The 54,714-nt window shown below is 72.3% G+C and carries 57 protein-coding genes (1 of these 57 only partly in view); 18 read left to right on the top strand and 39 right to left on the bottom strand.

From position 1 onward, the window contains the following. From hydA to ACWFR1_RS00885, 7 genes are all read right to left on the bottom strand, one after another. Window positions 1-1,082, bottom strand: the 5' portion of a protein-coding gene (gene hydA, locus ACWFR1_RS00915; RefSeq protein WP_453545057.1) for a dihydropyrimidinase. Its footprint begins 310 nt before the window's first position; the window shows 1,082 of its 1,392 coding nt (coding positions 1-1,082); it begins with the start codon at window positions 1,080-1,082; its stop codon lies beyond the left edge, outside the window. 111 nt (window positions 1,083-1,193) lie between these two features. Further along, complete coding sequence (locus tag ACWFR1_RS00910; protein ID WP_453545056.1) at window positions 1,194-2,474, bottom strand: aspartate aminotransferase family protein; 1,281 nt, start codon at window positions 2,472-2,474, stop codon at window positions 1,194-1,196. Further along, complete coding sequence (locus tag ACWFR1_RS00905) at window positions 2,471-3,313, bottom strand: nitrilase-related carbon-nitrogen hydrolase (protein ID WP_453545055.1); 843 nt, start codon at window positions 3,311-3,313, stop codon at window positions 2,471-2,473. The genes ACWFR1_RS00910 and ACWFR1_RS00905 overlap by 4 nt, the downstream gene beginning before the upstream one ends. 238 nt (window positions 3,314-3,551) lie before the next feature. Continuing rightward, entirely contained in the window at window positions 3,552-4,892 is a 1,341-nt protein-coding gene (locus ACWFR1_RS00900) for a UL36 very large tegument protein (protein ID WP_453545054.1), read from the bottom strand. Between the two features lie 103 nt (window positions 4,893-4,995). Further along, window positions 4,996-5,391 carry a PPOX class F420-dependent oxidoreductase gene (locus tag ACWFR1_RS00895; RefSeq protein ID WP_453545053.1) on the bottom strand — a complete coding sequence of 132 codons (396 nt, stop codon included), beginning with the start codon at window positions 5,389-5,391 and terminating at the stop codon, window positions 4,996-4,998. Window positions 5,392-5,488: 97 nt separating this feature from the next. Further along, window positions 5,489-6,706 carry an alginate lyase family protein gene (locus ACWFR1_RS00890; RefSeq protein WP_453545052.1) on the bottom strand — a complete coding sequence of 406 codons (1,218 nt, stop codon included), beginning with the start codon at window positions 6,704-6,706 and terminating at the stop codon, window positions 5,489-5,491. A 41-nt stretch (window positions 6,707-6,747) separates the two neighbouring features. After that, window positions 6,748-6,936, bottom strand: a complete 189-nt coding sequence (locus ACWFR1_RS00885; protein WP_453545051.1) for a winged helix-turn-helix transcriptional regulator — start codon at window positions 6,934-6,936, stop codon at window positions 6,748-6,750. Between the two features lie 213 nt (window positions 6,937-7,149). Between ACWFR1_RS00885 and ACWFR1_RS00880 the strand changes: the two genes are divergently transcribed. Next, a complete protein-coding gene (locus tag ACWFR1_RS00880) occupies window positions 7,150-7,326 on the top strand; it encodes a hypothetical protein (protein ID WP_453545050.1) in 177 nt (58 codons plus the stop codon). Between the two features lie 12 nt (window positions 7,327-7,338). Here the strand turns inward: ACWFR1_RS00880 and ACWFR1_RS00875 are convergent, their stop codons facing one another. Beyond that, window positions 7,339-7,590: a helix-turn-helix domain-containing protein gene (locus ACWFR1_RS00875; RefSeq protein WP_453545049.1), complete on the bottom strand. Its 252-nt coding sequence runs from the start codon at window positions 7,588-7,590 to the stop codon at window positions 7,339-7,341. Between the two features lie 32 nt (window positions 7,591-7,622). Here ACWFR1_RS00875 and map point away from each other — a divergent pair, with 32 nt between their 5' ends. Next, a complete protein-coding gene (map, locus tag ACWFR1_RS00870) occupies window positions 7,623-8,390 on the top strand; it encodes a type I methionyl aminopeptidase (protein ID WP_453545048.1) in 768 nt (255 codons plus the stop codon). 17 nt (window positions 8,391-8,407) lie between these two features. Here map and ggt read toward each other — a convergent pair whose 3' ends face one another. Then, window positions 8,408-10,216 (bottom strand): gamma-glutamyltransferase, encoded by a 1,809-nt coding sequence (gene ggt, locus ACWFR1_RS00865; RefSeq protein WP_453545047.1) that lies wholly within the window; start codon window positions 10,214-10,216, stop codon window positions 8,408-8,410. A 132-nt stretch (window positions 10,217-10,348) separates the two neighbouring features. Between ggt and ACWFR1_RS00860 the strand changes: the two genes are divergently transcribed. Beyond that, complete coding sequence (locus ACWFR1_RS00860; protein ID WP_453545046.1) at window positions 10,349-11,083, top strand: hypothetical protein; 735 nt, start codon at window positions 10,349-10,351, stop codon at window positions 11,081-11,083. Here the strand turns inward: ACWFR1_RS00860 and ACWFR1_RS00855 are convergent. Then, entirely contained in the window at window positions 11,034-12,299 is a 1,266-nt protein-coding gene (locus tag ACWFR1_RS00855) for a cytochrome P450 (protein ID WP_453545045.1), read from the bottom strand. The two genes, ACWFR1_RS00860 and ACWFR1_RS00855, sit on opposite strands and share 50 nt — an antisense overlap. A 141-nt stretch (window positions 12,300-12,440) precedes the next feature. Between ACWFR1_RS00855 and ACWFR1_RS00850 the strand changes: the two genes are divergently transcribed. Then, on the top strand, window positions 12,441-14,009 hold the full coding sequence (locus ACWFR1_RS00850) for a CocE/NonD family hydrolase (protein WP_453545044.1): 1,569 nt from the start codon (window positions 12,441-12,443) through the stop codon (window positions 14,007-14,009). A 38-nt stretch (window positions 14,010-14,047) separates the two neighbouring features. Here the strand turns inward: ACWFR1_RS00850 and ACWFR1_RS00845 are convergent, their stop codons facing one another. The 8 genes from ACWFR1_RS00845 to pcaDC all read right to left on the bottom strand — a co-directional run bounded on the left by ACWFR1_RS00845 (window position 14,048) and on the right by pcaDC (window position 20,722). Beyond that, complete coding sequence (locus ACWFR1_RS00845) at window positions 14,048-14,905, bottom strand: amino acid ABC transporter permease (RefSeq protein ID WP_453545043.1); 858 nt, start codon at window positions 14,903-14,905, stop codon at window positions 14,048-14,050. After that, the gene (locus ACWFR1_RS00840; protein ID WP_453545042.1) at window positions 14,902-15,546 is read right to left on the bottom strand and encodes an amino acid ABC transporter permease; all 645 of its coding nucleotides are present in this window, start codon (window positions 15,544-15,546) and stop codon (window positions 14,902-14,904) included. Before ACWFR1_RS00840 ends, ACWFR1_RS00845 begins: the two co-directional genes overlap by 4 nt. 18 nt (window positions 15,547-15,564) lie before the next feature. Next, window positions 15,565-16,482, bottom strand: a complete 918-nt coding sequence (locus tag ACWFR1_RS00835) for a glutamate ABC transporter substrate-binding protein (RefSeq protein WP_453545041.1) — start codon at window positions 16,480-16,482, stop codon at window positions 15,565-15,567. Window positions 16,483-16,496: 14 nt separating this feature from the next. Then, complete coding sequence (locus tag ACWFR1_RS00830) at window positions 16,497-17,243, bottom strand: amino acid ABC transporter ATP-binding protein (protein ID WP_453545040.1); 747 nt, start codon at window positions 17,241-17,243, stop codon at window positions 16,497-16,499. A gap of 162 nt (window positions 17,244-17,405) precedes the next feature. Next, window positions 17,406-17,858, bottom strand: a complete 453-nt coding sequence (locus tag ACWFR1_RS00825; RefSeq protein WP_453545039.1) for a DUF6278 family protein — start codon at window positions 17,856-17,858, stop codon at window positions 17,406-17,408. A 143-nt stretch (window positions 17,859-18,001) separates the two neighbouring features. After that, on the bottom strand, window positions 18,002-18,781 hold the full coding sequence (locus tag ACWFR1_RS00820; RefSeq protein WP_453545038.1) for an exodeoxyribonuclease III: 780 nt from the start codon (window positions 18,779-18,781) through the stop codon (window positions 18,002-18,004). Window positions 18,782-18,820: 39 nt separating this feature from the next. After that, on the bottom strand, window positions 18,821-19,453 hold the full coding sequence (locus ACWFR1_RS00815) for an MBL fold metallo-hydrolase (protein WP_453545037.1): 633 nt from the start codon (window positions 19,451-19,453) through the stop codon (window positions 18,821-18,823). Between the two features lie 9 nt (window positions 19,454-19,462). Then, entirely contained in the window at window positions 19,463-20,722 is a 1,260-nt protein-coding gene (pcaDC, locus tag ACWFR1_RS00810) for a bifunctional 3-oxoadipate enol-lactonase/4-carboxymuconolactone decarboxylase PcaDC (protein ID WP_453545036.1), read from the bottom strand. 236 nt (window positions 20,723-20,958) lie between these two features. Between pcaDC and ACWFR1_RS00805 the strand changes: the two genes are divergently transcribed. Next, window positions 20,959-21,384 carry a hypothetical protein gene (locus ACWFR1_RS00805; RefSeq protein WP_453545035.1) on the top strand — a complete coding sequence of 142 codons (426 nt, stop codon included), beginning with the start codon at window positions 20,959-20,961 and terminating at the stop codon, window positions 21,382-21,384. 77 nt (window positions 21,385-21,461) lie between these two features. Here ACWFR1_RS00805 and ACWFR1_RS00800 read toward each other — a convergent pair whose 3' ends face one another. Further along, window positions 21,462-22,079: an ATP-dependent Clp protease proteolytic subunit gene (locus ACWFR1_RS00800; protein WP_453545034.1), complete on the bottom strand. Its 618-nt coding sequence runs from the start codon at window positions 22,077-22,079 to the stop codon at window positions 21,462-21,464. Window positions 22,080-22,223: 144 nt separating this feature from the next. Further along, window positions 22,224-22,829, bottom strand: coding sequence for an ATP-dependent Clp protease proteolytic subunit (locus ACWFR1_RS00795; protein ID WP_453545391.1), 606 nt, complete (start codon window positions 22,827-22,829; stop codon window positions 22,224-22,226). Between the two features lie 299 nt (window positions 22,830-23,128). Between ACWFR1_RS00795 and ACWFR1_RS00790 the strand changes: the two genes are divergently transcribed. Both ACWFR1_RS00790 and ACWFR1_RS00785 read left to right on the top strand, forming a co-directional pair. Beyond that, entirely contained in the window at window positions 23,129-23,854 is a 726-nt protein-coding gene (locus ACWFR1_RS00790) for a dienelactone hydrolase family protein (protein WP_453545033.1), read from the top strand. Between the two features lie 47 nt (window positions 23,855-23,901). Next, complete coding sequence (locus ACWFR1_RS00785) at window positions 23,902-24,570, top strand: class I SAM-dependent methyltransferase (protein WP_453545032.1); 669 nt, start codon at window positions 23,902-23,904, stop codon at window positions 24,568-24,570. A 93-nt stretch (window positions 24,571-24,663) separates the two neighbouring features. Here the strand turns inward: ACWFR1_RS00785 and ACWFR1_RS00780 are convergent, their stop codons facing one another. The 7 genes from ACWFR1_RS00780 to ACWFR1_RS00750 all read right to left on the bottom strand — a co-directional run bounded on the left by ACWFR1_RS00780 (window position 24,664) and on the right by ACWFR1_RS00750 (window position 31,682). After that, on the bottom strand, window positions 24,664-26,112 hold the full coding sequence (locus ACWFR1_RS00780) for a PHP domain-containing protein (RefSeq protein ID WP_453545031.1): 1,449 nt from the start codon (window positions 26,110-26,112) through the stop codon (window positions 24,664-24,666). A gap of 90 nt (window positions 26,113-26,202) precedes the next feature. Next, a complete protein-coding gene (locus ACWFR1_RS00775) occupies window positions 26,203-26,790 on the bottom strand; it encodes a hypothetical protein (protein ID WP_453545030.1) in 588 nt (195 codons plus the stop codon). Further along, window positions 26,787-27,962, bottom strand: a complete 1,176-nt coding sequence (locus tag ACWFR1_RS00770; RefSeq protein WP_453545029.1) for an ROK family glucokinase — start codon at window positions 27,960-27,962, stop codon at window positions 26,787-26,789. The genes ACWFR1_RS00775 and ACWFR1_RS00770 overlap by 4 nt, the downstream gene beginning before the upstream one ends. A 37-nt stretch (window positions 27,963-27,999) precedes the next feature. After that, window positions 28,000-28,797, bottom strand: a complete 798-nt coding sequence (locus ACWFR1_RS00765) for an ATP-binding cassette domain-containing protein (RefSeq protein ID WP_453545028.1) — start codon at window positions 28,795-28,797, stop codon at window positions 28,000-28,002. After that, window positions 28,794-29,849, bottom strand: a complete 1,056-nt coding sequence (locus tag ACWFR1_RS00760) for an ABC transporter permease (protein ID WP_453545027.1) — start codon at window positions 29,847-29,849, stop codon at window positions 28,794-28,796. The genes ACWFR1_RS00765 and ACWFR1_RS00760 overlap by 4 nt, the downstream gene beginning before the upstream one ends. After that, the gene (locus ACWFR1_RS00755) at window positions 29,846-30,865 is read right to left on the bottom strand and encodes a sugar ABC transporter substrate-binding protein (protein ID WP_453545026.1); all 1,020 of its coding nucleotides are present in this window, start codon (window positions 30,863-30,865) and stop codon (window positions 29,846-29,848) included. The genes ACWFR1_RS00760 and ACWFR1_RS00755 overlap by 4 nt, the downstream gene beginning before the upstream one ends. 88 nt (window positions 30,866-30,953) lie before the next feature. Next, the gene (locus tag ACWFR1_RS00750) at window positions 30,954-31,682 is read right to left on the bottom strand and encodes a GntR family transcriptional regulator (RefSeq protein ID WP_453545389.1); all 729 of its coding nucleotides are present in this window, start codon (window positions 31,680-31,682) and stop codon (window positions 30,954-30,956) included. A gap of 167 nt (window positions 31,683-31,849) precedes the next feature. Between ACWFR1_RS00750 and ACWFR1_RS00745 the strand changes: the two genes are divergently transcribed. Then, window positions 31,850-32,851: a Gfo/Idh/MocA family protein gene (locus tag ACWFR1_RS00745; RefSeq protein WP_453545025.1), complete on the top strand. Its 1,002-nt coding sequence runs from the start codon at window positions 31,850-31,852 to the stop codon at window positions 32,849-32,851. Between the two features lie 30 nt (window positions 32,852-32,881). On the opposite strand, the gene ACWFR1_RS00740 is transcribed toward ACWFR1_RS00745, so the two are convergent. From ACWFR1_RS00740 to ACWFR1_RS00730, 3 genes are read right to left on the bottom strand one after another with little or no spacing between them, the layout of a single operon-like run. After that, window positions 32,882-33,307: a PaaI family thioesterase gene (locus ACWFR1_RS00740; RefSeq protein WP_453545024.1), complete on the bottom strand. Its 426-nt coding sequence runs from the start codon at window positions 33,305-33,307 to the stop codon at window positions 32,882-32,884. Between the two features lie 40 nt (window positions 33,308-33,347). After that, window positions 33,348-34,046 carry a response regulator gene (locus ACWFR1_RS00735; RefSeq protein WP_453545023.1) on the bottom strand — a complete coding sequence of 233 codons (699 nt, stop codon included), beginning with the start codon at window positions 34,044-34,046 and terminating at the stop codon, window positions 33,348-33,350. Next, on the bottom strand, window positions 34,043-35,326 hold the full coding sequence (locus ACWFR1_RS00730; protein WP_453545022.1) for a sensor histidine kinase: 1,284 nt from the start codon (window positions 35,324-35,326) through the stop codon (window positions 34,043-34,045). The genes ACWFR1_RS00735 and ACWFR1_RS00730 overlap by 4 nt, the downstream gene beginning before the upstream one ends. 146 nt (window positions 35,327-35,472) lie before the next feature. Between ACWFR1_RS00730 and ACWFR1_RS00725 the strand changes: the two genes are divergently transcribed. After that, window positions 35,473-35,697, top strand: coding sequence for a hypothetical protein (locus ACWFR1_RS00725; protein ID WP_453545021.1), 225 nt, complete (start codon window positions 35,473-35,475; stop codon window positions 35,695-35,697). A 27-nt stretch (window positions 35,698-35,724) separates the two neighbouring features. Here ACWFR1_RS00725 and ACWFR1_RS00720 read toward each other — a convergent pair whose 3' ends face one another. Both ACWFR1_RS00720 and ACWFR1_RS00715 read right to left on the bottom strand, forming a co-directional pair. Continuing rightward, a complete protein-coding gene (locus ACWFR1_RS00720; protein WP_453545020.1) occupies window positions 35,725-36,084 on the bottom strand; it encodes a hypothetical protein in 360 nt (119 codons plus the stop codon). Between the two features lie 11 nt (window positions 36,085-36,095). After that, entirely contained in the window at window positions 36,096-37,031 is a 936-nt protein-coding gene (locus ACWFR1_RS00715; RefSeq protein WP_453545019.1) for a DMT family transporter, read from the bottom strand. 233 nt (window positions 37,032-37,264) lie between these two features. Here ACWFR1_RS00715 and ACWFR1_RS00710 point away from each other — a divergent pair, with 233 nt between their 5' ends. Further along, window positions 37,265-38,005, top strand: a complete 741-nt coding sequence (locus ACWFR1_RS00710) for an SDR family NAD(P)-dependent oxidoreductase (RefSeq protein ID WP_453545018.1) — start codon at window positions 37,265-37,267, stop codon at window positions 38,003-38,005. A 312-nt stretch (window positions 38,006-38,317) separates the two neighbouring features. On the opposite strand, the gene alc is transcribed toward ACWFR1_RS00710, so the two are convergent. Then, the gene (gene alc, locus ACWFR1_RS00705) at window positions 38,318-39,433 is read right to left on the bottom strand and encodes an allantoicase (protein WP_453545017.1); all 1,116 of its coding nucleotides are present in this window, start codon (window positions 39,431-39,433) and stop codon (window positions 38,318-38,320) included. Between the two features lies 1 nt (window position 39,434). Beyond that, complete coding sequence (gene allB, locus ACWFR1_RS00700) at window positions 39,435-40,769, bottom strand: allantoinase AllB (RefSeq protein ID WP_453545016.1); 1,335 nt, start codon at window positions 40,767-40,769, stop codon at window positions 39,435-39,437. Between the two features lie 334 nt (window positions 40,770-41,103). On the opposite strand from allB, the gene ACWFR1_RS00695 reads away from it, so the two are divergent. Together ACWFR1_RS00695 and ACWFR1_RS00690 are read left to right on the top strand one after the other, a co-directional pair. After that, complete coding sequence (locus ACWFR1_RS00695) at window positions 41,104-41,913, top strand: IclR family transcriptional regulator (RefSeq protein ID WP_453545015.1); 810 nt, start codon at window positions 41,104-41,106, stop codon at window positions 41,911-41,913. 43 nt (window positions 41,914-41,956) lie between these two features. Beyond that, window positions 41,957-42,556 (top strand): hypothetical protein, encoded by a 600-nt coding sequence (locus tag ACWFR1_RS00690; protein WP_453545014.1) that lies wholly within the window; start codon window positions 41,957-41,959, stop codon window positions 42,554-42,556. A gap of 127 nt (window positions 42,557-42,683) precedes the next feature. Here the strand turns inward: ACWFR1_RS00690 and ACWFR1_RS00685 are convergent, their stop codons facing one another. Together ACWFR1_RS00685 and ACWFR1_RS00680 are read right to left on the bottom strand one after the other, a co-directional pair. Beyond that, window positions 42,684-43,364: an ABC transporter ATP-binding protein gene (locus ACWFR1_RS00685; protein ID WP_453545013.1), complete on the bottom strand. Its 681-nt coding sequence runs from the start codon at window positions 43,362-43,364 to the stop codon at window positions 42,684-42,686. Then, window positions 43,361-44,455 (bottom strand): ABC transporter permease, encoded by a 1,095-nt coding sequence (locus ACWFR1_RS00680; protein ID WP_453545012.1) that lies wholly within the window; start codon window positions 44,453-44,455, stop codon window positions 43,361-43,363. Before ACWFR1_RS00680 ends, ACWFR1_RS00685 begins: the two co-directional genes overlap by 4 nt. 124 nt (window positions 44,456-44,579) lie before the next feature. On the opposite strand from ACWFR1_RS00680, the gene ACWFR1_RS00675 reads away from it, so the two are divergent. Both ACWFR1_RS00675 and ACWFR1_RS00670 read left to right on the top strand, forming a co-directional pair. After that, entirely contained in the window at window positions 44,580-45,764 is a 1,185-nt protein-coding gene (locus tag ACWFR1_RS00675) for a sensor histidine kinase (RefSeq protein WP_453545011.1), read from the top strand. Next, a complete protein-coding gene (locus ACWFR1_RS00670) occupies window positions 45,761-46,390 on the top strand; it encodes a response regulator (RefSeq protein ID WP_453545010.1) in 630 nt (209 codons plus the stop codon). Before ACWFR1_RS00675 ends, ACWFR1_RS00670 begins: the two co-directional genes overlap by 4 nt. A gap of 52 nt (window positions 46,391-46,442) precedes the next feature. Here ACWFR1_RS00670 and ACWFR1_RS00665 read toward each other — a convergent pair whose 3' ends face one another. Next, entirely contained in the window at window positions 46,443-46,769 is a 327-nt protein-coding gene (locus tag ACWFR1_RS00665; RefSeq protein ID WP_453545009.1) for a DUF5955 family protein, read from the bottom strand. Between the two features lie 191 nt (window positions 46,770-46,960). Between ACWFR1_RS00665 and ACWFR1_RS00660 the strand changes: the two genes are divergently transcribed. From ACWFR1_RS00660 to ACWFR1_RS00650, 3 genes are all read left to right on the top strand, one after another. Further along, a complete protein-coding gene (locus ACWFR1_RS00660) occupies window positions 46,961-47,575 on the top strand; it encodes a nucleotidyltransferase family protein (protein ID WP_453545008.1) in 615 nt (204 codons plus the stop codon). Between the two features lie 265 nt (window positions 47,576-47,840). Next, window positions 47,841-49,463, top strand: coding sequence for a malate synthase A (gene aceB / locus ACWFR1_RS00655; RefSeq protein ID WP_453545007.1), 1,623 nt, complete (start codon window positions 47,841-47,843; stop codon window positions 49,461-49,463). A 263-nt stretch (window positions 49,464-49,726) separates the two neighbouring features. After that, entirely contained in the window at window positions 49,727-50,872 is a 1,146-nt protein-coding gene (locus ACWFR1_RS00650) for a GDSL-type esterase/lipase family protein (protein WP_453545006.1), read from the top strand. A 60-nt stretch (window positions 50,873-50,932) separates the two neighbouring features. On the opposite strand, the gene ACWFR1_RS00645 is transcribed toward ACWFR1_RS00650, so the two are convergent. Both ACWFR1_RS00645 and ACWFR1_RS00640 read right to left on the bottom strand, forming a co-directional pair. After that, entirely contained in the window at window positions 50,933-52,732 is a 1,800-nt protein-coding gene (locus ACWFR1_RS00645; RefSeq protein ID WP_453545005.1) for a hypothetical protein, read from the bottom strand. Window positions 52,733-52,799: 67 nt separating this feature from the next. After that, window positions 52,800-53,759, bottom strand: coding sequence for a fibronectin type III domain-containing protein (locus ACWFR1_RS00640; RefSeq protein WP_453545004.1), 960 nt, complete (start codon window positions 53,757-53,759; stop codon window positions 52,800-52,802). Between the two features lie 154 nt (window positions 53,760-53,913). Here ACWFR1_RS00640 and ACWFR1_RS00635 point away from each other — a divergent pair, with 154 nt between their 5' ends. Beyond that, complete coding sequence (locus ACWFR1_RS00635; RefSeq protein ID WP_453545003.1) at window positions 53,914-54,579, top strand: hypothetical protein; 666 nt, start codon at window positions 53,914-53,916, stop codon at window positions 54,577-54,579. Window positions 54,580-54,714 lie beyond the last annotated feature (135 nt).

Below are 54,714 nucleotides of genomic sequence, written 5' to 3'. Positions count from 1 at the left end.
GAGATGTGCCCGTCGACGACGGCCTGGTGGAGGAGGTCCATGCGGTTCTCCACGCCCGGCAGGCCGTTGGGGATCTTCGAGAAGTCGCCGCGGCCCAGCTCCTTCTGGCCGACGAAGCAGAACGGGCAGTGGTCGGTGGAGACCACCTGGAGGTCGTTCGTCCGCAGCCCCCGCCACAGGGCCGCCTGGTGCTCCTTCGGGCGCAGCGGGGTCGAGCAGACGTACTTGGCGCCCTCGAAGTCCGGCTCGGCCAGATTGTCCGTCGACAGGAACAGGTACTGCGGACAGGTCTCGCCGAAGACCGGAAGGCCCTTGTCCCTGGCCGCCGCCAGCTCCGCGACCGCCTCCTCCGCCGAGACGTGCACGACGTACAGCGGGGAGCCCGCGACCCGGGCGAGCTGGATCGCCCGGTGGGTGGCCTCCGCCTCCAGCAGGGCCTTGCGGACCTCGCCGTGATGGCGGGGGTCGGTCTCGCCCCGGGCGAGCGCCTGCTCGACGAGGACGTCGATCGCGATGCCGTTCTCCGCGTGCATCATGATCAGTCCGCCGGTGTCACCGGCCACCTGCATCGCCCGCAGGATCTGCCCGTCGTCCGAGTAGAAGACCCCCGGATACGCCATGAACAGTTTGAACGAGGTCACGCCGTGCTCGATGAGCTTCGGCATCTCCTTGAGCGTCGACTCGTTCACATCCGACATGATCATGTGGAAGGCGTAGTCGATCGCGCACGCGCCGTCCGCCTTCTCGTGCCAGGCGCTGAGGCCGGCGTGCAACGGCTCGCCCTTCGCCTGTACGGCGAAGTCGACGATCGTCGTCGTCCCGCCCCACGCCGCGGCCCGCGTGCCCGTCTCGAACGTGTCCGACGCGGACGTGCCGCCGAACGGCAGTTCCATGTGCGTGTGCGCGTCGACCCCACCCGGGATCACGTACTTCTGCGACGCGTCGATCACCCGGTCGGCCGTCCACCGCTGACTTCCCACCGCCGCCAGCGCCACCACCCGGCCGTGCTCGATCAGCACGTCCGCGTGGATCTCGTCGGAGGCCGTGATCACCAGCCCGCCGGTGATCAGAGTCCTGGTCATTTGCCGGTTTTCCCTTCATGCCGGTCGCGGATCGCCGATCACCGATCGCCGACCACGACACCGTCTACGGGGGGCACGCCCCGGCCCTTCGTACGGGCCGTGGTGCGTCGACTACAGGGCTCTGAGCGCCTCTTCGAGGATCGCGGCGCCTTCCTCGGCCTCGGCGACGGTGAGCGAGAGCGGCGGGGCGACCCGCAGCACGCTGGTGTTGTGTCCGCCGCCCTTGCCGATGAGCAGGCCGTTCTCCCGGGCCGTCTCCAGGACGGCGGAGGCCGCGTCCGGGTCGGCCCGGTCGGTGCCCGGTTCGGTGAGTTCGATGCCGGCCATGAGGCCGCGGCCCCGCACCTCCCGCACGGCGTCCACACCCGCGGCGGCGGCCCGTACGCGCTCGATGAGGAGGCCGCCGACGCGGCGGGCGTTGCCCTGGAGGTCGTGTTCCAGGAGGTACGAGAGGTTGGCGAGGCCCGCGGCCATGGTGACCGGCGAACCGCCGAAGGTGGAGATGGAGTTGGCGTCGACGCAGTTCATGATCTCGGCGCGGGCGACGACCCCGCCGACGGACATGCCGTTCCCGATGCCCTTCGCGAAGGTGAGGATGTCGGGCGGTCCGGCCTCGCCGTGGGCCTGCCAGCCCCAGAAGTGGTCACCCGTGCGGCCCCAGCCGGTCTGCACCTCGTCGGCGATCCAGAGGATGCCGTGCCGGTCGAGGACGCGCCGGAAGGCGGCGTACAGGCCGTCGGGCGGGGAGGTGAAGCCGCCGACGCCCTGGACGGGCTCGGCGATGAGGGCGGCGACGTCCCGGGTGTGCCCGAGGAGGTCCTCGAGGTCGGCGACGCAGGCGTCGATGAACCGCTCGTCGGTGTACTGCGCGTAGGGGCCGCGGGTGCGGACGCCGCCGTGCACGTACAGCGTCTGGAGCGGCGAGAGGCTGGTGGGCGACCAGGCGCGGTTGCCGGTGATGCCGACGGTGGAGAAGGAGCGGCCGTGGTAGCTGTTGCGCATCGCCAGGATCTGGTTCGAGCGGCGGTACGCGGTGGCCAGGAGGAGGGCCGTGTCGTTGGCCTCGGTGCCCGACGTGGTGAAGAAGACGCGGGCGTCGGGGATGCCGGAGAGGCCGGCGATCCGCTCGGCGAGCTCCACCATGGGGCGGTTGAGGTAGAGCGTCGAGGAGTGGATGATCCGGCCGGCCTGCTCGGCGACGGCCTTGGTGACCTCGGGCAGCGCGTGGGCGGTCATGGTGGTGAGGATGCCGCCGAAGAAGTCGAGGTACTTGCGCCCCTCGGCGTCCCAGACGTGGCGGCCCTCGCCGTGGGTGATCTCGACGGGGTCGCGGTAGTAGAGGGCGACCCAGTCGGGGATGACGGCCTTGTGCCGGTCGTACAGGCTGCTCACGGTCGCACCAGCCCGTCGTACGCGTCGGGGCGGCGGTCCCGGTAGAAGGCCCACTGCTGCCGCACCTGTTCGATCAGGCCGAAGTCGAGGTCCCTGACGAGGAGTTCCTCGCTCTTGTCGGAGGCGACGTCGCCGACGAACTGGCCGCGCGGGTCGACGAAGTAGCTGGTGCCGTAGAAGTCGTTGTCGCCGTACTCCTCGACGCCGACGCGGTTGATCGCGGCGATGAAGTACTCGTTGGCGACGGCCGCCGCCGGCTGTTCCAGCTGCCAGAGGTGGGAGGAGAGGCCGCGGTGAGTGGCCGACGGGTTGTAGACCAACTGTGCGCCGTTCAGGCCGAGTTGGCGCCAGCCTTCGGGGAAGTGGCGGTCGTAGCAGATGTAGACGCCGACCCTGCCGACGGCGGTGTCGAAGACCGGCCAGCCGGCGTTGCCCGGGCGGAAGTAGTACTTCTCCCAGAAGCCCTTGACCTGCGGGATGTGATGCTTGCGGTACTTGCCGAGGTAGGTGCCGTCGGCGTCGATGACGGCGGCGGTGTTGTAGTAGAAGCCCTCGCCCTCGACCTCGAAGACGGGGACGACGATCACCATCCCGGTCTCCCGGGCGAGCTCCCGCATCCGCGTGACGGTGGGGCCGTCGGGGACGGGCTCGGCCCAGCGGTAGTGCTCGGGCTCCTGGACCTGGCAGAAGTAGGGGGCGTTGAACACCTCCTGGAACCCGATCACCTTGGCGCCCTGCCGGGCGGCCTCCCGGGCGTGCTCCTCGTGTTTGGCGATCATGGATTCGGTGTCGCCGGTCCAGGTCGCCTGGACGAGCGCGGCGCGTACGACGTCGGTCATGAGCTGCTCCTTCGGCACGGCGTCAGAGAGCCTCTACGCCCGTAGACGCGGGGCGTAGGAGGAGAACGTAAGCCCCGTCACACCCCGGAGCAAGACCACCGCCGCGAAGCGGCGGCGTCGATCATGTTTCATACCCGAGTGGGCCACGTCGGACACGTACCGACACGTACCCGGAAGTAATGACACGTTCCCTGGTCGGCCTCTCAGGACCCTTCGGCCCGGATCGGCAAGACGCTCCTCAGGCGCCCGCGAGGCCCGCCACGCGCAGGGCGTGCAGGAGGTCGCGTTCACGGGTGACGGAGACCGCGCGAGCCGCGTCGAGGAGCTGGGGGACGAGTCCGCGCGGGTCCGCGCCCGCGAGGCGGGCGGCGTCCTCGGGTGCCCTGACCCGGACGAAGGCGGTGAGCAGGGCGTGCGCCTCGCGATGGTGGTCCTCGGCGTGCAGGGCGGCGCACGCCCCGGCGAGCTCCTCCACCGGGCGGGCCACGCCCTGACGGAGAAGCTGGTCGCAGTCGGCCGCCCGGCCCGCGTCGGCGAGCACCCCGGCGACGGCGGCGAGCCGCCCGGGCGGCAGCGAGGCCGCCTCCCAGAGCAGGGTGGACCAGTCGGCGCCGAGGCCGGCCCGGTGCAGCTCGGCGGCGAGGGCGGGCAGCCGGTCCGGGGGGCCGTTGAGCGCCTCGCAGAGGAGTGCGTGGGCCTCGCCGCTACGGCCCTGGGCGCGGAGCCGCTGGAGGGCGTAGACCGCGTTGGCCGCGGCGCGGGCGGCGGCCACCGAGTCCGCCGCCCCGGGGGCGGAGGCCCGGGTCGCCCTGCCCGCCTCCGCGGTCTCGCCACCGCCGCCGAACCTGGCGCCGCGCGGCGCCGCTCCCCCGGTCGGCAGCACGGGCACCGTCACCGCCGCCTGCTCCTCGGCGCTCTCCTCCAGCCAGGCGTACCGGGCGCCACGGGCCCGGCGCTTCACCGACGGGGCCGGGGCGGGACCGGAGGCCGGGGCCGGGGTGGGGGTGGAGGCCGGGGTCGGGGCGGGGCTGGAGGCCGCGCTCTGGGCGGATGCGGGCGCCGGGGCGGCGACCGCTGGCCCGGCGGTCCCTCCGAGGCGGGTCAGGCGGGTGGTCAGTTCGGCGACGCGGGCCGTGGCCCGGGCGTGGTCGTCGCGGATCCAGGCGAGGTCGTTCTCCAGGCCGGCCGCCTCCGCCGAGCCCGCGGCCGACCGGAGCCGCTCCTCCAGCTCGCGGGCGCGGGACTCGGCGTACCGTCGCTCCCGCTCCATGAGGCCCCGCCGCTCGGCGAGCGCGGCGGCCCCGCCGGGGCGACGGTCGTGGGCGGTGGCCGCCGCCGCGTACAGCGACCCGGCCCGGGCGGCGAGCGGGCCGTCGGCGGGCTCTCCCGCGTCCTGGAGCAGCGACTCGACGACGTCCCAGGGCAGGATCTCCGCGCCGTCGAAGCAGGCACGGAGCCCCTCGGGGTCACGGGCGGCGAAGACGCCGTACCAACCGGCGTCCGGCTGGAGGCGGCCCGCGAGCTCCGCCAGCAGGCGCGTGAACGCCGCGACCTCCACCGGAAGTTGATACACCGTCATGCGTTTCGCACCTGCCCCGCCGTCGACTGCGACCTTCCGGTCCGCGGGTATTGGACCGCAGTCGTGTTACGGGACGACTACGGTCCGTTTTCGGTCCGGCGCCTCACTCCGCGGAGACGTGGAAGCGCACGACGATTCCGGTGTGCGGGCGCTTGCCGAGCCGGACGATCATGGCCGGTACGTCGGTCAGCCAGTACTGCCAGGTGTACTTGCGCGAGAGCAGGCTCCGGATCCGGCGGAGCTCCTCCCCCTCGACAAGCCGGCCCTCGCCGGGGAAGCGCGTGGCGCCCTCGGCGACGTTGCCGCGCAGGTCGCAGACGGCGACCTCGATCCGCGGGTCGTTCCGCAGCCGCTTGACCTTCCAGGAGTCGGCGCGGGTCCACGCGTACAGCTCGGAGCCCTCCACCGCGTACCAGACGGGTGTCGCGACCCCCGTGCCGTTCTTTCGGAAGGTGGTCAGGCTCACGTAGCGGCCGCGCCGCAGCTCATCGGGCATCATGCCCGGAGCCTAGGCGGTGCCGCGCCGGGGGCGGGGCGTCGGGCCGGGGGCGGGGGCGGGCGTCGGGCCGGGGGCGGCGTCAGGCCGGGGCCGGGCGTCAGGCCGGGGTCGGGTTGGAGGCGTGGGTGAGGGTCTCCCAGGCGACGAAGAGGTCGTCGGTGCCGCTCGGCCGCTGGGTCCTGGCGAGCTTCGCGGTCTGCGGGAGCTTCATGCCCATCCGGCCTTCGAGGTGGTTGAGGGCGACCTCGACGTCCGGGCCCATGGTCCGCTCGACCTTGCCGCCGCAGAGCCACTTCGGGGCGGTCTCGCCGAGCTGGTAGCGCGCGTGGAACTCCAGTGCGGCGCTCAACCGTTCGGCCTCCTCGCCGTACAGGTCGAGTCCCTGGTGCCAGGCGGTCTCGGCGATGTGGGCGGTGGCGGCGAGCGAGTACCCGATGTGCATGAAGTTGCGGCAGGTCTCCTGTCCGAGCCCGTCGGCGTAGGTGCGCTGCCCGAACCAGTACGTGGCCAGCTCGTCGGCGGTGTCGATCGTGCCGCCGGCCGGAGCCTTGGGCAGGGCTCCGTCGGAGGAGAGGTAGAAGTAGGCGGGGACCCGCGTCCGGTAGCGCCGTACCGCCTCCTCGAAGACCGTACGGTCCTCCAGGAACACCGCCATGCCGATGGCGGCGTCGGTCATCGCCAGTTCCCAGTTGCCGTTGTAGTCGGACACCTTGGCGGTGACGGCGGGCAGGTACGCCTTGCGCAGCATCCACTTGAACCGCTGGACGTCGGGCCCGCCCCAGGCCGGGTATCCGGAGTGCACGATCTCGGCGGCGCGCGCCCAGGACGAGCCGGACCAGGCGGTCTGCAGGTCGGCGTCGTCGCGGGTGTGTTCCTTCACCGTCTTCGACCAGGCGTCCATGATCTCGACGGCCTTGTCGGCGTGCGCGGCCTTGCCGGACACCGACCACATGAGGGCGTGGGTGTAGGCGGCGATGGCGTCCTCGCGCTCGGCGACACAGGCGTCGGTCCCGGCGTTGGAGGCACAGGCGACGATCTTCGCGGGGTGCGGGGTGTAGTCGAGCGCGGCGTACTCGCTCGCACCCATCGCCTCGAACGCGGAGGTCCAGGGCTCCTCCCCCGCGGCGACCCGGCGGCGCACCGCCGCCAGCTGGGCGCCGCCGACGAGGACTCCGGGGTGGCGGAACGTCTCCGGCGCGACGGACCGGGGCTGCTCGACGGCCCCGGTGACGGCGTCGTCCGTCCCGCAGGCCGTCCCGAGGAGCAGCAGGGGGCCCAGAAGGGCGGCGACGATGCGATTCCGGAGAAGGTGCACGGGTCCACGCTCACCCGAGCCGACCGGACCCGCATCTGGTACTACGCCACCGGGCTGGCCGCTTCGTACGCGGCGCGGGCCTCGGTGATGGCGGGGGCGCGGGCGCGAGCCCACACGCAGGCCGTGTCGAGCGGTCCGATGAGGGAGCGCCCGAGGGGCGTGAGGGCGTACTCGACACGGGGCGGGTTCTCGTCGTGGACGGTCCGGGTGACGAAGCCGTTCCGCTCCATGGAGCGGAGGGTCTCGGTGAGGACCCTGGGGCCAGGGACCTCCGTTCTACGGTCCGGGCATGGACATCGAGAGCGGCATCAACGGCATCAACAGCACCACCAACAGCAACAACAACGGGTTGCGTCTCGCGGTCTTCGGCGCCGGCGGGCGTGTCGGCCGGGCGGCCGTGGCCGAGGCGGTGGCCCGGGCCCACCGGGTGACGGCCGCGGTCCGTGACCCGGCCGCGCACCGCGACCTGGAGGGCGGAGCGGACCGGCGCGTACCGCACGGCCGTGGGCACGGTCGTCGAGGGGCCGGGCCGCGTCGGGCACGCCGATCTGGCGCTCGCGCTCCTGGACGAGATCGAGCGCCCGCGACACAGCCGGGTGCAGCTGGCCGTCTCGCTGTGACCGGCGGCCCCGTCAGACCGGGGCCGGGGCGCAGAGCACCACCAGCTGGTCCATGGAGAGGTCGAGGACCCTGGCGAGGGCCGCGACGGTGAAGAAGGCGGGCGTCGGGGCCCGCCCGGTCTCGATCTTGCGGAGGGTCTCGGCGGACAGGCCGGCCGCGGCCGCGATCTCGACCATGGACCGCTCGCCGCGCGCCGAGCGCAGGAGGAGGCCCAGGCGCTCGCCGCGCTCGCGCTCTTCGGGGGTCAGGGGTGTGCGCACCATGCCACCATTCTAATACCGGTATAGTAATTGGCATGGTGGAGATCAAGACGAACGAATCCCTGGCGTCGATGCGCGAGTCCGGGCGGGTGGTGGCCAGGGCCCTCGCGGCGGTACGGGAGAAGGCGGCGCCCGGCGTCGCGCTGACCGAGCTCGACCGGGCCGCCCGCGAGGTCCTGGCGGAGGCGGGCGCCGGTTCGCCCTTCCTCGACTACCACCCGGAGTGGGCCCCGGTGCCGTTTCCCGCGGTCGTCTGCCTCTCCGTGAACGACGCGATCGTGCACGGCATCCCGGACGGGACGCGCCTGGCCGACGGCGACCTGGTCTCCGTCGACTGCGGGGCGCTCCTGGACGGCTGGGCGGGCGACTCGGCCGTCAGCTTCACGGTCGGCCGGGCCCGCCCGGAGGACACGCGCCTGATCGCCGCGGCGGACGAGGCCCTGGCGGCGGGCATCGCGGCGGCCGTCGTCGGCAACCGCGTCGGCGACATCGCGCACGCGATCGGCCGGGTCTGCCGCGACGCGGGCTACGGCATCCCGGACGGCTTCGGCGGCCACGGCATCGGCCGCACCATGCACGAGGACCCAGGCGTCCCCAACGAGGGACGCCCGGGCCGGGGCATGAAGCTGCGGCACGGAATGGTGCTCGCGATCGAGCCGATGCTCATCGGCGGCGGCACGGACGACCACTACACGGCGCGGGACGGCTGGACCATCCGTACCCTCGACGGCTCGCGCGCGTCCCACGCCGAGCACACGGTCGCGATCACGGACGACGGCCCGCGCGTGCTCACCGCCCTGTAGGACCCCGGAGGCGCCCGCTACCTGGCCGGCCGGACGACCATCGCCGAGCCGCCGCCCCTGCGGACCGTCTCCGCGGCGGCCACCCAGCGGCCGTCGGGGAGGCGCTGGACACCCGTGGCGGCGCCGATCTCCGGGTTCTGCCGGAAGCCGTGCCCGATTCCCTCCAGTTGCGCCCTCAGCGGGCTGTTCCACAGGCCGGGTTCGAGTTCGGTGGTGGCCTGGTTGCGCTGGCTGGCGCGGGGCGCGGCGATCGCGTCGACGAGCGGCAGGCCCCGGTCGACGACGCCGGTGAGGGTCTGGAGGACCGTCGTGATGATGGTCGCGCCGCCGGGTGAGCCGAGGGCGAGGACGGGTCGGTCGTGCCCGTCGAGGACGATCGTCGGGGAGATCGAGGAGCGCGGGCGCTTGCCGGGGCCGGGCAGGTTCGGGTCGTGCACGGCCGGGTTCGCGGGGGCGAAGGAGAAGTCGGTCAGCTCGTTGTTGAGCAGGAAGCCCCGGCCGGGCACGGTGATGCCGCTGCCGCCGGTGGACTCGATGGTCAGGGTGTAGGCGACGACGTTGCCCCACTTGTCGGCGGCCGTCAGATGGGTGGTGTTCTCGCCCTCGTACGTGGTCGGGGCCGCGGTCCCGCCACTCGCGCAGGGCGCGGGGTTCCGCGGGTCGCCGGGCGCGAGCGGGCTGGCCAGGACGGCGTCGTCGCGGATCAGGCAGGCGCGGGAGTCGGCGTACCGCTGGGAGAGCAGTTCGCGGGTCGGCACGGACTCGAAGGCGGGGTCGCCGACCCAGCGGCCCCGGTCGGCGAAGGCGATCCGGCTGGCCTCGATGTACCGGTGGAGGTAGCCGGCCGGGGTGGCGGCGGCGAGGTCGGTGCCCTCCAGGATGTTGAGCGCCTCGCCGACGCTCGTGCCGCCGGAGGAGGACGGGGCCATGCCGTAGACGTCGAGCCCGCGGTACGCGACCTTCGTGGGCCTGCGGGACTCGGTGCGGTACGCGGCGAGGTCACGCTCCGTCAGGTCGCCGGGGCGGACGACTCGGGTGGCGCCCTCGCGGAGCCGGGGCGTGCGGACCGTGTTCACGATGTCCCGGGCGAGCGGCCCCCGGTAGAGGGCGCCGACGCCCTCGCGGCCGAGGGTGTCGTACGTACGGGCCAGGTCGGGGTTCTTGAACACCGAGCCGACCACGGGTAGTTGGCCGCCGGGGAGGAAGAGGTCGGAGGAGGCGGGGAAGTCACGGAACCGGGCCTCGTTGGCGGCGGTCTGGGACCGGAAGGTGGGGTCGACGGTGAAGCCCTCGCGGGCGAGCCGCTCGGCGGGTTCGAGGAGGGTGGAGAGGCGCTTGCTGCCCCAGGCGTCGAGGGCGGTCTTCCAGGTCGCCGGGGTGCCGGGGGTGCCGACGCCGAGGCCGCTGGTCATGCCCTCCGCGAAGGGGATCGGCTGACCGTTCTCCACGAAGAGGTTCGCGTCGGCGGAGCGCGGCGCGGTCTCCCGCCCGTCGACGGTGTGGACCGTACGGCTCTTGGCGTCGTAGTACACGAAGTAGCCGCCGCCCCCGATCCCCGCGGAGTACGGCTCGGTGACGCCGAGGGCCGCGGCGACGGCGACGGCGGCGTCCACGGCGTTGCCGCCCTTGCGGAGCACCTCGATGCCGGCGGCCGAGGCGTCGGCGTCGACGCTGGCGACCGCTCCGCCGTAGCCGACGGCGACGGGCTCCTTGACCGGTCCCGGCGAGGCGCCGGGAGGGGCCGCGGGTGGCGCGGCGGCGCCTACCGAGAGGACCGTCGCCGCGACAGCGAGAGCGGAGACCTTCCGAGCGGCGGATCGACGCATGCGCAACCTCCAGTCAACAACCGTCCGCGCAGCGTAACTTCCCTTCACCCGTCCCGTCAGGACCGCCTCGTAGGTCTCGAACGTCACGAGCGACTCGAACGTGCGGCCGATGTCCCGCTACCATGCGCGCCCATGAACGAAGACGTGCGCAACATCGTGCTCGGGGTGCTGGCGACGGGGGTCAGCGCGTCCTTCGGCTGGCTGGGCCGCACGTACGCCTGGCGACGCAGGCTCCGCCGCAAGCAGGCCTTCCTGGGGCTGCCCTCCGGTTCGGAGTGCCTGCTCGTGGTGAACCGCCTGGCCGGCAGCGAGCGCGGCGTGCACGCCACCGACGTCTCCGCACTGCTCGAACTGTCGGCGCTGATCAAGGACTGCGGGGCGCGACCCCGGATAGTGCAGCACGATACGGCCCGTCAGGGACTGGGCGAGATAGCGGAGTTCTGCATCGGTGGCCCCTACTCCAATCGGCGCATGGCGGCTCATCTGCCCAACCTGCTGCCGGGACTCACGATGAACGTCGAGCAGGAGCCCCCCGAGGACCGGGGGATGATCACGGTGGCGGGCGAGGCCTACCGCCCGGAGTGGGGCGTCAGCGAGTACGTCGCCCTCGCACGCCTCACCCGAGGCGAGGGCGGTCGGCCGGTGTTCCTGCTCTGCGGCCAGGCAGCGGTCACCAATCAGGCCGCCGCACGCTATCTGTCCCGCCACCAAAGGGAGTTGACCCGCACCTACGGGTCGGACGGCTCCTTCGTGCTGCTCCTGAAGGTGATCAACTCGCAGGCCTACGGCCCCGATGTGGTGGAGCTGGTGGCCGATGTCACACGGGAGGCGCGGACGGCTCCCGCAGTCGCACCGGCAGGGACTTGATCCCGTTGATGAAGTTGGAGACGAGCCTGCGGGGCGGAGCGGCGAGTGCCAGGCCGCCGCAGGCGGCGCGCGTCTCCTCGTACAGCACCCGGAGCTGAAGCCGGGCGAAGTGGGCGCCGAGGCAGACGTGCGGGCCGTCGCCGAAGGAGACGTGCGGGTTCGGGCCGCGGCCCAGGTCGAGGCGGTGGGGTGCGGGGAAGACGCGCTCGTCGTGGTTGGCGGAGGCGTGGAAGACGACGACCTTGTCGCCCTCGCGGATCTTCTGGCCTGCCAGTTCGGTGTCGTGTGCCGCCGTGCGCCGGAACGACAGTACGGGCGGGTGGACGCGCAGGAGTTCGTCGACGGCCGTGTCCATGGAGACGTCTCCGGCCCACAGTCTCCGCTGCTCGTCGGGGTGTTCGGCGAGGGCGAGGAGTGCTCCCGGGGCGGCGCTGCGGACGGTGTCGTTGCCGGCGACGGTCAGCAGGAAGAAGAACATCTCCAGTTCGGCGTCGGCGAGTTCGGAGGTGGCCAGCGAGGTCATCACGTCGTCGGCGGGGTGCGCGCGCTTGTGGGCGGCGAGTTCCTGCGCGTACGCGAACATCTCGGCGAGCATGGCGGGTGACCGGGGATTGACCGGGCGCCCGTCGACGTCGAGGACGGGCGGCTCGTCGGGGTCCTGGTAGGCGATGACGCGTTCGGTCCAGGCGTGGAGCAGTCCGCGGCCGCTCGCCGGCACTCCGAGGAGGTCGGTGAGGTTGAGCAGGGCGTAGTCGTCGGTGACGGTCCTGACGAGGTCCGTCTCGCCACCGGACGCGGCCGCGGTCTCGACCGCTTCCGCGAGCAGGCGCCGGGCCCGCTCCCGCGCGGTGACGGCGAAGCGCTCGATCCGCCCCGGGGTGAAGGCCCGGCTGACGAGCCGGCGCAGCGTCCCGTGCTCCGGGGGATCCTGGTTGAGCATCATGCGCCGGATGAACGGCAGGTCAGCGGGGTCGGGGTCCCGGATCTGCGTGGCGCCGAGGGCGGAGGAGTACGTCCCGGAGTCCTTGAGCACGCGGACGACGTCGGCGTGCCGGGTGACGGCCCAGAATCCGGGTCCGGCGGGCCACCCCAGGATCTCCGGCTCCACCTGCCGGGCGACGGGCGCGTGGTCGCGCAGCGCGCGGAAGCGGTCGTGCGGGATCCCGGCGGCGTAGATCCGCGGGTCGAAGACGTCGGGGACGGTGTTGTGCTCCACGGGCCAAGAGTGGGGTCCGGATCCGCCGCACGCAATCGTTACCCGCACGTAACTTACCGACCGGTTACCCCGGGTACGGCCTCGCCGTTACCGTCGGGTCACTTTGCACTCCGTATCACTGACACGAGCAAGGAGTGACCCGTGGGACACCCCCGCAAGGCCCTGCGCACCGCCTCCGTCGGTGCCGTATCGGCCGTCCTGCTGGCCGGCACGATGCTCGGCGCCGCCCCCGCCACGGCGGAGACCGGACCGTCCGTCCGCTTCGTCGACATCGCCGGGGAGGGCGGCACCGTCCTCAAGGCGAACGTCGTCACCCCCGCCGGCGCCGGCGCCTCGGCCCGCCTCCCTCTGATCGTGCTGCCCACGAGCTGGGCCATGCCCCAGATCGAGTACCTCGCCCAGGCCCAGAAGCTCGCCGACTCCGGTTACGTCGTGGTGAGTTACAACTCCCGCGGCTTCTGGGAGTCCGGCGGCGAGATCGAGACCGCGGGCCCGAAGGACGTCGCCGACGCCTCGAAGGTCATCGACTGGGCCCTCGCGAACACCCCCGCCGACGCCGAGCACGTGGGCATGGCGGGGGTGTCGTACGGCGCCGGGATCAGCCTTCTCGCCGCCGCGCACGACCCGCGGATCAAGGCCGTCGCCGCGCTCAGCGGCTGGGCCGACATCATCGACTCCATCTACAGCGGCCGCACCCAGCACGTCCAGGCCGCCGGCCTGCTCGGCGGCCTCGGCTACATCACCGGGCGCCCCGGCCCCGAACTCCAGGAGATCCTGGGCGACTTCCTCTCGTCGAACCTCGACAAGGAGGACGAGATGCTCGCCTGGGGCCGCAAGCGGTCCGCCACCACCTATCTGGATCAGATCAACGCCAACGGCGCCGCGATCATGATGGGCAATGCCTGGGGCGACACGATCTTCCCGCCCAACCAGTACGCCAGTTTCTACGAGAAGCTCACCGGCCCGAAGCGACTGGAGTTCCGGCCCGGCGACCACGCCACCGCCGAGGCCACGGGGCTCTTCGGGCTCCCCAACGACACCTGGACCAACACCCACCGCTGGTTCGACCGCCACCTCAAGGGCGTCGACAACGGCATCGACCGCGAGCAGCCCGTCCAGCTCAAGCCCCGCTCCGACGCCGGCTACGAGGGCTACCCCGACTGGAAGTCCGTCAACGCCAACCAGCGGAAGATCCCCCTCGACGACACCGAGCACCTCTGGGCGAACGTCGACTCCGGGGCCAACGGCGGCATCGCCCTGCTCTCCAACGTCCTGGACCAGCTCCTCCAGACCCCGCCCACCGTCTCCGTTCCCCTGCTCAACCGCGCCTTCGCCGGCGTCTGGCAGTCCGAGCGGTACGACACCCCCCAGCGCGTGCGCGGCACGGCGAAGGTGCACACCACGGTCACCTCCACGGAGGAGAGCGGCACCCTCGTCGCCTACCTCTACGACGTGGGCCCGCTCGGCGTGGGCAAGCTGGTCAGCAACGCCCCGTACACCTTCCACGGCAAGACGCCCGGGAGGCCGTTCGCCGTCGATCTGGAGCTGTTCTCCACGGCGTACGACGTACCGGCCGGACACCGGCTCGCCCTGGTCGTCGACACCGTCGACCCGCTGTACATCGAGCACAACCCGACCGGCGCGCAGCTGACCTTCTCCTCCCCGTCGGCCGACCCGTCGTACGTGTCGGTACCGCTGCGGGAGAAGTGATCACCGGCTGCTGCCGGGCGGGCAGGGCTTCACAGCAGCTACTGCGCTCCCGGCAGCAGCGTCCCGGGTTCGGCCGGCGCGACCTCCACGGCCTTCGTCTTCGGGCTGCGGCGCTCTCGGCGGGCCACCCAGGTGGCGAACCAGGAGAGCAGCATGCACATCCCGATGTAGATCGGTGAGATGACCAGCACGACGGGGATGAACGGCAGGTCGTAGTCGAGGCTCGACGCGATCAGCTTGCCCGCGTGGAGGAACTCCTCGTAGGTGATGAGGAAACCGAGCGAGGTGTCCTTGAGGGCCACCACGAGCTGGCTGATGATGGCCGGCAGCATCGCCCGGACGGCCTGCGGCACGAGGACGTAGGTCATGACCTGCGTCTTGCGCATGCCGAGCGCGTACGCGGCCTCGCCCTGACCGCGCTCGACCGCGTGGATGCCGGTGCGGAAGACCTCGGCGAGCACCGAGCCGTTGTAGAGGGTCAGTCCGGCGACGAGCGCGGGCAGCGGCTGCACCTTCAGCGCGACGAAGATGAAGAAGATCATCACGAGGACGGGCATCGCGCGGAAGAACTCGACGATCAGCGTCGAGATCCACCGCAGCGCGCGGTGCTCGGAGAGCCGTCCGGTGGCGAGGACCGCGCCGAGCGCGAGCGAGAGTACCGAGGCGTAGGCGAAGGCCTTGAGGGTGTTGCCGAGGCCTTCGAGCAGCAGCTCCTGGATGCCCTCGTAGAGGAAGGGCGACCACTTGGTGGAGGTGAACTGCTCGGTGTCGAAGAGGAGATAGAGGAACCAGCCGGCCAGCGCGAGGATCAGCACGGTGGACGCGAGGCCGTAGAGGAGGTGACGTCGCCGGGCGTGCGGCCCGGGGATGTCGTAGAGGGCGGTGGACTCGGTCATCGGGCGACTCCCCAGCGCTTCTCCAGGACATGGAAGAGGGCGCTGATGGTGAGGGTGATGATCAGGTATCCGACGGCGATCCAGACGAAGGTCCAGACGATGTTGTAGCCGAGCTCGCTCAACGTCTTGTAGGTGCCGAGGAGTTCGGTGACGCTGAAGGCCCCGGCGATCGCCGAGTTCTTGGCGAGGGCGATCAGGGTGGAGCCGATGGGAGGGATGACCGTACGGAAGGCCTGTGGCAGGACCACCGTGCCGAGGGTCTGGGTGAAGGTCATGCCCAGGCTTCGGGCCGCCTCTCCCTGGCCGCGCGGCACGGTGTTGATGCCGGAGCGCAGCGCCTCGCAGATGAAGGCCGAGGTGTAGCAGCCGAGCGCGAGGACCGCGAACACCTCGAAGGGCAGGACGATTCCGAAGCGGGGCAGGCCCAGCATGACCGCGAAGAAGAGCAGGGTCAGCGGGGTGTTGCGCAGGACGGCGACCCAGACCGCGCCGAAGACCCGGAAGGAACCCACGGGCGCGACCCGGAAGGAGGCCATGACGAAGCCCAGGACGAGGGCCAACGCCGAAGCGTAGACGGTCAGTTCGACGGTGCCGAGGAAACCCTCGCCGTAGAGCGAGAAGTTGTCGGTCAGGACGTCCATGTCGGGAGGCTCCTCCGGTCAGCTCGCCGGGTACCGGTCGATGGCGGGCGGTGTCGGGGCGGGGACCCCGGAGAGGCCGAGGGTGGCGTCGTAGGCCTTCTCCCAGTCGCCGTTCTTCTCGTGGGCGGCGATGGCGTCGTCGAGGGCGAAGCGCAGCGCGTCGTCCCCGTGGGGGACGCCGATGCCGTACGGCTCCTTGGAGAAGGGCTTGCCGACGACCTTGAGTTCGTCGGGGACCTTGGCGGCGTACCCCATGAGGATGGTGTCGTCGGTGGTGACCGCGTCGACCTGGTAGGTCAGGAGGTTGTCGACGCAGACGGAGTACGTGTCGTAGGCGACGAGTTCGGCCTTCGGGTAGTCCTTCGCGATCCGCTGGTACGGGGTGGATCCGGCGGCCGAGCAGACCCGCTTGCCGGCCAGGTCCTGCGGTCCCGCGATGTCGTCCTCGTCGGTGCGGACGAGGAGGGACTGGCCGGCCTGGTAGTAGGGGCCGGCGAAGCCGACGAGCTTCTTGCGGTTGGCGTTGATCGTGTAGGTGCCGACGTAGTAGTCGATCTGGCCGTTCTGCAGGGCGGTCTCCCGGTTGGCCGAGGCGATCGTGCGGAACTCGATCCCGGCCGGTTCGAAGCCGAGGGAGGCCGCCATCATCTTGGCGATCTCGATGTCGAAGCCGGAGTAGCGGCCGGTCGCCGGGTCCTTCTCCCCCATGTAGGGCTGGTCCTCCTTGGCGCCGACGACGAGCCGGCCGCGCTTCTTCGCCCGGTTCCAGGTGCTCGAGTCGGGCAGCGTGAAGCCCGACTGAACCTGGTAGACGGGGAGTTGCTCGGGCTGCGGCCCCTTGACGGGCGGGCTGCCCTCCCGGCCGCAGCCGCCGAGCACCGCGGTGACGGCGAGCAGCAGGGCGAGCGCGGGCAGGGTCCTGTGCGTACGCTGCATGGATACCGCCCCGCTCAGTGCTTGAGGATCTTGGACAGGAAGTCCTTGGCGCGATCGCTGCGCGGACTCGTGAAGAACTCCTCGGGCGTGCGGTCCTCGACGATGCGCCCGTCGGCCATGAAGACGACCCGGTTGGCCGCGGAGCGGGCGAAGCCCATCTCGTGGGTGACGACGACCATCGTCATTCCCTCCTGGGCCAGTTGCTGCATGACCTCCAGGACCTCGTTGATCATCTCGGGGTCGAGGGCCGAGGTCGGCTCGTCGAAGAGGAGGGCCTTGGGGTCCATGGCGAGCGCGCGGGCGATGGCCACGCGCTGCTGCTGGCCGCCGGAGAGCTGGGCCGGGTACTTCTCGGCGTGCGCGGCGAGGCCGACCCGGTCGAGGAGCTCGCGCGAACGCCGTTCGGCGTCCTCCCTCTTGCGCTTGCGGACCTTGATCTGCGCGAGGGAGACGTTGGCGAGGACGGTCTTGTGCGCGAAGAGGTTGAAGGACTGGAAGACCATGCCGACCTCGGCCCGCAGCCGGGCGAGCGCCTTGCCCTCGTCGGGGAGGGGCAGCCCGTCGATGACGATCTCGCCCGACTCCACGCGCTCCAGCCGGTTCATCGCCCGGCAGAGGGTGGACTTGCCGGAGCCGGAGGGTCCGATGACGACGACCACCTCGCCACGGCCGACGGTGAGGTCCACGTCCTGGAGGACGTGCAGCGCGCCGTAGTGCTTGTTGACGCCACGCAGTTCGATCAGCGGATCGACGACGGCCATACGCTGCCCTGCCCCATTTCTCAGCGGTGTCGCGGTCTGCGCAAACTATCCACCAGAAAAAGGGACTTCACGGCCGACACGCATGAAACCGAAATAAGCCGTATTTACTGCAAAAGGGTGGCGGAGAGGGTCGGGCGAGGAGGGGGCGAAGCGGGCGGCCGGTCAGTACTCGGCGGCCTCCGCGTACACCTGGTACAGCTCCGGCGCACCCGTCATCGCCCAGTCCAGACCGGCCTCGACGACCTGGATCTCCCGGCCGGAGACGAGCCGCACCACGGGGCCGCCGCCGGGCCACACCTGCCAGCGGGCCCCGGGGACGTTCCGCACGATCACGGTGCCGAGGTAGAGACCGGCGTCGTTGCCGATCCAGGGAAGCTCCTCCGGATCGTCGCGCCAGCGGGGCGGCAGCTGGTCCAGCTCCTGGAGGGAGCGCGGGCTGTCGTCGAGCGTCACGCCGGCCTCCTCGACACGGGCGCGGAGCAGCTCGCACTCGGAGAGCAGCTCGCCCACTCCCTCGGGGTCACGGTCGAAGGCCGTGGCCAGCGGCGCTTCGTCGTCGCCGTCGCCGTCGGGCCCATGGCGCTTGCGCCAGCTGTCCAGAAACGGGATGTTCATCCGAACAGCGTCGCACCGTCACCCGCGGGTCGACCACCCGGCGCGCGGAGATCATCTCGGCCTGCCGGGTCACACCGCCGGACGTCCCGGACAGGCCCCCCGGCCTGCTCTTCGGGCAGACGACGCTACTTTCGAAACACGCCCTAGACGTCGAGGTCGACGACGACGGGCGCGTGGTCCGACGCCCCCTTGCCCTTGCGCTCCTCGCGGTCCACGTAGCTGTCCGAGACCGCCTCGGCGAAGGGCTTGTTGCCGTAGACCAGGTCGATGCGCATGCCCTTGTTCTTCGGGAAGCGGAGCTGGCGGTAGTCCCAGTAGGTGTAGGGGTGGTCGTACTTGAGGGGGCGCGGGACCACGTCGGAGAGTCCGGCCTCGCGCAGGCCCGCGAGGGCGGCCCGCTCCGGCTCCGTGACGTGCGTGGCGCCCTCGAACGCGGCGATGTCCCACACGTCCTCGTCGGCCGGGGCGATGTTGTAGTCGCCGAGGACTGCGAAGGGGCGCTCCCCCGCCGCGTCGTCCGCGACGGCCGTCTTGAGCGCTTCCAGCCAGCGCAGCTTGTACGCGTAGTGCTCGTGGACGACCTCGCGGCCGTTCGGCACGTAGACCGACCAGACGCGGACCGGGCCGCAGGTCGCGGAGATGGACCGCGGCTCCTGCACGCCCTCGTACTCGGGGCCGCCGGGCAGGCCCGTGACCACGTCCGCGAGGCCGACCCGGGAGACCAGCGCCACGCCGTTCCACCGGCCCGTGGCGTTGACCACCGACTCGTACCCCAGCGCGCGCAGCTCCTCGGTGGGGAACTGCTCGGCGGTGCACTTGGTCTCCTGGATGCACAGCACGTCGGTGCCGGTGCTCTCCAGCCAGGCCAGGAGGCGGGGCAGCCGGGCGGTGATCGAATTGACGTTCCAGGTGGCGATGCGCATGAGCGCAAGCCTACTGGCGGGGTGTGACAGTCGGCGGATTCAGAGCTCGGCGGAGGCGCCGGGGGCGAGGCGGGAGTGGTCGGTGCCGCCGAGGGCGCCGATCTGGCTGTCGTAGATCGGCCGGGCGAGGTCGGTGAGGAGGGCGTCGTGGATGTCGTACGCACGGCGCGGGCGCACCTCGCGGACGTAGTCGATGACCTCGGAGATCTTGTTCCAGGGGGCCATGACCGGCAGCAGCAGCGTGTCGACGGGCCGGTCGGGGACGGTGAGGGCGTCGCCGGGGTGGAAGACGGCGCCGTCGACGAGGTAGCCGACGTTGGTGATGCGCGGGATGTCGGGGTGGATCACGGCGTGCAGCTCGCCGTGCACCTGGACGTCGAAGCCGGCGGCGGTGAAGGTGTCGCCGTGGCCGACGGTGTGCACACGGCCGGGGAAGGCCGCCGAGAGCCGGTCGGCCACGCTCCGCAGCGTCCAGATCTCGGCGGCCGGGTTTCCCTCGAGGGCGGCCCGCAGCCGGCTCTCGTCGAAGTGGTCCGGGTGCTCGTGGGTGACGAGCAGGGCGTCCGCCCCGAGGACCGCGTCCTCCTCGGTGAACATCCCCGGGTCGAGGACGAGCGTCCGCCCGTCCTTCTCCAGCCGGACGCAGGCGTGGGACTTCTTCGTCAGCTTCACGCGGCCAGGTTACGCGGGAGGTGTCGTCTCCTCCCGGATGACGCGGGTGACCACGCGCAGGGCGGTCTCGGCTGCCGGGAAGCCGCAGTACACGGCGGTGTGTAGCACGATCTCGCGGAGCTCGTCGGGCGACAGGCCGTTGCGGAGGGCGGCCCTGGTGTGGTCGGCGAGCGCGTCGTGGTGGCCGCCGGCGACGAGGGCCGTGAGGGTGACGACGCTGCGGGTGCGCCGGTCGAGGCCCTCGCGGCTCCAGACCTCGCCCCAGGCGTACCGGGTGACGAGCTCCTGGAAGGCGCTGTCGGGATCCTCGGCGAGGGCCTGGTCGACATGGGCGTCGCCGAGGACCTCGCGGCGCAGGCCGAGACCCGTCTCGTACGGGTCGGGGCGCCCGGCCTCGGCGGGCTCGGCGGCCGGGGCCACCGGGGCGGGCTCGGCCGCGGGGGCCTGCGCTGTGGGGAGCGGCGGCACGGCCATGATGCCGCCGGTCTCCTGGGCGGTCCCCGCGAAGTGCTCGGCAAGCAGGTCGGTGACGGCCGCGGGCTGCTCGACGGGCGCGAGGTGCGAAGCGCCGGGGACGACTGCGAGCCGGGCGTCGGCGATCCCCGCGACCAGCGTGCGCGCCTCGGCGGGGCCGGTCACCTGGTCCTCGGAGCCGACGAGGACGAGGACGGGGATGCCGACGCGGTCGAGCGCCTCGCGGACGTCGAAGACGGCGAGGGCCTCGCAGGCGGCGACGTAACAGGCGGGGTCGGTCGTGCGGACCATCTGGACGGCCCAGTCGACGATGGCGGGCTGCGCGCCCGCGAAGAGCGGGGTGAACCACTGCTCGGGGGCGGTGCGGGCCATCGGCTCCAGACCGTTGGTCCGGACGATGACCCCGCGCTGCCGGAACTCGTCGGCGCTGCCGAATCGCGGCGACGTCGCGACCAGCGCGAGCGAGGCGACCCGCTGGGGCGCGCGCAGCGCGAGGTCGAGCCCGACGGCGCCGCCGAGGGAGCAGCCCGCGTAGCCGAAGCGCTGGACGCCGATCGCGTCCAGCGTGGCGAGGAGCCGGTCGCCGAGCTCGGCGACGGAGGTGAAGGGCTGGGCGGGGGCGCCGCCGTGACCGGGCAGGTCGAAGCGGACGACCCGCCACTCGCGCGCGAGCTCGGGTATCTGCCGGTCCCACATGTGCCATGTGGTCCCCAGAGAGGGCCCGATGACCAGGACCGGGGCGTCCTCGTGCCCGTCGACGCGGTATTGCAGGGTGTTCGTCGGTGTCTCACTCACCCGCCAGACCCTCTCATCTCCCACGCAAGTCCCCATAGCCGGGGCACGGCTGTACGGGGCTCAGCAGGTGGAGGACGTCTCGGGCGGCAGCCCCTTCCAGGGGCCGATGCCCCGGCTTGTCCGGTCGGTCGACAGGGCATGGCCTCAAGGATCACCCTCCTTGCGGCACCCTCGTGTGTGGCGGTGTCTGTAGACGGTGCCGGAAGAGGGAAGACCGGGAAGGCGGAGAGAGGCAGTTGGAGAAGATCGAGTTCGCGGACATCGTTCACGCGTACCTCCGGACGGTGCCGCGGGCCGCCGAAGTGCTGCGGGGAATTCCGGAGCCGCAGCGATCGCATTTCACGGCCTGGCCGGCTGAGGAGACCGATCTCTTCGACTTCCTCCCGATGGCTTTGATGCGCCCGATCATGCTCCCCCATCTGGCGGATGAACAGCCCCGTCCGGAGATTCTGGCCCCCTGCTTCGCCTTCGTCGAAGGGCTGGCGCGGAATCCGGACGCGTACGTGCGGAACGCGCTGCATTTCGAGGTGTACGAGCAATTCCTGCGCAGCCGCGAGATCCTGCGCCGCGCGCGACGGTTCTGCGGCCCGGTGTCCGGTGCAGCTCTTCTCGACATGCTCAAGGAGAACTATCCGGCGACGCTTGCGCAGTTGGTCGAGTAGCAGGCAGGAACTCGCCCCTTTCCGACGTGGCGCGAGGAGAAAGCCACACCCGGCTCGAAAAAGGAAAGGACGGTCCGTCAGCGGGCGCGGGCGATGGCGCGCGGGCCGATGACGTGGTCGATCAGTCCGAACTCCAGGGCCTGCTCCGCCGTGAGGACGTGGTCCCGCTCGACGTCCTCGCGGATCCGGTCCAGGTCCCGCCGGGTGTGGTGGGCGAGCATGCCCTCCACGAGCTCACGCTGGCGCTGCACCTCGGTGGCCTCGATCACCAGGTCGGAGACCTGGCCCTGCGTGCCGTGGCTGCGCGGCTGCTGCAGGAGGATCCGGGCGCTGGGCAGGGCTGCGCGCTTGCCGGGCGTACCGGCGGCCAGGATCACGACGGCCACCGAGTTGGCCTGCCCCAGGCAGACGGTCTGGATGTCGGGCTGGACGAACTGCATAGTGTCGTGGACGGCGGTGAGCGCCGTCAGCGAACCGCCGGGTGAGTTGATGTACAGGGCGATGTCCCGGTCGGGGTCCATGGACTCCATGCACAGGAGCTGGGCCATGATGTCGTTCGCCACGACGTCGTCGACCTCGTGGCCGAGGAAGATGATGCGCTCCTCGAAGAGCTTGGCGTACGGGTCGTACTCCCTGGTGCCCTGTGATGTGCGCTCGACGAAGTGCGGCACGATGTAGCGGCTCCGCGGAGGCATGGCACCGGAGCCGGCCGGGCCGGGTGACGGTGGAGAAGTGGGCGTACTCACTGGGCGCGTCCTCCGGGTGGGGATGAGTGCGGGATCCGCCGGAAGGCGGGGAAGGGCTAACGGCGGCGGGGGCGAACGAGAGGCGGGGAGGGACTAGTGGGACGCGACCGCGCCCACGCCGGGCAGGGTGGACGTCGACTGCATGACCTCGTCGATGAGGCCGTACTCCTTGGCCTCCTGCGCGGTGAACCAGCGGTCGCGGTCCGAGTCGCGGGTGATCGTCTCGGTGCTCTGGCCGGAGTGGTGGGCGATGAGCTCGGCCATCTCCAGCTTGGTCCGCTTGAGCTGGTCCACGTAGATCTTGATGTCCGAGGCGGTGCCCGCGAATCCGGCCGAGGGCTGGTGCATCAGGATCTTGGTGTGCGGCAGCGCGAAGCGCTTGCCGGGCGCGCCCGCGGTGGGCAGGAACTGCCCCATGGAGGCGCAGAACCCCATGGCGATGGTGACGACGTCGTTCTTGATGTACTGCATCGTGTCGTACACCGCCATTCCCGCGGTGACCGAACCACCGGGGGAATTGATGTACAGATAGATGTCCCGGGTCGGGTCGGCGGCGAGCATCAGCAACTGCGCGGTGACGCGGTTCGCTATGTCGTCGTCGACTTCCTTTCCGAGAAAGACGATTCGGTCGTTGAGAAGCCGGTTGTACACGGCGTCACTGCCGGGGGCGTCATGTCCGTCGAGGCCGTAAGGCGCCATTCGATGTGATCCGAGCGGGAACTGCTGCGCGCCCATGTGATGTCACTCCTCATCCGTGCGAGGTCCCGGTGCAGCCGGGATTCATGCATTCGGTCAGCGAAGTGGGAGTGAAGACCCCCTACCTTCACTTTTGGCGAAGCTGACACGCATCCATGCCGGGAGCGGCGTGGGTGCCGAACAGTTCGCTGAGAGCGGAGGATCGAGCACAGGGTGATCAATTGGCTGGAAAGAGAGGCTATTTGCGCTGCAAGAGAAACGGTGCCCGCAGGGTTGATCGGCCATCACTACAATCCGGTCCCATGACTACGGTGACTACGCGCTCGGTCGAGTACGCGGCCGACGGCCTGACGATGGTCGGGCACCTCGCGCTCCCGGCCGGTATCGACCGCCGGCCCGCGGTGCTGCTCGGGCCAGAGGGCATGGGGCTCAGCGACGTCGAGCGCCGCAGGGCCGATGCTCTCGCCGGGCTGGGCTACGTAGTGCTGGCCTTCGACCTTCACGGCGGGCGCTATGTGGGCGACCCCGAGGAGATGCTGGCCCGTTGCCTACCACTGCTCTCCGATCCCGAGCGGATGCGGGACATCGGCCACGCGGCGCTCGACGTGCTGCGCGCCGAACCGCGCACCGACCCCGACCGGATCGCCGCCGTCGGCTACGGCACCGGGGGCGCGATCGCGCTGGAACTCGGGCGCGACGGCGTCGACCTGCGCGCGATCGGCACGGTCAACGCGCTGACCACGGGCCGGCCTGGCGAGGCGGCGCGGATCCGCTGCCCGGTGTGGGCCGGAGTCGGGTCGGAGGACCCGATCATGCCGGCCGCGCAATGGGACGCGTTCACCGCCGAGATGGAGGCCGCCGGCGTCGACTGGCGCCTCGTGGTCTACGGCGGCGCCCTGCACGCCTTCCATCATCCGCCGGTCGACCACCCCACGGTCCCCGGCGTCGGCTACCACCCGCGGCACGCGCGGCGGGCCTGGCGCGATGTCGTCGGCCTCCTGGAGGAGTGCCTGCCCGTGACGGAGTGACCACCCCCACCGGTCCCAAGACCGGCGCACGGTCCTATCGTTGCCGGATGCCTGAACACCGTATCGACCACCCGGCCGACCTCGATCTCGTACGCGAGTCCTACGACCGGGTGGCGGACAACTACGCCGACATGGTGGTGACGACGGGGATCGGCGACATCCGTCGCCACCCTTGGCACAAGGCGGCGATCGACGCCTTCGCCGACAGCGTGAGCGGGCTCGGGCCCGTTCTCGACGTCGGCTGCGGCCCGGGAACGGTGACCGGCTACCTGGCCGAGCGCGGACTCGACGTGTCCGGGGTGGACATCTCGCCCCGGATGATCGAGAACGCGCGCCGCCTGTACCCGGAGTGCCGCTTCGACGTCGCCTCCGCCACCGAACTCGACCTCGCCGAGGCCTCTCTCGGCGGCGTGCTCGGGTGGTGGTCGCTGTTCAACCTCCCCCGTGACGTCCTGCCCCAGGTCCTCGCCATGTTCGCGCGCGCCCTGAAGCCGGGCGGGCACTTCATCATGGCCACGCACGTCGGTGACGAGGACAGGAAGCGCACCGAGGCGTACGGAGGGGTGCCCGTCAGCTGGACGACGCACCAGTGGCGGCCGGAACGGATCGTGGAGCTGATCGAGCGGGCCGGACTGCACCCGGTCGCCGAACTCCGGCTCCCGCCCGAGGAGTACAGCGGGCCGGGCGTGGTCGTCATGGCCCGGCGCGCGGACTGAGGATCAGGCGCCGGCATCGGTACGGAGGAGACGAACTCCGCAAGTGGTGGCCGACGTCGGCTCGGTGGACGTCGACGGCGGCAGGTGGGCGCTTCAGCGGGGGACGACCCACATCGGGTTGGAGTAGAACCACAGGTCCTGCCACGGATCGACATCGCCCCGGACGTCCATGGCGGGACCGTGGGGATCGACGGCGGCGCCCCGCAGTCCCGTGGCGCCGCGCTTTCCGTCGGTCCCGCGCAGCCGTACGTACACGGGCCGGTCCAGGCGGCCGAGATCGTACGTCAGCCGCGCCGTCCGCGCGGACGTGTCCACCTCGAAGGACCGGACCACTCGGGTGCCGGGGGCGCAGAAGACGTCGGGATCGTCCGGAGCCCCGGTCACGTCACCCTGGATGACGTCCACGCGGGCCGGACTCGGGATGTCCCCGGCCGAGTTGGGGGCGGTCGCCAGGGCGAGCTCGACGACGAGTTCGACCCGGTCGCCCCGTCGCACGGTCAGCGTCCCGCCGAGGCCGACCGCCCGGTCGTCCGACCGGAGCCGTGCGTGCAGTCCGCCGAGCAGGCCGCCGTGGTCGACCCAGACCCGGCCGGCCCGGAGGCCGTCCATCACGGCCCGGTAGGAGAAGGCTTCCGCCCCGACGTGCGTACGGCTGTACTGGCCCGGCCAGTGGTCGCCGATCACGCGGTTCGGCTCTCCGCCGTGGACGGGGTCGGCGTGGCGGCCGTCGGCGGCGAAGTCGCTGCCGGGACCCCGTACCGACGTGTCGCCGAAGACGTCGTGCGCGTCGGAGTTCACGGTGATCCACCAGGGCCGGCCCTCGGCGAGCAGGCTGTCCCACAGCCCGCCCACGGTCGCGGTCATCCAGTCGAACCCGCCGAACGTCCGGTAACTCTCCGGAGGGTAAAGGGGGTAGGAGTCGGGTCCCGGGGTCCCACTGTAGTGGCCGCGGTACGCGCCGGGCCCGCGCGAGGCCGGCAGTCCGGCGGCCTGGTGGCCGGGCGCGCCCTCCATCCCGACGGCGACGCGCGGCTGGGCGTCGCGCCAGTTCCTGAGGTCGCGTGGCGCGTCGAGGCCCCGCCGCGAGGGGTGGTTGGCGAGGAAGAGGGCGTCCTCGACGCGCCGGTACGCCGAGGCGTCCGCCAGGAAGCCGAGTCCGGAGAGGGCGAGCGCCTTGTGGGCGTCGGTGACGGCGGTGGTACCCGTCACCCCGCCGTCGTACCGCGACTCGAACTCCTTGAGGACGGCGACCTCGTCACGCCCGGGATGGACGAAGACCGTGGCGTGTTCCGCGGCCGGGACGTTCCATTCCAGGCCCTGGAAGACCAGCGTGTCCGGATGGGCCTCGCGGGCCCGGAGGATGTCCGGATTCACCTTGTCCACACCGAGCTTGACGTGGGTGACGCCGCCGTGGTCGGTGATGACGATCCAGCGCAGGCCGTGCGCCCGGGCCTGGCGTACCTGGTCGATGACCCGGTACTTCCCGTCGCCGCTGTACTGCGTGTGGACGTGATGGTCCCCCGCCAGCCACAAGTACCCCATCGCGCCTGTCCCCTTCCCCCCGGAGTGGAGTCCCGAAGCATATCCAGCGGGACGCGCCTCGGCCCGGGCTTCGCCGGGAGCCGGTGTTCGTCAGGGGCTGGTGGCGGAGACGGCGTAGACGCGGGGGAACGCCGGGTCCGTGAGGTCGACCGTGATGTCGGTGTTCGGGCGCGGTTCCTCGCGCTTGACCGTGGTGCCCGCCCAGGCCATGCCGTCGGCGAAGGCCCAGCCGGCGATCTCGGCGTCGCGGTCGCCGACGGTGATCCGCCCGTTGGTGAGCCGCGCGCGGGAGGTGCCGGAGTCGGCGAGGAAGGTGTCGAGGCCGTAGGCGTCCGTCGTGAACTGGACGTAGAGGCGGCTGGTCTTCCAGTTGCTGGTCTCGTAGTAGGCGACGTCCCAGGCTCCGGCCGGGATCGGGACCTCGAAGACCCGGCGCTTCATCTTGGAGGGCGGGTTGGTCTGGAGGCCGGCCGCGGACGACTCGCGTTCCTTGTCGCGGCCGCTGTCGCGGCTCTGGCCCGCGGAGACGACAAGGTAGCCGGCCGGGATGCCGACGAGCAGCACGATGATGACGGCCGTGAGCCAGCGGCGGCGGATCATGTGCCGGCGCTCCTCCGGCAGCTTTCCGTGCGACGAGTGGGGCGGGCGGGGCGGTGATGACGGGTGGGGCGGGGTCATGAAGAAGGGTCCTCGGGTGTACGGGGAGCCCGGGCCGACGTGCCGCTGCGGAGGGCCTGGGCATAGCGCTCGTACCGTTCGTACCGCTCGACGCGGCGCCGGTTGGCGCGGCGGAAGCGGCGGGCGACGAGCCGGGCGAGGTCGGCGGCGCCGACCATCCCGGCCTCGGGGCCGAGCTGGGCGCGGGTGATGCGGGCCTCGGGGCGGTAGCCGCGGCCGGTGAGGTGCCGGCGGAAGGCGTCGCGGGCGGGGCCGATGAGGAGGTCGTCGGCGGCGGAGACGCCACCGCCGATGACGAAGCAGGAGGGGTCGAGGGCGGCGGCGAGGTTGGCGATGCCGACGCCGAGCCACTGGCCGATGTCCTGGAGCAGCTCGATGCTCATGGCGTCGCCCTCGCGGGCGAGCTCGGTGATGAGCGGTCCGGTGATGTCGGGGATGTTGCCCTTGACCCGCTCGATGATCTCGTACGCGACCGGGGAGTCGGCGGCGGCCAGCTCGCGGGCCTCGCGGACGAGGGCGTTGCCCGAGCTGTACTGCTCCCAGCAGCCGCGGTTGCCGCAGGGGCAGCGGTGGCCGCCGGGCACGACCTGCATGTGCCCGAACTCTCCGGCGACGCCGTACTTGCCGCGCTTGACCTGGCCGTCCTCCAGGATCGCGCCGCCGATGCCCGTACCGAGGGTGATCATGACGAGGTGGTCCTCGCCGCGTCCGGCACCGAAGCGCCATTCGGCCCAGGCGGCGGTGTTCGCGTCGTTGTCGACCATGACGGGGACGGCGAGCCGGCCCTGGAGGGCGTCCCGGAGGGGTTCGTTGCGCCAGGCGAGGTGCGGGGCGAAGAGGACCCGGGCCCGGTCGGCGTCGACCCAGCCGGCCGCGCCGATGCCGACGGCGTGCACGTCGTGCCGGTCGGCGAGGTCGAGGACGAGCTCGACGATGGTGTCCTCGACGACCTTGGGGCTCTTGGACTTGTCCGGGGTCTCGGTCCGGATCTTCTCCAGGATGTTGCCGTCCGCGTCGACGACCCCGGCCATCACCTTCGTACCGCCGATGTCGATGCCGACGGTCGGTACGCGGGGCGCCGTCAGGTGGGAGCGCCGCTCCCGGGTCCCGACGGTCCGCAGCACGGTGCCCCGGGCGGATCCCCGGTGGGTGAGGTCGCGGTAGGTACTCATCGGTTCCGATTCTGCCAGGTGGGGTGTGAAGCGGCCGTTACGTCGCGGACGGGCGTTCCAGCTCGTGGCGGAGGTCCTCCAGCTCGGTGCCGCCGGCCATCTGGCGGGTCAACTCGTCGAGGGAGATGGAGTCCTTGGTGTGGCTGCCGGCCATCACGCCCCGCTTGAGCAGGACGAACCGGTCGCCGACGAGGTAGGCGTGGTGGGGGTTGTGGGTGATGAGGACCACGCCGAGGCCCTGGTCACGGGCGGCGGCCACGTACTTCAGGACGACCCCGGACTGCTTGACGCCGAGCGCGGCGGTCGGCTCGTCGAGGACGAGGACCTTGGCGCCGAAGTGGACGGCGCGGGCGATGGCCACGCACTGGCGCTCGCCGCCGGAGAGGGTGCCGATGGGCTGGTCGACGTCGCGCAGGTCGATGCCCATGCGGAGCAGCGCCTCGCGGGTGGTGGTCCGCATGAGGTCGACGTCGAGCCGCTTGAAGGGTCCCGAGCCCTTGGTGGGCTCGGAGCCGAGGAAGAAGTTCCGCCAGACCGGCATGAGGGGGACGACGGCGAGGTCCTGGTAGACGGTGGCGATGCCCCGGTCGAGGGCGTCGCGCGGGTTGGCGAGGGTCACCTCCTCGCCGTCGACGCGGAAGGTGCCGGCGTCGTGCCGGTGGAGTCCGGCGACGATCTTGATGAGGGTGGACTTGCCGGCGCCGTTGTCGCCGAGGACGCAGGTGATCTCGCCCGCGCGGACCTCCAGGGAGACCCCTTCGAGGGCGCGGATGTTGCCGTAGTACTTGCTGACGTCGGCCAGCTCGACGAGGGAGGTCTGTTCCGCGGTCGTCACTTGGTGGCCTCCACACGCTTGCGGATCCAGGCGTTCAGCAGGGTCGCCAGGAGGAGCATCGCCCCCAGGAAGAACTTGAACCAGTCGGGGTTCCACTCGGCGTACACGATGCCCTTGCTGGTCATACCGAAGATGAGGGCGCCGACCGCCGAGCCGATGGCGGAGCCGTATCCGCCGGTGATCAGACAGCCGCCGATGACGGCCGCGATGATGTAGATCAGCTCGTTCCCGACGCCCTCGCCCGACTGGACGACGTCGAAGGAGAAGAGCAGGTGCTGGCCGGAGATCCAGGCGCAGAAGGCCACGCCCATGTAGAGGCCGATCTTCGTCCGGTAGACCGGGACGCCGACGGCGCGGGCGGCGTCGGCGCCGCCGCCGACCGCGAAGATCCAGTTGCCGAAGCGGGTGCGCAGCAGGATCCAGGTGGCGAGGGCGACGAGGCCGAGCCACCACAGGATGGTGACCTTGAGCTCGACGCCGCCGACGGTGACCTGGGAGGCGAAGAGCTTACGGGCGGAGGGGAAGCCCTCCATGTCGGCGATGGTCTTGGTGGAGACGGTGCCGCTGATCAGCTTGGTGAGGCCGAGGTTCAGACCGGTCAGCATGAGGAAGGTGCCGAGCGTGATGATGAAGCTGGGCAGCTTGGTGCGGGTCAGCATGAAGCCGTTGAAGGCGCCGATCGCGAGGGTGACGAGCAGCGAGACGCCGACGCCGACCCAGACGTTCGCCGTCAGCTGGTAGCTGACCATCGACGAGACGAGCGCGGAGCTGGTGACCATGACGCCGGCGGAGAGGTCGAACTCGCCGCCGATCATCAGCATCGCGACCGGGACCGCCATGATGCCGATGGTGGAGGCCGCGTACAGCACCGTGCCCAGGCTCGCGGCGCGCAGGAAGCTGTCGGCGGCGACGGAGAAGAAGACGAAGACGGCGATCGCGCCGACGACCGAGCCGAGCTCGGGGCGGGCGAGGAGCTTCTTCAGCGGGCTGGTGCGCAGGAGCCGTTCGTCGACGTGGTCGACGCCGTCGGACGGTGGGGCGGTGGAGCTCATCGGGTACCCCGCTCCGCGTACTGCTTGAGCGCGCCCGCCTGGTCCTTGGTGATGATCTGGGGGCCGGTGAGGACGGGCTTGCCGCCGCCGAGGACGTCGGCGTTGTAGCGGTAGAGCCAGAGGAGGTCGACGGCCTCGTACCCCTGGAGGTAGGGCTGCTGGTCGACCGCGAAGCCCAGCGTGCCGGCCTCCAGGGCGGTGGCGACCTTGGCGTTGAGGTCGAAGGTGTCGATCTCGGCCGTGCTGCCGGCGCTCTTCGCGGCCTGGACGGCGGCGTCGGCGAAGGGGGCGCCGAGGGTGACGACGGCGTCGATGGCCTTGTCGGACTGGAGCTTGGCCTCGATGGAGGCCTTCACGTCGGGCATGTTGGTGCCGTCGACGTAGAGGTTCACGAGCTCGCCGCCGAAGGTCTTCTTCGCTCCGGCGCAGCGCTGCTCGTGGCCGATGTTGCCCTGCTCGTGCAGGACGCAGAGGGCCTTCTTCTTGGCGCGCTTGTCGAGCTCGTCGCCGACGGCCTCACCGGCGACGGTCTCGTCCTGCCCGATGTGGGTGAGGGCGCCGAAGGCCTTGGACTGCTCGGCGCCCGAGTTCACGGTGATCACCGGGATGCCGGCCTTGACGGCCTTCTCGACGGCGGCCTTCATCGCGTCGGGCTTGGCGAGGGTGACGATCAGGCCGTCGACGCCCTTGGCGATGTACGAGTCGATGAGCTGGGCCTGCTGCTGCGCCTCGTCGCTGTGGGCGTAGAGGAAGTTGATGTTGTCCTTGACGGCGGCCTGCTTGGCGCCGTTCTGGACGATGTCCCAGAAGGTGTCGCCGTCACCGGAGTGGGTCACCATGGCGAAGGTCCAGCGGGGGGTGTCGACGGCCGCCCTGCCCTGTGCCGCCGCGGCCTTGCGGGCGTCCTCCGCCCGCTTTCCGCCGGTGCTGCTGCACCCCGCCAGCGCTCCTGTGAGCGCGAGCGCGAGCACGGCGCCGATGGCGGCCCGTACCCCTCCTGTCCGAAGCCTGGTCACGAGGCCGTGCCCTCCTTTGTGTCCTTCTGCGTGCATTGCAGTATCGGTCATGCGGGTCGTGGCACTTGTCAGCGGGGCCTGTGTGGTCTCAGGGGCGGACCATCAGCTGGAGCTCGAAGGAGTAGCGGGCGGCCCGGTAGAGGTGCGAGCCGTACTCGACGGCCCGGCCCGTGTCGTCGTAGGTGGTGCGTTCCATCGTGAGCAGCGGCGCTCCCTCCCGCTCGTCGAGGAGCGCGGCCTCCTCCGGGGTCGCGGCGCGGGCGCCGATGGACTGGCGTGCGCTGTGCAGGGTGAGCGCGGCGGAGCGGAGCATCCGGTAGAGGCCGGTGGACTCCAGGCGCCCGGTGTCGGGCTCGTCCGGCGCCAGGAGTCCGGCGGGCAGGTGGTTGCGCAGGTACGCCATGGGCTCGCCGTACGCGGTGCGCAGCCGCTCCAGGTAGTGGACGTCGCTGCCCTCGGGTACGCCGAGGGCGGCCGCGACCGGTGCGGTGGCGGGTTCGAGGCGGTTGGCGAGGACCCTGGTGGCGGGGCGGCGGCCCGCGGCCTCCAGGTCGTCGTAGAGGCTGCTGAGCTCCAGCGGGCGGCGGACCCTGCTGTGCACGACCTGGGTGCCGACGCCCCGGCGGCGGACCAGGAGGCCCTTGTCGACGAGGGACTGGATGGCCTGGCGGACGGTGGGGCGGGAGAGGCCGAGGCGGGTGGCGAGTTCGATCTCGTTGCCGAGGAGGGTGCCAGGGGGCAGCGTCCCGTTCTCCACCGCTCCCTCCAGCTGCCGGGCGAGCTGGAAGTAGAGCGGGACCGGGCTGGTGCGGTCCACGGAGAGCGGGGGCAGGGGCGAGCCGGACTGCTTGGACACGGGGGGAGCGTAACCGGGCGCGCCGATGACCGGAAGCCGATGGCGGGCAGCGGATGGCGGGACGTCGTGACGTCCTGTTGTCCTGACAAATCCTTGACACCGGGGTCGTACGGCTCCACGGTGGGGCCATGCGCATCGGACTCATCGGTACGGGACGGATCGGGAGCTTCCACGCGGGGGTACTGGCCCGCCACCCGGAGGTCGAGTCGCTGGTCGTGGCGGACGCGGACGCGGCCCGGGCGGCCGGGGTCGCGGGGGCCCTCGGGGCGGAGGCGGCGCCCGATGTGGCGGCACTGCTCGGGCACGCCCTGGACGCGGTGGTGATCGCCTCGGCGACGGCCGCGCACGCGGAGCTGATCGCCCGCGCCGCCGGGGCCGGACTGCCGGTCTTCTGCGAGAAGCCGATCGCCCTGGACGTGCCCGGCACGCGGGTGGCGCTGCGGGCCGTGGCGGAGGCGGGCACCGAGCTCCAGCTCGGGTTCATGCGCCGCTTCGACGCGGGGTACGGGGCGGCGCGCGAGGCTGTGCGGTCGGGGCGGCTCGGCCGGCTGCACACCGTACGGGCGGCGACGTCCGACCCGGAGCCGCCGCCCGCCGCGTATCTGCCGCTCTCGGGCGGGCTCTTCCGGGACTGTCTGGTGCACGACTTCGACATCGTGCGGTGGGTGACCGGCCGCGAGGTCGTCGAGGTGTACGCGACGGGCTCGGACGCGGGTCCCGTGATGTTCCGGGAGGCGGGGGACGTGGACACGGCCGCCGCGCTCCTCACCCTGGACGACGGCACGCTGGTGACGGTGACCGGGACCCGGTGCAACGGCGCCGGGTACGACGTACGGATGGAGCTGGCGGGCGAGCGGGACCAGATCGCGGTGGGCCTGGACGACCGGACCCCGCTCACCTCGGTGGAACCGCAGGGCCCGGCGGCGCAGGGGAAGCCCTGGCAGGGGTTCCTGGAGCGGTTCGGCCCCGCGTACGAGGCCGAGCTCGACGCCTTCGTCCGGCTGGTGCGCGGCGAGGCGGCCAACGCGTGCGACGGCGCCGAGGCCCTGGCGGCACTCCGGATCGCCGAGGCGTGCGAGCGGTCGCGCCGGGAGCGCCGTCCGGTGCGGGTGGACGACGCCACCGGCTAGCCGGGCGGCGTCACGGGCGGGCGGCCGCCTTCAGGGGTTCGCCGAGCGGACCGTGCCCTGGGCCAGGGCGCACAGCGTCTCGGCGCCGTCCGCGTCGACGGTCAGCAGCTCGCAGCGGACCACCGCCTGTCGGCGGCCCGCGTGGAGGACGTCCGCGCGGGCGCGCAGGGTGCCGCCGGCGGCGGGCCTGACGTAGTCGATGGAATAACCGGCGGTCAGGACGGCGGGGCCGAGGACCGTGCCCGCGGCGAAGGTGATCGCGTTGTCGGCGGCGTACGAGAGGACTCCGCCGTGCGCGAATCCGTTCTGCTGCCGCAGGTCTTCCCTGATCGCCAGCTCCAGGGTGGCGCCCCCGTCGCCGAAGGCGGTGACGGTGGCTCCGAGGAGGCGGCTGAACGGCTGGGCGTCCAGCACCTTCCGGGCGAGGGCGAGGCCGGGTTCGTCGATGTCGGTCATCCGGTCAGCCTATGCAGGGCCTGATCCGGAAGACAGGTGCCTATGCGCCGTCCTCCTCGTCGAGGAGGCCCGCTTCGTGGACGAGCAGGGCGATCTGGACGCGGTTGTTGAGGCCGAGCTTGGCGAGGACGCGCGAGACGTGGGTCTTGACGGTCGGCACGCTCATGTAGAGCTCGGCGGCGATCTCGGCGTTGGAGTGGCCGCGGCCGACGGCGACGGCCACCTCCCTTTCGCGTTCGGCCAGTTCGGCGAGGCGCGCGGTGACCGCGGCGCGCCGCGACTCCTCCCGCGGTTCCGGCCGGTGCTGCCGGTCCGGCTCCTCCGCGACATGGGTCATCAGCTGGCGGGTGACGGCCGGCGAGAGGACCGGGTCACCGGCGGCGACCCGGCGGACGGCGGCGACGATCTCGGCGGGCGGGGTGTCCTTGAGGACGAAACCGGCGGCACCCGCCCGCAGGGCGCGCAGCACCTGCTCGTCGGCGTGGAAGGTGGTGAGGACGACGACCTCGGGGGCGCCGGGGAGCCCGCGGAGGCGTTCGGTGGCGGTGAGTCCGTCGACGTGGGGCATGCGGATGTCCATGAGGACGACGTCCGGGACGAGGCGGTCGACGAGCTCGGGGACCTCGCGGCCGTCGGCGCCCTCGCCGACGATCTCCAGGTCCTCGGCGCCGCCGAGCATGAGGGTGAGGCCCGCGCGGACCAGGGGGTCGTCGTCGACGATCAGCAGCCGGATGGTCATGCGGGCCACGGTAGCCAGGCGTGCAGGGCGAACCCGCCGTCGGGGGTCGGTCCGTGCTCCATCCGGCCGCCGGCGAGGACGGCGCGCTCGGTGAGCCCGATGAGGCCCTGGCCGGAGCCGGGGACGTGCGGGACGGGGCCGGCGGGGGGCGGGTTGTGGACGGTGACGGTGAGGCCCTCGCCGGGACGGCCGCTGACGGTGACGGTGACCTTGGTGCCAGGGGCGTGCTTGCGGGCGTTGGTCAGGCCCTCCTGGGCGATGCGGTAGGCGGTGCGGCCGGTGGAGACGGGGACGGTGAGGACGGCGGGCGGGTCCTCGGGGGCGCCGGAGGGCGCGTCCTCGGGGGTGCCGGCGTCGCCCTTCGCGGCCTTCCCCTGCTGGACGTCGAGCTCCAGGACGACGTCGGCGCCGGCCTCGCGGGACTCGGCGACGAGCGCGTCCAGGGTGGCGAGGGTCGGCTGGGGCCGGTCGCCGCCGCCGTTCTCCCCCGGCGCCCGCAGGACGCCGATGATCTCGCGCAGGTCCTCAAGGGCCTCGTGGGCGCTGTCGCGGATGACGCCGGCGGCGCGGGCGATCTGCTCGGGCGGGGCGTCCGGCCGGAACTCCAGGGCGCCCGCGTGGACGCTGAGCAGGGTCAGCCGGTGGGCGAGGACGTCGTGCATCTCCCGGGCGATGGACTCGCGCGCGAGCCGCTGGGCCTGGGCGGCGCGGAGTTCCGCCTCGGCCTCGGCACGGCGGGCGCGCTCGCGGAGGGCTTCGACGAGCTGGCGGCGGGAGCGGACGAGCATGCCCCAGGCGGTGACCAGCAGGATGAGGACGAAGCCGAGGACGATCGCGATCCCGGCTTTGAGGGTGGGGTCGGGGCGGACGAAGACCTGGACGGTGGAGGCGGCGACGGCGAGCGCCCCGATCCAGGCGACCTCGCGGAAGGGGCGGCGTACGGCGACGCTGAAGAGGCTCGCGAGGACGGCTCCGCCGGCGACCGGGACGACGACGCTGACCAGAGAGAGGGCGACGGCGAGCCCGACGGGCCACCGGCGGCGCAGCCAGAGGGCGCAGCAGGCGGCGGCGCCGGCGAGCTGGTCGAAGAGGACGACGGGCTCGCTGCTGTACTGCGCGCTGCTGTCGGCGGCGACGAGGCCGACGAGGGCCGCGAGGAGGAAGAGCGAGGTGTCGACGATCCAGTCGCGGACGGTACGGCGGGGCCTGGCCGCGCCGCTCTCGCCCGGTTCGACCAGGTGGGAGGGGAGCAGCCGACGCTGCCGGTCCGTACGGGTCATATCGGCAATGTACGCAGCTCGGAGCGGTGCGCGGGTGAGGAACGTGCCCCGCCGCTACCGAAGTCGCCCAGGTCGATACTTTGGTCGCGGTGGCCGGGGACCGGAGTCGGACGCGGCCCGGGCCGCCGCCCGCTCATGATCACGTCATGAAGAGATTCCTGGAGGTCGCCGGTTTCCTGCTCGTCGTGTTCGGGGTCTGCGGGGTGATCCGCGAGCTGACCGACGGCTGGTTCCGGCTGATGGGGCTGACCCGGTTCCTGACCGACAACGTGTGGTTCCTGGAGGGCCGGGAGCTGTTCGTCAACATCGTGGTCGCCGTTCTCGGCCTGGTCCTCATGATCGTGTCGGACCGGGTGCCGAAGTCGTCCTGAGGACGGGTCGCCGGGGGTGGGTCGGAGTCAGGCGCTCGCCCTGTCGAGCCGGGTCACCTCGGCGAGATGCTCGGCCATGCGGTGCGAGACCGAGCCGCTGGTGTAGAGAACGGCGCCGACGACGGCGAGGGGGACGGATCCCCCGAGCAGCGCGAGGAGTTCGGGCCAGTCGCGCTCGTTGACGCAGGGGCTGTCACCGTTGTGGAGGTTCTCGCTGGTGAACCGGGAGGTGCACTCGCGGCTGGACTCGCCGGTCTCGTAGGGCGTGAAGAGGAGCACCGCGAGCCAGACCCAGACCAGGCTCGCGAGGGCGAGCAGTCCGAGGCCCCAGCCCTGGGTGCGCCGGGCGCGGGCGCGGAAGTCGTTGTCATAGGCGATCGAGCGCATTGTCGAAGAACCTACCGCGCGCCCTCGTCGGCCGTTCGGCGGCCCCAAGTGGTGCCCGCGAGGACGAGGAGCGCGCCCGCGAGGCCGAGGACTCCGGGGCGGTCGCCGGCGAGGGCGATGCCGGCGGCGGCGGCCCAGAGCGGCTCCGTACCGAGGAGGAGGCTGACCCGTGACGGGGAGCTGCGACGGACCGCCCACATCTGCACGAAGAAGGCGAAGAGCGTGCAGAAGACGGAGAGGAAGACCAGCCCGGCCCACTCGCGGGCGCCGAAGTCGAGGGCCGTGGCCCAGGGCGAGGCGCCCGTGCCGGGGAAGGCCGCGATGACGGCGAAGACGGCGACGGCGGAGCCGAGCTGGACGGTGGTGAGGGAGAGCGAGTCGGCCGACCGGACGGCCTTGATCCGGGACATGGCCAGGACGTGGACGGTACGGGCGACGGCGGCGAGCAGCATGAGGAGGTCGCCGAGGGAGGGGGCGGTGAAGCCGCCGCCCTGGGTGAGCAGGACGACGCCCCCGACGGAGAGCGCGGCGGCGGCGAGGAAGGCGCGGGGCGGCCGGACGCGGGTGACGGCGGCCTCGGCGAGCGGGGTGAGGATCATGGTGAGGCTGATGATCAGGCCCGCGTTGGTGGCGGAGGTGTGGACGACGCCGTACGTCTCCAGGAGGAAGATCCCGCTGAGGATCAGCCCGAGGACGGCGGCGCCGCGCCACTGGGGTGCGGTGAGCGCGCGGAGCTTGCGCCACCCGGCGACGACGAGGACGGGCAGCACCACCGCGAAGCGCAGCACGAGGACCGCGATGACGGTGTGGGTGGTCGTGATGCCCTTGGCCGCGAGGTAGCTGGCGCCCCAGACGACGGCGACCAGCAGGACGGGCAGATCGGTGAGCCAGGCGCGGCGCGGGGCGCCGAGGGACACGGGTGCGGCGATCGAAGCGGAAACCGACATTGCGGCCGTTTCTCCAACTCTTCTGGCGGGGTGGAGACTTCGGCGGCTCGCACGCGGAGCGATCACCGTACCCGGACCGGCCGTTGGCGGCTACACCTTTTCGTGCGTCTCCCCTGGTCAGCAGCTGCCGTACGCGGGCGCCGGGTCGGCGTCCGATACCCGCCAGCGGGCGGCAGCCCCGCCGACTTTCATTGAACCCGCAACAACTAAGCACTTCTCACGGAGGTTTCGGGATGTCCACGATGAACGGCACGGCGGTTCTGGTGACGGGCGGCAGCCGCGGGATCGGCGCGGCCACGGCCGTCCGGCTGGCCGGGGAGGGCGCCGATGTCGCCTTCACCTACGTACGGGACGAGGCCGCGGCCAAGGAGGTCGCCGCGCGGATCGAGGCGGCAGGCCGCAAGGCGTTCCCCCTGCGCGCCGACGCGGCCGACGCCGGGGACGCGGCGGGCGCGGTGGAGTGGGCGGCGGACGCCCTGGGCCGGCTCGACGTCCTCGTCAACAGTGTGGGCGCCGGGGTCCTCGGCCCGCTGGAGTCGCTGACCCTGGCGGACGTGGACCGGGTCCTCGCGGTGAACGTCCGGGCGGCCTTCCTCGCCTCGCAGGCGGCGGCCGGGCACCTGCCGGAGGGCGGGCGGATCGTCACGATCGGCACCTGCATGACGCAGCGGGTGCCCGGACCCGGCGGCACGCTGTACACGACGAGCAAGTCGGCGCTGATCGGCCTGACGAAGGCGCTCGCCCGGGAGCTGGGCGGGCGCGGCATCACGGCCAACATCGTCCACCCCGGCCCGATCGACACCGACATGAACCCGGCGGACGGCCCGTACGCGGAGGGCCAGGCGGCGATGACGGCACTCGGCCGCTTCGGCACCCCGGACGAGGTGGCGGCGATGGTCGCCTTCCTCGCGGGGCCCGAGGGGCGGTACGTGACGGGGGCGGAGTTCGCGGTGGACGGCGGGCACGCGGCGTAACCCTGGAGCCGTCACCCCCGGGGCCGACGAGTGAGCCGAAGGGGCACGCCGGGGAAACATATCCGAGCGCGCGGAGCCCCCGACGGAGGAGGGGGCGAGCACGGTCGGGGATGTGAGCCCGGCTCTGGCGCCCCGGAGGCGAACCGAGCCAAGAGAAGGGGGCGCGAGGGCGCACCGTGCTGTCGGGTCGGTGCGCCCTCGCGGGCCGGGCGGGGTGTCGTACCCGCCCAGTTCAAGGGGAGGAGGGGCGGCCGTCAGCCGCTCCACTCCAAGCGGGGCGCCGTCAGCCGCTCCACTCCCAGCAGGATGCCGTCAGCCGCCCAGCTCCTGGTGGCGGGCGGTCAGTCGCGCCGCGCCGGCCTCCGTGAGGGAGCCGAAGAGGCGGAGGCGGGAGATGCCGCCGTCCGGGAAGATGTCGATCCGGATCCGGGAGCCGACCGCCGGGGTGTCAAGGACGAACCGGTGGTTGGTGTCGGGCTGGAGGCGGGTCCTGGGCAGGATCTCGGCCCAGTCCTCGGAGCCCTCGGCCGCGACCGAGAGGGCGGCCCAGCCGGCGCTGTTGCCCTTGAGGTAGGCGGTGTCGATCTCGACGGCACGGATCTCGGACTCGGCGACGAGCTGGTAGCGGATCCAGTCGTTGCCCTTGTCGCGGCGGCGGCGGGTCTCCCAGCCGTCGTCCATCTTGCGGGAGCGGCCCGGCTGGATGGTGTTGGTGGCCGGGGAGTAGAAGCGGTCGGAGGCGTCCTCGACCTGGCCGCCGTTCTCCAGCGCCGCGAGGTCGAAGGTGCCGAGGACGGCCAGCCAGCGCGGGTCCGGGGCCACCTCGCCGTACACGCGGAGGCGGGCGATGCCGCCGTCGGGGTGCTGGTTGACGCGCAGGTGCGTGAAGCGCTGCTCGACGTCGACGGCGAAGCCGTTGGCGGCGTGGCCGCCGATCGCGGTGCGCGGGACGAGCGTCGTCCACTTCACGTCGTCCGCGAGGAGCTCCTCCGGCGACGGGGAGCCGGCGACGGAGGTGGCCTGGACGGACACGGCCTGCGGGTAGTTACCGCGGAAGTGCGCGGTGTCGATGACGATGCCGCGGACGACGCCGGGGGCGCCGAGGCGGACGAGCGCCCAGTCGTGGTCGTCCTCGGTCGGGTGGGGCTGTTGGGCCGAGACGCCGCGGCGGCGGCGGGTCTCCCAGCCGTCCATGATCTTGCCCTTGTGCCCGAAGTGCTCGGGGTCGAACTCGGCGGCCTCGGGCTTCAGCATGTTCTCGCGCTCGGCGAAGAACTCGTCGTTGGCCGCGATCACACCCGCGCCGAGGCGCCGGTCGGCGAGGTCGGCGTACTGGGTGAAGGGGAAGTCGGCGGTGCGGTAGTCGGCGTACGGGTCGCCGCCGCCGTAGGGGCTCGCGTCACCGGTGAAGCCAGGTATGACGGACACGTCAGTTGTTCCTTTCGAGGAGGCGGCCGGAGGGTTCGGCGAGGGTGCCGCGGTCGACGATCCGCTCTCCGCGCAGCCAGGTGGAGGCGACGACGCCGTGCAGGGTCCTGCCCGCGTAGGCGGTGATGCGGTTGCGGTGCTGGAGCTCCGCCGGGTCGACGGTGAAGGTGGCGTCCGGGTCGATCACGGCGAAGTCGGCGTCACGGCCGGCCTCGATCGCGCCCTTGCGGGACAGGCCGGCGAGGCGGGCGGGGCCCTCGGACATCCAGCGGACGACGTCCTCCAGCGAGTGACCGCGGCGCCGGGCCTCGGTCCAGATCGCGGGCAGACCGAGCTGGAGCGAGGAGATGCCGCCCCAGGCGGAGGAGAAGTCCGAGGTCTTCAGGTCGGCGGTCGACGGGGAGTGGTCGGAGACGACGCAGTCGATCGTGCCGTCCGCGAGGCCCTGCCAGAGGGCGTCCTGGTTCGACGCCTCACGGATGGGCGGGCAGCACTTGAACTCGGTGGCGCCGTCCGGGATCTCCTCCGCGGTCAGCGTGAGGAAGTGCGGACACGACTCGACGGTGATCTTGACGCCCTCGGCCTTGGCGGCGGCGATGACCGGCAGCGCGTCCGAGGACGAGAGGTGCAGGACGTGCACGCGGGCGTTGAGCCGGCGGGCCTGGTTGATCAGGTTCTCGATCGCCGTGTTCTCGGCGTCCCGGGGGCGGGAGGCCAGGAAGTCGGCGTACGCCTCGGAGGCCTTCTGCGGCGCGGCCGCGAGGTGGTGCGGGTCCTCGGCGTGCACGATCATCAGGCCGTCGAAGCCGGAGACCTCGGCGAGCGAGTTGGCCAGCCGCTCCTGGTCGAGCTCCGGGAACTCCTCGACGCCGGACGGCGACAGGAAGCACTTGAAGCCGTAGACGCCGGCGTCGTGCAGCGGACGCAGGTCCTTGACGTTGTCGGGGAGCGCGCCGCCCCAGAAGCCGACGTCGATGTGCGCCTTCGTGCGGGCGACCTCCTGCTTGACCCGCAGGTTCTCGACGGTGGTCGTCGGCGGCAGCGAGTTGAGCGGCATGTCGAGCAGGGTCGTGATGCCGCCGGCGGCGGCCGCGCGGGTGGCGGTCCAGAAGCCCTCCCACTCGGTGCGTCCCGGGTCGTTCACGTGCACGTGGGTGTCGACGAGGCCGGGCAGGACGACGTCGTCGCCGACGTCCTCCAGTCGGGCACCGGCCGGTACCTCGGCGTCGTACGGCAGTACGGCCGCGATCGTCCCTCCGGAGACGGCGATCGACGCCGGACGCGTCCCCTCCGGGGTGATGACGCGAGTCGAGCGCAGGACCAGGTTGACGTCCACCCGTACCCCTTCTTCAAGCGATTCACAGAGAAACCGAGAAATTCAACGAACTGTTGAAGGAGTCTTCACTTCCGGACGACATGCCGTCAAGGGCACACTTCCAGCATCGGCCACCGGCGAACCCGACTTGGATGTTTCCACAAAGTGGAATGGAAATTCCGTACAGTAGAACGTAGCTCCGCACATGTGCGGCAGACCCGGACCTCGCCGGGCCCTCCCCGACACCGGACAAACACCCCCTGACCGGCCCGAACGCCGGTATCGGGGCCCGGTGCCCCGGCCGGTGGCCCGGTAGGCTGCTGACTTGCCCGCCTGCCTCGAAAGGACCGTTGCCGTGCCGACGTCCAGCGCCAGCACCACCGACGCCGCCAAGCCCGCCGCCGCGAGCGGTGGCGTCCAGTCCCTTGAGCGTGCCTTCGACCTCCTCGAGCGGATGGCCGACGCCGGGGGCGAGGTCGGGCTGAGCGAGCTCTCCGCCAGCAGCGGACTGCCGCTCCCCACCATCCACCGGCTGATGCGCACCCTCGTCGCCTGCGGCTACGTGCGCCAGCAGCCCAACCGGCGGTACGCGCTCGGCCCGCGCCTCATCCGGCTCGGCGAGTCCTCCTCCCGCCTCCTCGGCACCTGGGCCCGCCCCTACCTGGCGCGGCTCGTCGAGGAGACCGGCGAGACCGCCAACATGGCGCTGCTCGACGGGGACGAGATCGTGTACGTCGCCCAGGTGCCGTCCAAGCACTCCATGCGCATGTTCACCGAGGTCGGCCGGCGGGTCCTGCCGCACTCCACCGGAGTCGGCAAGGCGCTCCTCGCGAACACCCCGCCGGAGGAGGTGCGCGCGCTGCTCGCCCGTACGGGCATGCCGGCCGCCACCGAGAAGACCATCACCACGCCCGACGGCTTCCTCGACGCCCTCGAAGCGGTCCGCGAGACGGGGTACGCGGTCGACGACAACGAGCAGGAGATAGGAGTCCGCTGCCTCGCGGTGCCCGTCCCCGACTCCCCCACCGCGGCGGCCATCTCGATCTCCGGCCCGGCGGGCCGGGTCACCGAGGCGGCCACGGAGAAGATCGTCCCGATCCTCCAGCAGGTCGCCCGCGAACTGTCGGCGGCCCTCGCCAACACGGCGGGCAACGGCCAGGGCTGAGCGCCGGTCCACCCGGACGCAGGCACCCCCTAGGCTCGTCGCCGTGGGCGCGGACATCGACGGGGTGATCGAGGTACGGGAGCGCGGTGGCCGCTGGGCCGTCGCGCTCGGCCTGCCGGACGGTGCGCTCGGGCGTGATCGGTACGCCTGGGAGTGCCTCTTCGGCTTCGGCGGGGCCCTCCAGGTGCGGCAGGCGCTGTTCGACCGGCGGGGATGCCCGCCCGACGTCTCCGACCAGGTCCCCGGCACCTGCGAGGAGCTGCACCACGGGCACTCGTACGCCACCTGGGCCGAGGTAGCGGCCGTCGACTGGGACGCGCCGCTCACCGACGGCCCTGCCTACGACCGCGTCGGCGTATGGCGGCCGGGTCCGGACGGCGGACTCGTCCTGGACCATGTGTTCTGGACGCCGGTCGAGGTCCTCGATCGGGCGGAGGAGATCTTCGGCGAGGACCTGATGCCGCCGGAGTGGCCCGAGGGCGGCGAGGTCCACTGGAAGGGCGCCGTGTACCGCCCCGTGACCCTCACCGCCCGCATGTTCGCCCCGCCGAACGGCGACTGGGGCCCCGTCTGGACCGCGATGCGCGAACTCGCGACCACGTACGGGGACGGGAACGTCCGCGTGGTGGTCTGGTTCGGCTGACCCCGCCGGCGCCTGCCGCCCCGGTTGCGTAGCCCGGTCCCGCCGCTCGGTCCCGCGGCCCGGTCCCGCGGCCCGGTCCCGCGGCTCGGCCCCGCGGCTCGGCCCCGCCGCCCTGTCCGGGTGCCCCTCAGGCCGGGACCGAGTCGGCGAGCCTCCCGTCCTGGACCGTCACCGTGCGGTCCGCGCGGGCCAGGTGGGTCCTGTCGTGGGTCACGAGCACCGTCGCCGTACCCCGCTCGGCCGTCAGACCGGCGAGCAGGTCCATGACCGCCGCGCCCCGCTCGTGGTCCAGGGCGCTCGTCGGCTCGTCGACCAGGAGCACGGACGGCTCGTTCATGAGGGCCCGCGCGATGTTCACCCGCTGCCGCTGACCGCCCGACAGCTGGTGCGGCCGACGGTGCGCCTGGTCCGCGAGGCCCACCGCGTCGAGCAGCTCCATGGCCCGGCCGCGTACCGACTTCGGCGTACGCCCCGACAGGTGCGCCATGACCTGGAGCTGTTCCGCCGCGCTCAGCGAGGGCAGCAGGTTGGGCTGCTGGAAGACGATCCCGATGTGCTCGCGCCGCAGCGCGGCGCGGGCGGCCGGGGTCAGTGGCCCCGTGTCCGTACCGGCGACGACGACCTCTCCCCGGTCCGGGGTCACCAGGGTCGCGGCCACCGCGAGCAGGCTGGACTTGCCGGAGCCGGAGGGGCCGACGACGGCCGTGAGGGTGCCCGCGGGGACGGTCAGGGAGACGGAGTCGAGGGCGGTGAGCCGGCCGTCTCCGTCGGGGTAGGTCAGGGTGACGGCGTCGAGGACGAGGCTCATCGGGCACTCCCGAGGGCGGTGAGGGGGTCGACGGCGGTGATCCGCCGGATGGACAGGGCGGCGCCGAGCACCCCGAGCACGATGATCACGGCGGCGGGCCCGAGGACGGTGAGCGGCTCCAGGACGAAGGGCACGTTCCCGCCGCTGACCAGGGCGCCGATGCCGACCGCGAGGGCGGTGCCGAGCAGGGTGCCGGCGGTGAGCATGAGGACGGCCTGCCCGAGGGCGTCCTTGAGGAGGTACGGCGTGGAGGCGCCGAGCGCCTTGAGGACGGCGACGTCGCCGCTGCGCTGGATGGTCCAGACGGTGAAGAACGCCCCTATGACGAGCGCGGAGATCGCGAAGAGGAAGCCGCGCATCAGCTGGAGCGAGCCGTTCTCGGCCTGGTAGGACCCTATGGCGGTGAGCGCCCCGTCGACGGTGCGCGCCTCGGTCCCGGCGGCCTTGTCGCCGGCGGCCCAGTCGATCCCGCCGTCGCCGCCGCTTCCGCTGAGTGCGATGACGGTGGCCTGTTCCTGCGGGGTCGTGCCGTTGTGACCGAGCTTCTGCCAGTCGTCGAGGGAGGTCCACACCACCGGGGTGTGGCTGTACGAGGCGTCGCCGGAGACGGCCGTGACGGTGGCCTCCAGGGGGCCGAGGCGCAGCGCGTCGCCGACGCCCACGCCCAGCTCATCGGCGGCGGACTCCGAGAGGACCGCCTTGCCGGGGCCGAGCTTGGCGCTCTCCGGCGCGAGACCCGTCCCCGGCTCCGTACCGAAGGCGGAGACGGCGGCGGTGCGGTCGCCGGCGGCGGCGTTGAGCGTGCGGATGCCGAGCGGCGCGGCCTCCGTCACTCCCGGCCGGTCCGCCCACGCGTTCCACTGGTCCTCCGTCACCGTCGAGTTGGTGAAGGAGACCGACTGCCCGGACGGCGGCGCCGCGAAGGCCAGTCGGTCGGCGGGCAGGCCGGTGATCGCGGAGACGTTCTCTCGCGCGAGCCCGGCGGTCAGCCCGGACAGCAACCCCACGAGCAGGGTGATCAGCACGATCACGGTGCCCATGAGGGCGAATCGCCCCTTGGCGAATCTCAGGTCTCTCCATGCCACGAACATGCTGACCAGAGTGGTCGGAGGGGGGCCGTCCGGGCATCGCGCCACGGATGGCTCCGTAATCAACCTTTCGATTGAGTCCGGATTGTCTGTTCCCCGTCCGCCCGCTGTCTACGCTGGAGGGGACATGGACCCCTTCTCCTCCCTCCACCCCGCCCGGCGTTCCCTCACGCCCGCCCTGCGCGCACTGCGCCTCTGCCTGCATCTGCTGATGGCGGGGCTGCTCGTCCTCGCCGCGGTACGGGCCGACTCGGCCGCCGGGACGGTGATGGCGGTCGTCGTCGGCGCGGTCTACGCGGCCGGATCGTTCCTGCCGTCCGTGGCCGCCTCGCAGCGGGCCGCCGCCGTCTGGCTCGGCGTCCTGGGCGCGTCCTGGCTGGGCCTGCTCTGGCTGACGCCCGACGCGCTCTGGGTGGCCTTCCCGCTCTACTTCCTCCAGCTGCACCTGCTGCCCACGCGCTGGTCGCTGCCGGCCGTCACCCTGACGGCGGGCGCGGCGATCCTCTCGTACGTGGGACACGGCGCCGCAGTCAACCCGGGTGTCTTCATCGGGCCGCTGCTCGGCGGAGCGGTCGCGGTCGCGACCGTCCTCGGCTACCAGGCCCTGTACCGGGAGAGCGAGCGGCGGCGCCGGCTCATCGAGGAACTGATCGAGACCCGGGCGGAGCTGGCGGCGGCGGAGCGGCACGCGGGGACGCTCGCCGAACGCGAGCGGCTCGCGCGGGAGATCCACGACACGCTCGCGCAGGGCCTGTCCTCGATCCAGCTGCTGCTGCGCGCCGCCGAGCGGGCGCTGCCGCCGGGCTCCCCGGCCGCCGGTCACATCGACCGCGCACGACAGGCCGCTCAGGACAACCTCGCGGAGGCGCGGCGCTTCGTCCGGGCGCTGTCGCCGCCGGACCTGGAGCACGGTTCGCTGGCGGCGGCCCTGGAGCGGCTGTGCGAGCCGGGGGCGGGGCCGCGGGTCCGGTTCTCGGTGAGCGGTACGCCCGCCGAGCTGCCCACTCCGTACGAGGTGGCGCTGCTCCGGATCGCGCAGTCCGCGCTCGCGAACACCGTGCGGCACGCCTCGGCCTCCCGGGCCGAGATCACGCTGTCGTTCATGGACGCCTCGGTGACCCTGGACGTGGTCGACGACGGCAAGGGCTTTGATCCCGGCTCCGTACGCCAGTCCTCGGAGGGCGGCTTCGGCCTTCCGGCGATGCGCTCGCGGGCCGAGTCCCTGGGCGGCACGTTCACCGTCGAGTCGGCCCCCGGCCAGGGCACGGCGGTGGCCGTCTCCCTCCCCCTCCCCGCTGGAGTATCCGCATGACGACCATCAGGCTTCTCCTCGCCGACGACCACCCGGTGGTACGGGCGGGCCTGCGCGCGGTCCTGGACACGGAGCCGGGCTTCACCGTCGTCGGCGAGGCCGCGACGGCCGAGCGGGCCGTGGAGCTGGCCGCAGCCGGGGGCGTGGACGTGGTCCTGATGGACCTGCAGTTCGGCTCCGGGATGCACGGTTCGGAGGCGACGGCGGCGATCACGGCGCTGCCCGGCGGGCCGAAGGTGCTGGTCCTGACGACGTACGACACGGACGCGGACATCCTGGCGGCGGTGGAGGCGGGCGCCTCCGGCTACCTCCTGAAGGACGCGCCGCCGGAGGAACTGGCGGCGGCGGTACGGACGGCGGCGGCCGGCCAGTCGGCGCTCGCCCCCGCGGTGGCCCACCGGCTGATGGACCGGATGCGGACACCCGCGGAGGCGCTGACGAAGCGGGAGCTGGAGGTGCTCCAGCTGGTGGGCGAGGGCCTGTCGAACCAGCAGATCAGCAAGGCGCTGTTCCTCAGCCAGGCGACGGTGAAGTCGCACCTCGTGCACATCTTCGCGAAGCTCGGCGTGGACTCGCGGACGGCGGCGGTGGCGACGGCGACGGCCCGCCGACTGATCAGAAGGTAGGGGCCGGACCAGGGCCACGCCGGTCCTGTCAGCCCGGGTTCAGGCAGGCGGGTCAGACCACCGGACCCTGCGGTGGCGGAGGGCCGAAGAGCTCGACGGCGCCACGGACCCCGGCGAGACCCTCGGCGAGCGCGCTCACGGAGCCGAGCGAGCCCGCGATGAGCAGCAGGGAGCGGCGCAGCCGCCGTACCTCGGGGGCGCCGCTGAGCGCCATGGCGTCCAGGGCGGCGAGCTCGTCCTCGGCGATGCCGCGATCGGCGAAGTCCACGCGGTGACCCGCCAGTTCGCGCCGGAGCCGGGAAACCGCGGACCGCAGTCCGTCCACTCTGGGGTCCACGCCCTCGCCGGTCACTCGCCTCTGCCCCACGCTTCGCAACACGGTTCTCCCCCTCGCACGACACTGTGCGCAGAACACTCCGACCACACCGAACACGCCGTGCCGACCCGCCCGGCGGCGGTCGAGCGCCGGGAGCGGGGGCCAGTTAACTCCTTCGCCACCCCGGCGCGCCACCCTCCACGTCCGGAATTCAGGCGAGCGTGTGATTCCGCCTCATGAGGTATGCAGTCCCCATGACTGCCACAGAAGATCGAACCCCGCTCGTCGCCGGACTCCTGCTCGCAGCGGGGGGCGGGCGGCGGCTCGGGGGGCGGCCCAAGGCCCTTCTGTCCCATCGGGGGCGCCCGCTCGTCGAGAACGCCGTGCGCGTGCTGCGCGAGGGCGGTTGCGAGGTGGTGCACGTCGTGCTCGGCGCGGCCGCCGGGGCCGTACGGGAGCGGGCCGAGCTGCCCGGGTGCGTCCTCGTGGACAACCCGGAGTGGGCCGAGGGCATGGGCTCCTCCCTGCGCGCCGGGCTCGCCTCGCTCGCCGCGGATCCGCGCGGGGTGGACGCGGCGCTCGTGTTCCTGGTGGACCAGCCGGGGATCGGACCGGCGGCGGTGGCCCGGGTCCGTGCGGCGTATCGCTCGCGGGACTCGCTGGCGGCGGCCTCGTACGACGGGGAGCGGGGCCACCCGGTGCTGTTCGGCGCCGGGCACTGGGCGGGGATCGTGGAGGGCGCGGTCGGCGACCGGGGGGCCAGGGACTATCTGGCGGCGCACCGGGATGCGATCACGGCGGTGGACTGTTCGGATGTGGCCGAGCCCTACGACATCGACACGGAGGCGGATCTGGCCCACCTGGAGTGAGCGACCGAAAGTGAGCGACCGGGAGTGAGCGGCGCGGCACGGGCCGTGGCACGCAGCGCCATGTTGTGTCGATCCGGAGAATCTCGACATCAACAAACCATTGAACTTCCACCATGAGGAAACTAGTATCCACTGTTCAGAAGCGCCTGCTAGTCCAGAGGGCGCTCGCGGCCGTATCTCGGCGCCCGTGGCACTCCGTGCCGCCCGTGACGCCCGGCGGCCGTCTGGCACCGCCCGTGAAGTTCGCTGAAGGAAGTGACAGTTCATGTCCGCACCAGCGCCGTCCCCCCTGGCCGTCGTCGATGCCGAGCCCCTCCCGCGACAGGAGGAAGTGCTCACCGAGGCCGCACTGGCCTTCGTCGCCGAACTGCACCGGCGGTTCACTCCGCGCCGGGACGAGCTCCTCGCCCGCCGGGCGGAGCGTCGCGCCGAGATCGCCCGTACGTCCACTCTGGACTTCCTCCCGGAGACCGCCGCGATCCGCGCCGACGACTCCTGGAAGGTCGCGCCGGCCCCGGCGGCCCTGAACGACCGCCGTGTCGAGATCACCGGTCCGACCGACCGCAAGATGACGATCAACGCGCTCAACTCCGGCGCCCGCGTGTGGCTCGCCGACTTCGAGGACGCCTCCGCGCCGACCTGGGAGAACGTGATCCTCGGTCAGGTCAACCTGATCGACGCGTACAACCGGAGCATCGACTTCACGGACCCGCGCTCCGGCAAGTCGTACGCCCTCAAGCCCGCCGGCGAGCTGGCCACGGTCGTCATGCGGCCCCGCGGCTGGCACCTGGAGGAGCGTCACCTGACGTTCGACGGACGCCCGGTGCCCGGCGCGCTCGTCGACTTCGGCCTGTACTTCTTCCACAACGCCCAGCGCCTGATCGACCTCGGCAAGGGCCCGTACTTCTACCTCCCGAAGACGGAGTCGTACCTGGAGGCCCGCCTCTGGAACGACATCTTCGTCTTCGCCCAGGACTACGTCGGCATCCCGCAGGGCACCGTCCGCGCCACGGTCCTCATCGAGACCATCACGGCCGCGTACGAGATGGAGGAGATCCTCTACGAGCTCCGCGACCACGCCGCCGGCCTGAACGCGGGCCGCTGGGACTACCTCTTCTCCATCGTCAAGAACTTCCGTGACGGCGGCGCCAAGTTCGTCCTCCCGGACCGCAACGCGGTCACGATGACGGCCCCGTTCATGCGCGCGTACACCGAACTCCTCGTCCGCACCTGCCACAAGCGCGGCGCGCACGCGATCGGCGGCATGGCGGCCTTCATCCCGTCCCGCAAGGACGCCGAGGTCAACAAGGTCGCCTTCGAGAAGGTCAAGGCCGACAAGGACCGCGAGGCCGGTGACGGCTTCGACGGCTCCTGGGTCGCGCACCCGGACCTGGTCCCGATCGCGATGGCCTCCTTCGACGCCGTCCTCGGCGAGAAGCCGAACCAGAAGGACCGCCTCCGCGAGGACGTCTCCGTGGCCCCCGGCGACCTGATCGCGATCGACTCGCTCGACGCGAAGCCCACTTACGACGGCCTGGTCAGTGCCGTCCAGGTCGGCGTCCGCTACATCGAGGCGTGGCTGCGGGGCCTCGGCGCCGTCGCCATCTTCAACCTGATGGAGGACGCCGCCACGGCCGAGATCTCGCGCTCGCAGATCTGGCAGTGGATCAACGCGGGCGTCGTCTTCGAGAACGGGAAGACGGCGACGCCGGAGCTGGCCCGCGAGGTCGCCGCCGAGGAGCTCGCCGCGATCCGCGCGGAGATCGGCGAGGAGGCCTTCGCGGCCGGCAAGTGGCAGCAGGCGCACGACCTGCTCCTGCACGTCTCCCTCGACGCGGACTACGCGGACTTCCTGACCCTGCCGGCCTACGAGCAGCTGGTCGGCTGACCGCAGCAAACGAGACAGGCTGACCGGCTGCCCGCACAGCTGCCGTCACAGCCTTTTCGATCAAGGCCCCGCCCCCCGGTGTCGCACAACACCGAGAGGCGGGGCCTCGTCGTACCCCCTGTGAGGTCACAGGCGACGTGACGGAACCGAGATATGCAGCTACCTAGCGGTAACAAGCCGGGCCGTGCGAGATTCCGCCATGTCACCGGCGCCGGCGGCTGTCCCCCACATCACTGCGTACCGCATACCGCAGGAGCACAGCCATGCCTTCGTCCCCCCACCGCGCCCTGCGCGGATTCCTGGCTCTGTGTACCGCCGCCGGGCTCGCCTCCGTCGCCGTTCCGGCCGCCCACGCCTCCGTCGGCACCGGCCCCACCGCCGTCGTCGCCATGGGCGACAGCTACATCTCCGGCGAGGCCGGACGCTGGCAGGGCAACAGCCTGACCAACTCCGGCAGCCGCAACGGCACCGACCGCGCCTGGACGGGCAGCGCCTACGACCCGTCCCGGGTGTACGGCACCACCGCGGGCGGCTGTCACCGCTCGGACATCTCCGAGGTGAAGAGCGCCGGCGCGATCGCCACCTCCCTGATCAACCTCGCCTGCTCCGGCGCGACGACCGAGAACGTCGTCCGGGCCTCCCAGGGCGGCCAGGCCTACAAGGGCGAGGCCCCGCAGGCCGACCAGCTGGCCGCCGTGGCCGCCTCGCACGACGTGGAGCTCATCGCGCTCTCCATCGGCGGCAACGACCTCGGCTTCGCCGACATCATCACCACCTGCGCCACCGACTACATCGTCTGGTACTCGTACTGCCACGACGACCAGCAGGCCGAGGTCGACGCGAAGATCGACGGCGTGATGGCGGACGTCGGCCGGACGGTCGACGAGATCCGCGCCGTGATGACGGGTGCGGGATACGCCTCGTCGGACTACCGGATCGTCCTCCAGTCGTACCCCTCCCCCATCCCCCGCGCCGCCGACAACCGGTACGCGGAGAGCGGCTGGGCCCGTACCAACACCGGCGGCTGCCCCTTCTGGAACAAGGACTCCGACTGGGCGCGGGACTCCCTGGTCCCGCAGCTCGCGAACCGGCTGAAGGGGGTCGCGGCGGCCAAGGGCGTGCAGTTCATGGATCTGCGGGACGCGCTCCAGGGTCGTGAGGTCTGCGCGAAGGCGAGCAAGCAGGTCACGTCGACCGTGCCGGCGTCGGCGACGACGAGCGAGTGGGCGCGCTGGATCGACAGCCAGAGCACGCAGGGCCTCGTCCAGGAGTCGATGCACCCGAACGCCTACGGCCAGCAGGCCCTGGGCCGGTGCCTGGCCCTCGTCCACGCCCGCCCCACGGGCAACCACAGCTGCCGGAACACGGCGGGCGCGGGGGCCTCGGGGATGTATCTGACGGCGGGGTGACCCCGCGGCCCAGGGCCGATCCGACGCCCGTTGTCGGGCAGGTCCAGGGCAGGGTGATGCCTACGGCAGGGTGATGCCGAGGGGGCCGAGGACCCGGGCGGTCTCGTGGCGGTCCGCCTCGGCCATCGACCGGACCAGGGCGGCGGAACCGCCGGGCCAGGCGGCCGCCGCCGCGTCGAAGGCAGCACGGCGGGACTCCAGGGGCCCCTTCTTGCCGGGGAGTGCGTCGAGGACGTACAGCGCCCGCGCCGAGGTGGGAACCTGGAGGTGGTCCGCCGGCTCGCCCCTGGCGCGCAGGACCTCGTGGGCGTACTCCCCGACCGCGCGGTCGCTCAGGGCGCCGCGCAGGGCCTCGGCCGGTGCGGCGCCCGTCTCCAGGACGGTGAAGAGACCCCGTGCGTCGGCCTTGTCGGAGGGGTCGACGTGGGCGGTGCCGAGGGCGGCGAGCAGCTGTGACCAGGCCTCGGCACTGTCCCCGCGCGCGTGGAGCCAGTCGCCGAGGACGCGCGCGGCGGACGACGCGGGCCAGCCGGCGGCGGCGGCGACCAGGGCCGGAGCGGCCCAGTCGGCCGTCTCGGCCGCCTGGGGCGCGGCGATCCCGCGCACCCGCAGCAGATAGCGCACGACGCCCGCGCCGCGCGGGGTCAGCCCGAAGGCGTCGCCCGTGCGGAAGAGGAGCCCCGTGCCGGCGAGCCGGTCGACGACCGCGGCGAGGTCGCGGGCGGGTCCGGTGAGCCGTTCCCGGTCTGCCTCGGTCAGGTCCGGCGCGCCGAGGAGCCGTACGAGCTCCGGCACCGGCGGGGTGGCGTACGCCTCGGGCGCCTCGGCCGGGACGGTGACGGGCAGGTCCTCCATGGCCGGATCGACGGCCCAGTCCTCGTACTCGGCGGCCTTGCGGGCGACGGACTCGGCGGAGCAGCCGCGCTGGTAGACGACGTACAGGAGGTGCGCGGCCTCGCCGCCGTAGGGGCCGAACTCCCCCTCGGTGAGGCTCTCGACGGCGGCGGCGAGCGCGTCGGCGTCCTCCTCGACGGCCCCGGGCGCGGCCGGGGCCCCGGCGGCGAGCGGCGGGGGTACGGGGGCGGTGGAGTCGCCGTAGTAGTCGAGGTGCTCGCCGAGGAGGGCGTCGGCCAGGACGAGATGGGGGAAGGCGTCGGGGCCGGGGGCGAAGCGGGCGTACGGCCCGGCGAGCTGCTCGGCCAGCCCGGCGGCGGTCCACCGGTCCAGGAGCGCGGCGGCCACCTGCCCGATGCCGGTGGCGACGGCGTGGTCCGTGAGCAGCGGCCCGGAGGCCGGCGCGGTCTCGGCGTCCCGTACGTACGCCCGGGTGAGCGCCTCGGCCAGCAGGACGTCGGCGAGGGCCGTACGGCCCATGAGGTCGGCCCGGCGCACCCCGTCGGGGAGCGGTGCGCCGTCGAGGGCGGCGAGCCGGCGGCGTACGTCCTCGGGGTCGGCGAGGTCGGTGCCGCAGGCCCGCAGGAGGGAGGCGTACCAGCGGTGCCAGGTGAGGTTCCCCGGGTCGTTCATGGCGCGCTCGAAGTCGGGTGCGGACTCCGCGACCACGGCGACGACCCGCTCGCCCCGCCCTCCGTCGAAGCGCGCGGCGAGCGCCCCGAGCACGGCCGGATAGGCCCCGAGCTCGCCCGGCGCCGCGTACACGAACGTCGGCAGGTCCTCCACGAGGAGGTGTCGTACGAGCTCGGGCGTCGGCTCGGGCACTCTGGTCCCCCGGTCCGCACCGCGCAGGGCGAGCAGTCCGAGGACCGCCTCGGCGGCGCGCGTGAAGACGGGGTCGCGGCGCTCGGGCGTTCCGTCGAGGAAGCTGTCGAGCCCGGTGTTGGTGAGAACGGTCTCGGCCACGCTTCCCAGGGTAATTCCGGGGAGCGGATTCCGGGCATGCGAGACATTCCGACCGGCCTGGCACCGCTTACCGGACGACCACCACGCGGGGCGCCGAGAAGTCGCCCCAGGTGCCGTCGGGGAGGCGGGCGCGGAGGGTGACGGTGTAGCGGGTGCCCGGGGGGTCCTGGACCGGGAACGTGTAGGTGGCGCGGGTGGGGGGTGGGGTGGTGCCCCAGATGATGGTGGTGGCGAAGCGGCCGTTGAGGTGGAGTTCGTGGTGGGTGACGGGGGCTCCGGTGTCCGGTGGGGTCCAGGTGAGGGTGATCTCGCCCTTGGCGGCCGTGGCGGTGAGGTGCTCGGGCGCGGTGTTCGGGGGTGCGCCGGGGGCGGGGACGGTGGTGAGTTCGACGCGGGGGCTGTCCGGGGAGGAGTTCTCGGCGGCGTCGCGGGCGCGGACCGTGAACGCGTAGGCGGTGCCGGGGCGCAGGCCGGTGACACGGGCCGCGGTGGCGGTGCCGGGGGCGGTGTGGACGCGGGTGTCGGCCTGGTAGACGTCGTACGCGGTGACGCGGGTGTCGTCGCGGGACGGGGTCCAGGTGAGGGCGGCGGCGCGGCTGCCGTCGGCGGTGGCACGCAGTGCCCTCGGGGCGGTGGGGGGTGTGCGGTCCTCGGCGTTCGCGGGGAGGGTGGTCGCGGTGACGGTGGCGCTCGGGGGCGAGACGTTGCCGGCGGCGTCGCGGGCGCGGACGGTGAAGGCGTGCCGGGTGTCGGGTGCGAGTCCGACGACGTCGGTCATCAGGGTGGTGGCGGGGAGGTCCTTGACCTTGGCGTCCTCGCGGTAGACGGCGTAGCCGGTGACGGCCCGGTCGTCCGAGGCCGCGCTCCACATGACGTGGACGGTGGTCGCGCTGCCCGCGGTGGCGGTGACTCCGGCGGGGACGGTGGGGGCTCGGGTGTCCTTCGGCGGGGGTTCCGGGGCGCCCGAGCAGGCGGAGAGCGACAGCAGCAGGATGGCCAACAGGCTTGCGGCGAGCGGGCGTTGCACGGGAAGCCCTCCGTCCGTCGAAAAGGTCCAGACCTATATCGCACAGTCGGGCCGGGCTGGGCAAGGCCCCCGGCGGACACCCGGCAAGGGGGCGTTGTCAGTGGCGTGCGCTTCACTGAAACAGTCACGCTCCGTAGTCGACTCTGGGGGAATCATGACGGACCGTACGACCTATGTGACGCTCACCGGCGTGCGCCGCCGCGGCTGGACCGACTCGATGGTCCGGGACCTGCTCGGCTCGCCCGACGTGCAGGGCCGCGACCCGCGCCGCTGGTCCCTCGCGCCCGTGCGGCTCTATCTGCTGGCCCGGGTGGAGACGGTGGAGCGGACCGGCGAGTTCGCCGCCGCCTCCCTGCTGTCGAAGGCGCGGTCCGTGGCCGCCGGGATGTACGCGGAACGGCGGCGGGCCGCCGTGCTCACCTCGATCCGCGCCACGCCGATCGAGGTGCCGCTGCTCCCCGGCCCGGAGCTGGAGCGGCGAGCGGTCCGCCACCGGCATCTGCTGGGCGCACGCGACCCCGTGGGCGGCGGAGGGGGCGGCGGTGCCGGGGGCGGAGGCGGTGCCGGACGCGGGAGCGGAGGCGGTGCCCGTGGCGGAGACGGTGCCGGGGCCGGTCCGCAGGGGGCCTTGGTGCGGTGGCAGGTGAACTACCTGCGGCACGCCCTCTCCCGGTACGACGCGCTGCTCGACGGACTGTACGGGGAGACCGGCCGCGCGGAGGCCGAGCGGTTGCTGCGGCGGCGGTTGTACGAGGCGATCGCCGCGGCCTATCCGGCGCTGGCCCGCGAGTGCCTGCGGCGGATCACGGTGGAGCGGTGAGGAGGAGGGCCTGGAGGGCCTGGAGGGCCTGGAGGGCCTGGAGGGCCTGGAGGGCCTGGAGGGCCTGGAGGGCCTGGAGGGCCTGGAGGGCCTGGAGGGCCTGGAGGGCCTGGAGGGCCTGGAGGGCCTGGAGGG

The sequence above is a fragment of the Streptomyces sp. NPDC055103 genome (genome assembly GCF_053607625.1).
This window is presented reverse-complemented; position numbering and strand designations above follow the sequence as displayed.

Bases quoted from the DNA above. Each gene is read 5' to 3' on its own strand.
- ACWFR1_RS00905 (WP_453545055.1), bottom strand. From the start codon at position 3,313: ATGACCGACGTCGTACGCGCCGCGCTCGTCCAGGCGACCTGGACCGGC.
- ACWFR1_RS00900 (WP_453545054.1), bottom strand. From the start codon at position 4,892: ATGACGGTGTATCAACTTCCGGTGGAGGTCGCGGCGTTCACGCGCCTG.
- ACWFR1_RS00895 (WP_453545053.1), bottom strand. From the start codon at position 5,391: ATGATGCCCGATGAGCTGCGGCGCGGCCGCTACGTGAGCCTGACCACC.
- ACWFR1_RS00885 (WP_453545051.1), bottom strand. From the start codon at position 6,936: ATGGAGCGGAACGGCTTCGTCACCCGGACCGTCCACGACGAGAACCCG.
- ACWFR1_RS00875 (WP_453545049.1), bottom strand. From the start codon at position 7,590: ATGGTGCGCACACCCCTGACCCCCGAAGAGCGCGAGCGCGGCGAGCGC.
- map (WP_453545048.1), top strand. From the start codon at position 7,623: ATGGTGGAGATCAAGACGAACGAATCCCTGGCGTCGATGCGCGAGTCC.
- ggt (WP_453545047.1), bottom strand. From the start codon at position 10,216: ATGCGTCGATCCGCCGCTCGGAAGGTCTCCGCTCTCGCTGTCGCGGCG.
- ACWFR1_RS00860 (WP_453545046.1), top strand. From the start codon at position 10,349: ATGAACGAAGACGTGCGCAACATCGTGCTCGGGGTGCTGGCGACGGGG.
- ACWFR1_RS00845 (WP_453545043.1), bottom strand. From the start codon at position 14,905: ATGACCGAGTCCACCGCCCTCTACGACATCCCCGGGCCGCACGCCCGG.
- ACWFR1_RS00840 (WP_453545042.1), bottom strand. From the start codon at position 15,546: ATGGACGTCCTGACCGACAACTTCTCGCTCTACGGCGAGGGTTTCCTC.
- ACWFR1_RS00835 (WP_453545041.1), bottom strand. From the start codon at position 16,482: ATGCAGCGTACGCACAGGACCCTGCCCGCGCTCGCCCTGCTGCTCGCC.
- ACWFR1_RS00830 (WP_453545040.1), bottom strand. From the start codon at position 17,243: ATGGCCGTCGTCGATCCGCTGATCGAACTGCGTGGCGTCAACAAGCAC.
- ACWFR1_RS00825 (WP_453545039.1), bottom strand. From the start codon at position 17,858: ATGAACATCCCGTTTCTGGACAGCTGGCGCAAGCGCCATGGGCCCGAC.
- ACWFR1_RS00820 (WP_453545038.1), bottom strand. From the start codon at position 18,781: ATGCGCATCGCCACCTGGAACGTCAATTCGATCACCGCCCGGCTGCCC.
- ACWFR1_RS00800 (WP_453545034.1), bottom strand. From the start codon at position 22,079: ATGCCTCCGCGGAGCCGCTACATCGTGCCGCACTTCGTCGAGCGCACA.
- ACWFR1_RS00795 (WP_453545391.1), bottom strand. From the start codon at position 22,829: ATGGCGCCTTACGGCCTCGACGGACATGACGCCCCCGGCAGTGACGCC.
- ACWFR1_RS00790 (WP_453545033.1), top strand. From the start codon at position 23,129: ATGACTACGGTGACTACGCGCTCGGTCGAGTACGCGGCCGACGGCCTG.
- ACWFR1_RS00785 (WP_453545032.1), top strand. From the start codon at position 23,902: ATGCCTGAACACCGTATCGACCACCCGGCCGACCTCGATCTCGTACGC.
- ACWFR1_RS00780 (WP_453545031.1), bottom strand. From the start codon at position 26,112: ATGGGGTACTTGTGGCTGGCGGGGGACCATCACGTCCACACGCAGTAC.
- ACWFR1_RS00775 (WP_453545030.1), bottom strand. From the start codon at position 26,790: ATGACCCCGCCCCACCCGTCATCACCGCCCCGCCCGCCCCACTCGTCG.
- ACWFR1_RS00770 (WP_453545029.1), bottom strand. From the start codon at position 27,962: ATGAGTACCTACCGCGACCTCACCCACCGGGGATCCGCCCGGGGCACC.
- ACWFR1_RS00760 (WP_453545027.1), bottom strand. From the start codon at position 29,849: ATGAGCTCCACCGCCCCACCGTCCGACGGCGTCGACCACGTCGACGAA.
- ACWFR1_RS00745 (WP_453545025.1), top strand. From the start codon at position 31,850: ATGCGCATCGGACTCATCGGTACGGGACGGATCGGGAGCTTCCACGCG.
- ACWFR1_RS00740 (WP_453545024.1), bottom strand. From the start codon at position 33,307: ATGACCGACATCGACGAACCCGGCCTCGCCCTCGCCCGGAAGGTGCTG.
- ACWFR1_RS00735 (WP_453545023.1), bottom strand. From the start codon at position 34,046: ATGACCATCCGGCTGCTGATCGTCGACGACGACCCCCTGGTCCGCGCG.
- ACWFR1_RS00730 (WP_453545022.1), bottom strand. From the start codon at position 35,326: ATGACCCGTACGGACCGGCAGCGTCGGCTGCTCCCCTCCCACCTGGTC.
- ACWFR1_RS00725 (WP_453545021.1), top strand. From the start codon at position 35,473: ATGAAGAGATTCCTGGAGGTCGCCGGTTTCCTGCTCGTCGTGTTCGGG.
- ACWFR1_RS00720 (WP_453545020.1), bottom strand. From the start codon at position 36,084: ATGCGCTCGATCGCCTATGACAACGACTTCCGCGCCCGCGCCCGGCGC.
- ACWFR1_RS00715 (WP_453545019.1), bottom strand. From the start codon at position 37,031: ATGTCGGTTTCCGCTTCGATCGCCGCACCCGTGTCCCTCGGCGCCCCG.
- ACWFR1_RS00710 (WP_453545018.1), top strand. From the start codon at position 37,265: ATGTCCACGATGAACGGCACGGCGGTTCTGGTGACGGGCGGCAGCCGC.
- ACWFR1_RS00685 (WP_453545013.1), bottom strand. From the start codon at position 43,364: ATGAGCCTCGTCCTCGACGCCGTCACCCTGACCTACCCCGACGGAGAC.
- ACWFR1_RS00680 (WP_453545012.1), bottom strand. From the start codon at position 44,455: ATGTTCGTGGCATGGAGAGACCTGAGATTCGCCAAGGGGCGATTCGCC.
- ACWFR1_RS00675 (WP_453545011.1), top strand. From the start codon at position 44,580: ATGGACCCCTTCTCCTCCCTCCACCCCGCCCGGCGTTCCCTCACGCCC.
- ACWFR1_RS00670 (WP_453545010.1), top strand. From the start codon at position 45,761: ATGACGACCATCAGGCTTCTCCTCGCCGACGACCACCCGGTGGTACGG.
- ACWFR1_RS00660 (WP_453545008.1), top strand. From the start codon at position 46,961: ATGACTGCCACAGAAGATCGAACCCCGCTCGTCGCCGGACTCCTGCTC.
- aceB (WP_453545007.1), top strand. From the start codon at position 47,841: ATGTCCGCACCAGCGCCGTCCCCCCTGGCCGTCGTCGATGCCGAGCCC.
- ACWFR1_RS00650 (WP_453545006.1), top strand. From the start codon at position 49,727: ATGCCTTCGTCCCCCCACCGCGCCCTGCGCGGATTCCTGGCTCTGTGT.
- ACWFR1_RS00635 (WP_453545003.1), top strand. From the start codon at position 53,914: ATGACGGACCGTACGACCTATGTGACGCTCACCGGCGTGCGCCGCCGC.